Here is a 57,671-nt window from a genome sequence, read left to right as displayed (position 1 = left end):
CCAAACAGGGGTTGAATATGAAGAAGCTCATTATCGCACTTGCCGCAACGGCAGCCGCACTCGGCGGTCTGTCCAGTGGCGCCCAGGCTCAGGAAAAGACCAAGGTCTGCTTCGTCTATGTCGGCACCAAGACAGATGGCGGCTGGACCCAGGCGCATGACATCGGCCGTCAGCAATTGCAGAAGTCCTTTGGCGACAAGATCGAAACGCCATACCTGGAAAGCGTTCCGGAAGGTCCGGATGCCGAGCGCGCGATCGAACGTATGGCCCGTTCCGGCTGTGCGATGATCTTCACGACGTCTTTCGGCTTCATGGACGCGACCGTCAAGGTTGCCGAGAAGTTTCCGAAGGTAAAGTTCGAGCATGCGACCGGCTTCAAGGCTGCACCGAACCTCGCAACCTATAACTCGCGCTTCTACGAAGGCCGTTATATTCAGGGCCAGATCGCTGCCAAGATGTCCAAGAAGGGCGTCGCAGGCTACATCGCTTCCTTCCCGATCCCGGAAGTGGTGATGGGCATCAACGCTTTCGAGCTTGGCGCGAAGTCGGTCAACCCGAACTTCAAGCTGAAGGTCGTCTGGGCCAACACCTGGTTCGATCCAGGCAAGGAAGCCGATGCCGCAAAGGCTTTGATCGATCAGGGCGTTGATATTCTGACGCAGCACACGGATACGACTGCTCCCATGCAGGTTGCTGCCGAACGCGGCATCATGGCATTCGGTCAGGCGTCTGACATGATCGCTGCCGGTCCTAAGACACAGCTAACTGCAATCGTCGACACCTGGGGCGCCTACTACATCAAGCGCACCAAGGCTCTTCTGGATGGAACCTGGAAGTCGGAGCAGATCTGGGATGGCCTGAAAGACGGCATCCTGACCATGGCGCCCTACACCAACATGCCGGACGATGTGAAGGCAATGGCGGAAGAGACGGAAGCCAAGATCAAGTCTGGCGAACTGCATCCCTTCACCGGCCCGATCAACAAGCAGGACGGCTCCGCCTGGCTCAAGGCTGGCGAAAAGGCTGATGACGGCACGCTGCTGGGCATGAACTTCTACATCGAAGGCGTTGACGACAAGCTTCCGAAGTAAGCTTTGTCACCACGTTGATTTGTTGAGCCGCTTGCCTTCATGGCAGGCGGCTTTTTCGTTTCGACATATTTCGAAACAGAACTTGAAGCAGCCCAACACCGACGTTCTTGGCCTGTTAATCGAAACGCTGCTAAAAGCGGCTCGAATTTACATGGAGAGTCGTATGGCCCGCACCTGTCTCGCTGTCATTCTCGCCGCTGGCGATAGCACGCGCATGAAGTCATCAATGTCCAAGGTGCTGCATCCGATCGCCGGATTACCGATGATCTCGCATGTCATGCGAGCGGTAAGGGATGCAGAGATTCAGGATGCTGTGCTGGTGCTGGGCCGCGATGCGGATGCGGTGGCAAAAGCTGGGGCAGTCGAGGGAATGACGGTCTCCACCGTCCTGCAGACAGAGCGCAAGGGCACAGGTCATGCCGTCCTGATGGCGCGCGATGCGATCGCCAAGGGTTTCGACGAAATACTCGTGACCTATGGTGACGTTCCGCTGGTTCGATCGGAAACTTTCCAGAACGCACGGTCACTTCTGAGCTCAGGCGCCGATCTTGTCGTGATCGGCTTTGAGGCTGCCGATCCCACAGGATATGGTCGGCTTCTTGTCGAAGATGGTCAGCTTGTCGCGATTCGCGAACATAAAGACGCGACGGAGGAGGAGCGTAAAGTCACCCGTTGCAACAGCGGCCTGATGGTCATTAACGGGGCCAGGGCGCTTGGCTGGCTGGAGAAGATCGACAACAAGAATGCCAAAGGCGAGTATTATCTGACGGATCTTGTTGAGATCGCCCGCGCCGACGGAGCGAAGGTCGTGGCAGTGGATGCGCCGGAAGCAGAACTGGCCGGCTGCAACACGAGGGCGGAACTGGCGTTGCTGGAAGCCAGCTGGCAGAACCGCCGCCGTCACGAAATCATGCTGTCGGGCGTCTCGATGATTGCGCCGGAAACCGTCTTCCTCGCCTTCGATACGGTGCTCCAACAGGACGTTCTGGTAGAGCCGAATGTCGTTTTCGGTCCCGGCGTTACCGTGGAAAGCGGCGCTGTCATCCACGCCTTCTCGCATCTGGAGGGAGCTCACGTAGCGTCAGGTGCGACGGTCGGTCCTTTTGCACGCCTGCGACCCGGTGCAGATCTTGGACCGGATTCGAAGGTTGGCAATTTCTGCGAAGTGAAGAAGGCGACAATCGGCAAGGGTGCGAAGGTCAACCACCTGACCTATATCGGTGACGCATCTATCGGCGCTGGTTCGAACATCGGCGCGGGAACGATTACCTGCAATTACGATGGCATAAACAAGCACGAGACACGCATTGGCGAGAACGCGTTTATTGGCTCGAATTCGGCACTCGTCGCGCCGGTCTCGATTGGCAATGGCGCCTATGTGGCATCTGGCAGCGTCATCACTGAAAACGTGCCGGATGAAGCGCTTGCCTTCGGACGCGCAAGGCAGGAAGTGAAGCCTGACCGTGCAAAGCAGGTGCGCGAGCGCGCGCTTGCGTTCAAGGCCGCGAAGAAGGCAGGTCAGTAACACTTTGTCGGTTACTGTAAGAAATTGAATTTGACCGGCGCTCTCATTGCGCCTTGCGTGCAGTGCGATAGAGATTGCGCGCTCGCAGTTATCGGAAGAGGTTTTCATGTGCGGAATTGTTGGCATCGTTGGCAAGGAGCCCGTTGCAGAGCGTTTGGTTGATGCGCTGCGGCGGCTGGAATATCGCGGCTATGATTCCGCAGGTGTTGCCACGATCCACGATGGCGCGATGGATCGCCGCCGCGCAGAAGGCAAGCTTTTCAATCTCGAAAAGAAACTGGCCGGTGAACCGCTGCCCGGCACCATCGGTATTGCTCACACGCGCTGGGCGACGCATGGCGTTCCAAACGAAACCAATGCCCATCCGCATTTCGTTGAAGGCGTGGCGGTCGTCCACAACGGCATCATCGAGAACTTTTCAGAACTGCGCGATGAACTGACGGCAGAAGGTGCCGTTTTCACCAGCCAGACGGATACCGAGGTTGTCGCGCATCTTCTGGCAAAGTTCACACGTGAGGGGATGGGGCATCGCGATGCGATGCTGGCCATGTTGAATCGCGTTACCGGCGCCTATGCGCTGGTTGTGATGTTTCAGGATGATCCGGGTACGATCCTCTCGGCGCGCTTTGGCCCTCCGCTTGCGGTTGGCCATGGTCGCGGCGAAATGTTCCTGGGCTCGGATGCCATCGCGCTCGCACCATTCACAAACCAGATCACCTATCTGGTCGATGGCGATTGTGCGGTTCTGACCGCCAACGGCGTGACGATCACCGATTTTGCGGGCAAGCCGGTCGAGCGCCCGGTTCAGATCTCGCAAGCGGCTGCCCTGATGGTGGACAAGGGTAACCACCGCCACTTCATGGAAAAGGAAATCTACGAGCAGCCGGAAATCATTTCTCACGCGCTCAGCCACTATGTCGATTTTGCCTCTGGCTCCATCAAACAGAAGGCCGAGGCGATCGACTTCGCAAACCTTCGCAGCCTTGCCATCTCCGCCTGCGGCACCGCCTATCTGTCCGGTCTCGTCGGCAAGTACTGGTTCGAACGCTATGCGCGCTTGCCGGTGGAAATCGATGTGGCATCGGAATTCCGCTATCGCGATATTCCGCTGTCGAAAGATCAGGCCGCGCTCTTCATCTCCCAATCGGGGGAAACCGCCGACACGCTTGCCTCTCTGCGCTACTGCAAGGAAGAAGGCCTGCCGATTGGCGCCGTCGTCAATGTGAAGGAATCGACGATTGCGCGTGAAGCAGACGCAATTTTCCCAATTCTCGCCGGGCCGGAAATCGGCGTGGCTTCGACGAAAGCCTTTACCTGCCAGCTCGCCGTTCTGGCTGCGCTCTCTATTCAGGCGGGCCGCGCAAGAGGCACCTTGACCGAGGCGCAGGAAAAGGAGCTTGTTCGCCATCTCATCGAGATGCCGCGCATCATGAGCAAGGTGCTGAACCTCATCCAGCCACAAATCGAGCAGCTTTCGCGGGATCTCTCGCGCTTCAAGGATGTGCTCTATCTGGGCCGCGGCACCAGCTATCCGCTGGCGATGGAAGGCGCTCTGAAGCTCAAGGAAATCTCCTATATCCATGCGGAAGGTTATGCCGCCGGAGAGTTGAAGCACGGCCCGATCGCCCTGATCGACGAGCATATGCCGGTGATCGTTATCGCTCCGCATGACCGCTTCTTCGAAAAGACGGTCTCGAACATGCAGGAGGTCGCAGCACGCGGCGGAAAGATCATCTTTATCACCGATGAAAAGGGCGCTGCTGCATCAAAACTCGCCACCATGGCAACGATCGTGTTGCCGAACGTGGATGAAGTCATTGCACCAATGATATTCGCCCTGCCTATCCAGTTGCTCGCCTATCACACGGCCGTCTTCATGGGCACCGATGTCGACCAGCCCCGCAATCTGGCAAAATCGGTCACCGTCGAGTGACCGGGAGCAAGGTTTCAGCCTTGCCAAATATTAATCGATACGCACTTGCGAGGCGGGGAGAGGTCCGGCATTGTCCGGGTTCACCCGCCTTCAACGGCAGTGCAGCATGATTCTTGGAAGTAGTGGATGGAAAGCCCGGAACGCATAACGCTCGCCGGTCGGCTTCGGAATAACTTCCTGACCGGTCTGATCATTTGTGCGCCATTGGCCATCACGATCTGGCTGACCTTTGCTTTCATCGATTGGGCAGACAGCTGGGTAACACCCTACATTCCACAGCGTTACAATCCTCAGTACTATTTCGACATCACCATTCCGGGCCTTGGCCTGCTCATCGCGATGATTCTGATCACCGTGATCGGGTTTCTGGTCAAAAACCTCATTGGTCGGTCGATCGTCAATTTTGGCGAGTCGATCCTGAACCGCACGCCCTTGGTGCGTACGCTCTATAAGAGCCTGAAGCAGATTTTCGAAACTGTGCTCAAGGATCAGTCGACCTCGTTCAAGAAGGTCGGTCTTGTTGAGTTCCCTTCACCTGGAACCTGGGCGCTGGTCTTCATCGCGACGGAAGCGCAAGGCGAACTGGCACATCGCTTTAACGAAATGGGACAGGAAATGATTGCTGTGTTCCTGCCACCGACGCCTGTACCAACCGCGGGCTTCCTGATGTTCGTGCCGAAGGAAAAGTTGATCATTCTGGACATGTCGCCTGAAGATGCGGCCAAGCTGCTGATTTCCGGGGGGCTTATCGCGCCGGAGTGGACGCCAAGGCCAGTCGTGAACTGAGCGTAAGCTTCATCGGACTGTCATCAATCGCTCATAGATACAATCGGCGATCACACCATGTTCAACTTTGCGCCAGATCGACAGGCGCAGCGCAGGGCAGACATGGGTTCTCCACCTCAAAGGATTGTTCTCATGAAGTCTCCATCCACGTTTGCACGCCGTTGCGCCAGCCTTGCACTGGCAGCCTCTGTATTTGCGATGCCATTCGCAGTCCATGCTGAAGGCTCGGTATCAGCAGCCGGTATCACCATTTCCACCAAGGGTCTCGTCGCCGTTGGTCGTATCCCCGCGAACCAGAAAGACAAGTTCAACGAAACCTTCGGGTCGGGTTCGGGTATGGCGATTGATCCGACCGCATGGAAGAAGGACGGAGATGCTTATACCGGAGCGCTCTGGCTGCTTCCGGATCGTGGCTACAACGTCGAAGGGACCACTGATTACAATGACCGCCTGAACCGGATCGAATTCCGCCTGACCCCCGCAGCCGGCGCCGTACCTGCCGAGAAGCAGCAGAAGGGTCTGGAGGCAAAACTCGCTGATACAATCCTTCTGACGGACGATCAGGGGAAGAACATGACGGGGCTTGATCCTGAATCCGGAACGCGCCCGGCATCCGGCAAGCTACCGCTTCTCCCGCAGGCGCGCATGGGCAAGATTGCACTCGATCCTGAAGCGATTGTTCGTCTGAAGGATGGCTCATTCCTGATCAGTGATGAATATGGTCCCTACATCTACCACTTCACCGCAGATGGTAAGATGGTCTCGGCTATGCAGCCGCCGAAATCACTGTTGCCGATGCGCAAGGGCGAGGTGAACTTCTCTTCCAATAACGTCGATGCAGACGGCAAGAAGCCTGATCCCAAGGATCCGGACACCGGGCGCCAGAACAACCAGGGCCTCGAAGGCATGTCGATGACTCCGGACGGTAAGCTCGTGATTGCTGTTCTTCAGTCTGCGGTACGTCAGGATGGTGGCGATTCCGGCCAGACCCGCATGAATACGCGTGCGTTGGTGTATGATGCCGCTGACATCGACAATCTAAAACTGCTGCACGAATACGTCGTGCCGCTACCCACCTTTGATAACAAGGGTAAAGTGGCCGTTGCCGCGCAGAGTGAAATCGTCGCCCTGTCCGACAAGGCCTTCCTCATGCTGGCCCGTGACAGCAATAACGGTCAGGGACTGAAGGGCGATACGTCGGTGTACCGCAAGATCGTTGCCGTCGATCTGTCTAACGCAACGGACATTGCCAACACCAGTTTTGATGCTGACAAGCCGGTGGCTCCCAAGGGCGTTGTCGATGCTTCGGTCAAGCCTGCCACGCTCACGCCTTTCATCGATCTGAACGACAGTGCTGAGCTCGATCGCTTCGGGCTGCACAATGGCGCCCCGAACGATAAGAACAATCTTTCGGAAAAATGGGAAGCGATGAGCATCGCAAGCGCGCTCGATGCCAATGCGCCGGATGATTACTTCCTGTTCGTTGCCAACGACAACGACTTCCTGACACAGGACGGTTATCAGGTCGGTGCCGCCTACAAGGCTGCAGATGGCGCGGACGTCGATACCATGTTCCAGGTCTTCCGCGTCACACTTCCGGGCGTGAAGCAGTAATATCAACTGAGACAGGAGGGGATTGCCCGTCCTGTCTCTTGCTCTCGCAACAGTTACGGATTTCAGGAGCTGACGGAAACAACCACGGTTCCCATGGGGAAACTGATTGCTCCGAAAGTGCCAACTGCCTTATCGACGCCGGATGGGACGGAGAGAGTGTTTCCGGGTGGATTGGACGCATCGATAGTGAGGGTTTCTTGTCCTGCGACTTTGTCGCCCTTCCAGAACTGAATGTTCAGCGTTGCTACCCCTCCACTTACATTCTCTACAAGTAACCGATAGGCGCTGATAACCGAAGTTGGGGTGACAGGCACCTCGAATGAGGACGCGCCTGCCTGAAAGTCGGAAACGGAAAAATTAACCTGAAAGCTATTTGACATAATTCAATCCTCAAGTTTGACGGCTTAAAGTACTTCTTGAGGTTGAATTTATTATGAACAACACGCCATGATAATTGCCGCTATCCAGCCCGCAGATATCGGATCGCCTCATCGCGCCGATGCAGGTAGAGCAGAACGCGAAGCGCTTGCCCGCGTTCACTTGTCAGTTCCGGATCTCGTTCCAGGATGTAGGTCGCATCCTTGCGGGCGATTTCCAGCAGGTCGCCATGGGCCTCAAGGCTTGCGATACGAAAGCCGGGTGTGCCGGATTGCCGCGTTCCCAGCAATTCGCCTTCGCCACGAAGTTTTAGATCCTCCTCCGCGATCAAGAACCCATCTTCGCTGTCTCGCAAAATGGAAAGGCGCGCCCGACCAGTTTCGCTAAGCGGTCCCTTGTAGAGCAAAATGCAGGTTGAAGCCTCGTCGCCACGACCAACGCGCCCGCGCAACTGATGCAGTTGCGCAAGGCCGAACCGTTCCGCATGCTCGATGACCATGATCGTTGCATCGGGAACGTCGACGCCAACTTCGACAACGGTCGTTGCGACAAGCATTCGCAGTTCCCCGGCCTTGAAGGCCGCCATAACCGCATCCTTTTCCGGACCGGTCATCCGCCCATGAACAAGACCCACCTTGGGACCCAGTGCCTTTGCAAGAACCGCGTGTCGCTCTTCTGCCGACATCAGTTCGGAAAGATCCGATTCCTCAACGAGAGGGCAGATCCAATACGCTTTCTTGCCGTCGGCAATGGCTGCGCGCAGACGTGCTACGATCTCGTCTGTCCGCTCCGTCGGCACCGTCACGGTCTGGATTGGCTTACGGCCCGCTGGCTTCTCCGTCAGTTTGGAGACATCCATGTCGCCGAAGGCTGCGAGTACCAGCGTGCGCGGGATTGGTGTTGCTGTCATGACGAGCAGATGCGGGTTCGCACCTTTGGCCGTTAGCCGCAAACGCTGGTGAACACCAAAGCGGTGCTGCTCGTCCACCACTGCCAGCATGAGGTCGTGATAGATAATGGCGTCCTGAAACAGCGCATGGGTGCCGATGATGATCTGCGCCTCCCCGGAGGCAATTCGGCTCAGAACCTCGTCGCGCTCCTTGCCCTTTACCCGTCCAGTCAGAACCTCCACCTTCAGCCCGACCGCCGCACCGAAGCGGGAAATCGTAGCATGGTGTTGCCGGGCAAGAATTTCGGTCGGCGCCATCAGCACAGCCTGTCCGCCTGCCTCGACGACGTCAGCCATGGCCATAAGCGCCACAAGCGTCTTGCCCGCGCCGACATCGCCCTGCACCAGCCGCAACATGCGCTCCGGCTTTTCCATGTCCTGCAGAATTTCGGAAATTGCCGTCTGCTGGCTGTTTGTCAGCGAAAAGGGCAGGGTCTTGCGAATGGCTTCCCGCAAACTACCCTGTACCTTGATCGGTCGGCCCGCCGCCTTGCGCATGCGCTGACGAACAAGCGCCAGAGAAACCTGGCCCGCCAGAAATTCATCATAGGCCAGACGGCGGCGCGCAGGCGTCTGAGGGTCGAGATCGGCTGCATCCCGAGGATCGTGCAGGCGGCGGAAGGCATCCGCGGTCGAGGGCAAGCCCTGTTTCTGCTGAAGCGGAATATCCATCCATTCCGGCAGGTTGGGCAGACGTGCAAGCGACCCCTCTACGGCCCTGCGAATGACTTTCGGAACCAGACCGGCCGTCATGGGATAGACCGGCTCTACCAGGGGCATATCGGCCGCTTCGGATGCCTTCACCATCAGGTCCGGATGCACCATGGAGGCACGGCCATTGAACCAGTCCACCTTGCCGCTGACGAGGATCTCTTCGTCGATGGGGAGGGCTTTTTCGAGCCAGTTGCCTTTCACCTTAAAGAAGGTCAGCGCCAATTCGCCGGTCTCATCGCGCAGGAACACGCGATACGGCATGTTGCTCTTGCCCGGTGGAGGCGGCTGATGCCGGTCAACATGGCCCTGCACAGTCACGATCACGCCTTCCGGTGCCAACGCAATGCCCGGGCGGTTTCTGCGATCAATCAACGACGAGGGGGCGTGGAAGAGGATATCCACCACGCGGCAGTCATCCGCATCCTCGCGGTTGGTGACGCGGGCAAGCAGTTCTGCCAGTTTTGGGCCGATGCCGGGCAGGCTTGAGACGGACGCAAAGAGCGGATCGAGAAGGGCTGGACGCATGGCCGGGAAAATGCGCTGGAAAATGCATGTTTGGCAAGGCTGACAAGCAGAAGTTTTCGGCCTATATGACGCGTACAAACAGGGTACACGCTCATGACAGGACTGTCGCGCAGCAGCGCTGATCTCGATCCCCGCCGTCGTCGCATTCTTTATCGGTGCTGGCACCGTGGGATTCGCGAAATGGATCTCGTGTTCGGACAATTTGCCGAAAATGAAATCGCCTCTCTTTCGGATCAGGAACTCGATGAATTCGAGACGATCATGGCCGAAGAGGATCAGGATCTGAACCGTTGGATCACCGGTGCCGATCCCGTACCTGCGCATCTGCAAACGCCGATGTTCGAGCGACTTTGCAAATACCGGCCTGACTTCGATATCGTGACGATTGCCTCCCTCGCTGAGAAGCACGGTCCGCGTTCATGATTTCTGGCTTCGATGCGAAAAAACTGGCCGCTTCGGCGGCAGGGTTCACTGTTGCCAACGTGCAGGCGGGCATGGAGCCTTTCCTGCTGGCGGAAATGGCCCGGGCAGGGCAGCCGGTTGCCTATGTCATGTCGGACGGCCACCGGATGGCGGACCTCGAGCAGATGCTCGGCTTTGTTGCGCCAGACATCCCGGTGCTGACGCTACCCGCCTGGGACTGCCTGCCTTATGACCGTGTTTCGCCGAGCGCTGATACCTCGGCAAGACGTCTCGCCGCTCTCTCTGGCCTGATTGCCCACGCGCGCAAACCGCATCCGGCAATCGTGCTGGTGACCGTCAATGCGATGATGCAGAAAATTGCGCCAGCCGACGTGATTGAAAGCCTCGCCTTCTCGGCCAAGCCCGGCAATACGATCCGCATGGATGACATCGCGGCCCGGTTGGAGCGAAACGGCTTCGACCGTGTGCCGACCGTGCGCGAAGTCGGCGAGTTTGCCGTTCGCGGCGGCATCCTCGATGTCTTCGTTCCCGGAAGCGAGGAGCCGGTTCGACTGGACTTCTTCGGCGACACATTGGAAACCATTCGCACCTTCGACCCGGCCAGCCAGCGAACGACAGGTCAGGCCCGCGCGCTCGATCTGAACCCGATGAGCGAGGTGACGCTGACGCCGGAAACCATCAGCCGTTTCCGCAAGTCATATCTCTCCACATTCGGCGCGGCAACGCGTGACGATGCGCTTTATCAGGCGGTGTCTGAAGGCCGCCGCTATGCGGGCATGGAGCATTGGCTTCCCCTGTTTTATGAGAAGCTGGAAACAGCATTCGATTATCTTTCCGGTTTCCGTATCGTCACCGACCATACGGCGCGTGAAGCTGCGCTGGAGCGTTCAAAGCTCATTCTGGATTATTATGAGGCGCGCCAGTCGTCCGGCACCGGCGGCAAGGGCGGCGCCGCACAGTCGGCTCCTTACAAGCCTCTGTCGCCCGGCCAGCTTTATCTGGAGGGCAAAGGCTTCGGCGCGCTGCTGGATGCCGTCCACGCCATTCGCCTGACGCCGTTCAATGAGCACGAGGGCGAGAGCCGCAAGATCGTGACGGTCGATGCCCATGCCGGTCCGCGGTGGGCGAAGGCGCAGGCAGAAGCCGAGCAGCAGTCGCGTGACGAACGGACAAACGTGTTCGATCTCATCGTGAAGCACATTGCCGACAAGCGCGCCGAGGGCTCGAAAGTACTGATCACCGGTTGGTCCGCCGGTTCGCTGGATCGGCTTCTCCAGGTGCTGGACGAGCATGGCCTGAAGCGCATCAAGCAGATCGAGAAACTTGCCGATCTCCGCAGGCTGGACAAGGGCGAGGCGGCTTCCGCCGTCCTCAGTCTCGAAGCAGGCTTTGAAACCGGCGATCTCGTCATCATCGGCGAGCAGGATATTTTGGGCGACCGTATGGTTCGCCGTTCCAAGCGCCGCAAGCGTGGCGCGGACTTCATCTCGGAAGTCGCAGGCCTCGATGAAGGCTCTCTGGTCGTTCATGCCGAACACGGCATCGGGCGCTTTGTCGGCCTCATCACGATTGAGGCCGCGGGCGCGCCCCGTGCCTGCCTTGAGCTTCACTATGCCGATCAGGCCAAGCTCTTCCTCCCGGTCGAAAATATCGACCTCCTGTCGCGTTATGGATCTGACGCTGCGGAAGCCCAGCTCGATAAACTGGGCGGTGGTGCCTGGCAGGCTCGCAAGGCCAAGCTCAAGAAGCGCCTGCTGGACATGGCCGATGCGCTGATCAAGCTCGCAGCCACGCGCATCACGCGCCGAGCACCGGTCTTGGAAACGCCTGAAGGGCTGTACGACGAATTCGCCGCACGCTTCCCCTATGATGAGACGGAAGATCAGGCGAATGCCATCGATTCCGTGCGGGAGGATCTGGCCGCCGGTCGCCCGATGGATCGCCTCGTCTGTGGTGACGTCGGCTTCGGCAAGACGGAAGTGGCGCTCCGTGCTGCATTCTTCGCCGCCATGAATGGCGCGCAGGTGGCCGTCGTCGTGCCGACCACCTTGCTCGCCCGGCAGCATTTCAAGACGTTCCGCGAGCGCTTCCGCGGCCTGCCAATCCGGGTGGAACAGGCATCGCGCCTCGTGACCACAAAGGAGATGAACCAGACGAAGAAGGATCTGTCCGAGGGCAAGGTCGATATCGTCGTCGGCACCCATGCGCTGCTCGGCACCGGCATCAAGTTCGCCAATCTCGGTCTGCTCATCATCGACGAGGAGCAGCATTTCGGCGTCAAGCACAAGGAAAAGCTGAAGGAGCTGAAGAGCGACGTTCACGTTCTGACGCTGTCCGCGACGCCAATCCCGCGCACACTGCAACTGGCCATGACCGGCGTTCGCGAGCTCTCGCTGATCACCACACCGCCGGTGGATCGCATGGCGGTTCGCACCTTCATCTCGCCGTTTGATCCTTTGGTCATCCGCGAAACTCTGATGCGCGAGCATTATCGCGGTGGACAAAGTTTCTATGTCTGCCCGCGTCTGGCCGACTTGCCGGATATTCAGGCCTTCCTGCAATCGGATGTGCCTGAATTGAAGGTGGCGATTGCTCATGGGCAGATGCCAGCGGGCGAGTTGGAAGACATCATGAACGCGTTCTACGACGGCAAATATGATGTGCTTCTGTCCACCACCATCGTCGAATCCGGCCTGGACGTTCCGACGGCCAATACGCTGATCGTTCACCGCGCCGATATGTTCGGTCTGGCGCAGCTCTATCAGTTGCGTGGACGTGTTGGCCGTTCGAAGGTTCGCGCCTTTGCGCTGTTCACATTGCCGGTCAACAAGCAGTTGACGACCACCGCAGAGCGCCGCCTCAAGGTTCTGCAGTCGCTCGATACGCTGGGCGCGGGCTTCCAACTGGCCAGCCACGACCTCGATATTCGCGGTGCAGGAAATCTTCTGGGCGAAGAGCAGTCTGGTCACATCAAGGAAGTCGGCTTCGAGCTTTACCAGCAGATGCTGGAAGAAGCGGTGGCCGAGGTGAAGGGCGAAGACGAGATTCTGGACACAGGTTGGTCGCCACAGATCTCTGTCGGCATCACGGTCATGATCCCGGAAAACTATGTGCCGGATCTACACCTGCGCATGGGTCTTTATCGTCGTCTTGGTGAGTTGACCGAGTTGAAGGAAATCGATGGCTTCGGCGCCGAGATGGTGGACCGTTTCGGGCCCATGCCAGTCGAGGTGCAGAACCTGCTGAAGGTCGTCTTCATCAAGTCGCTCTGCCGTACGGCCAATGTCGAAAAGCTGGAAGCTGGTCCGAAGGGCGTCGTCCTGCAGTTCCGCGACAAGCAATTCCCCAATCCGGCTGGACTGGTGGGCTATATCGCGAAACAGGGCAGCATGGCGAAGATCCGGCCGGATCACAGCGTGTTCCTGAACCGCGATCTACCGACACCGGAAAAGCGCCTCAGCACGGCAGCACAGATCATGGTTCAACTCGCGGATCTGGCAAAGCAGGCATGAATGCGTAAAGCGGTCAGGCCGGGTTGTCCGGCTTGACCGCCAGAGCCGCCTCGCTTTGTCCTGCGACCGGCGGCGGCAGGCTGGTACCTCGCTTGCGTTCACGAATGAGCGTCAAAAGCCCGGAACCGACGATGAGGGCGATACCCACCGCCATCCAGCGGTCAACCGAATCGCCAAACACAAAGTAGCCGAGCAGGATTGCCCATAGCATCTGGCTGTACTGGATCGGGGTCACGATCGCCGCCGGCGCGTAGTAGGATGCAATCATCAGAAGCACGGTACCAACAGCCGCCAGCAGTCCGAAGGCTGTCAGCAGAACAAAGTCCCAAGCCGTTGGCATCATCAGGGTCGGCAGCATCAGCACCGCGCAGATGATGAGACTGCCGAGAATTCCGGCGCCGTACATCGAGATGTTTTTCTCGCTTGGACCCAGCTTGCGGTAGATGATGACGGAGACGGCACCGGTGAAGCCTGAAGCGAGTGCCGTCAGGTGACCGAAAGACAGTTCTCGAAATCCGGGTCGCAAGACGACGAGTACGCCGATAAAGCCGATAATCACGGCTGCCCAGCGCTTTGCTCCCACCCGCTCCTTCAAGAAAATGACCGACATGATCGTCGCGAACGACGGCAGGAGGAAGATCAGACAGAATGCTTCCGCCATGGAGAGTTCGGTGAAGGCGATGATACTGCCGACAGTACCGATCGTGGCGCAGACAAAGCGCAGCAGCCAGAGCGGGCGGTTGGTGGTGCGCACCATGTCGCTCCATCGGTCGCCCTTTTTCAGCAGGAACGGGACCGCCGCAAAGCCAACCACCGTTCCAATGAAGCCTGCCTGAAAGGCCGGAACGCGTCCTTCGACGAGTTTCACGGCAGCATCGCTGAAGGAGTAGGCTGCAAAGCAGAGAAAGGCGATGAAAATGCCTTTGAGGGTCGTATCTTGACTGGACAAGGGAGCGATTCCGGCAGGTGTTGTCGTGCCGGATTAGGCTTCTCTTACAAAGGCGTCAATTCAAGTTCGCGCGGGCTTCTGCTTTTGCTTTCGCAATGTCCACGAATGCGTTGGCCAGCACATCCGGCGTTTGAGCCCCACTCACCGCGTATTGCTGCTCGATGATGAAGAAGGGAACCCCGTTGACGCCCATCTTCTGCGCGGCCTCGATCTCGCCAAGAACAGTGTCGATGTCGGCATCCGAATCGAGCAATGCTGCAACAACATCATGCTGGAGGCCGGACTGAACAGCGATGTCCAGCAGAACATGTGTATCGCCGATATTGCGGCCTTCCTCGAAGTTCGCCTTGAACAGAGCCGTCACGACACGGTCCTGCACATCGCGACCCTCCATTGAGGCCCAATGGATCAAGCGATGCGCATTCAATGTGTTGGGGCCGACTTTGATCGCTTCGAAATTGAAGTTGATTCCAACGTCACGGCCGAGTTCTGTCAGCATATCGTGAGCGCGCTTGACGGCTTCCGCACCGCCCAGCTTTTTCTCAAGCGCGGCCTTCTGGTCAACGCCCTCGGCGGGGTAGTCAGGATTCAGGCGGTAGGGTCGCCAGTTGATGTCGATCTGCACCTGATCTTGCACTTCAGCAATCGCGAGTTCGAGACGCGCCTTGCCAAGATAGCACCATGGGCAAACCACATCGGATACAAGGTCAATGGTCAGCTGTTCCATCAGGGCCATCCGTCAGTTGGTTCGTTCGTTACTTACTTCTGCGCCCGCACATCCCACCAGGTAGGAAGCTGGTAGCCATAAAGCGGAAGTTTGTCGCTATGCTCTATGTACTTCCAGCGCGCAACCCATTGTTCCGGAATGTGATAGAGCGGCACAAGATAATTGCCGGCAAGCAGCAAGCGGTCGTAAGCCCGTACCGCAGTTTCAAAATCTTCGCGGGAGCGAGCGTTCAGCATGGCCTGGATGATGCGGTCGACATCTGGATCGGCCAAACCGGCAAAGTTGAAACTGCCTTGGCGGTCCTTGGAATCACTTCCCCACCGGCCAATCTGCTCGATGCCGGGCGAAAGCGAGGAGGGGTAGGATTTCATGATGATGTCGTAATCAAAGTTGCCGGAACGACTCTGATACTGCGCATCATCGACCGTGCGGATCGACAGATCGACCCCGATCATCTTCAGCGTTCTCTGGAAGGAAATGGCGACTTTTTCCTGGTCCTGATTCTGGGTCATGATCTCGAAGGCCATTGGCACGCCGGACTCATTCACCATCTTGCCACCCTTGATGGTGTAGCCGCCCTTCTTCAGGGTTTCTACCACATCACGCAGCACCTTCCGGTCGCCACCGGAGCCATCCGTTGCAGGAAACTCGGTCTTGCCATCAAGGATGTTCTTCGGGATCTTCTTCACTGCGTCGCCGAGCAGCGCCAGTTCTTTCTGATCCGCTGGTTTTCCCAGGGAGGACAGGCTGGAATTCTGCCAATAGCTCTGCGTACGCGTATAAGCGCCGTCAAACAGGTTGCGATTGGCCCATTCGAAATCAAATGCCGTCGCCAGAGCCTTTCGAACATGCTCGTTCTGGAAGGCAGGGCGCCGAAGATTGAAGACGAAGCCGAGCATGCCGGAGGGAACATTCGGCTTGAATACGTCCTTGATGACATCGCCGCTGCTCACTGCCGGAAAGTCGTAGGCACGTGACCAGTGAGTCGGATTGCCTTCCAGGTAGACGTCGATTGCACCCTTCTTGAATGCCTCGAACAGGGTGTTTTCCTGAAGGAAATATTCGACCGACAACTCATCGTAATTGTCGAACCCGACCTTGGAAGGGATGTCCTTGCCCCAGTAATTCGGATCTCTTTCATACACGATCTTCTGGCCGGGATTGACTGTCTTCACCTTGTAGGGACCGGAACCCGTCGGAATCGTCAACGAGGATTGATCAAACGTTGCAGCGTTTATGATGTGCTTTGGCAGGATGGGAGTGCCAGAGGCGAGGATAAGCGGAAACTCCCTGTCCGCCAGCTTGTTGAACGTGAAGCGCACGCTTCGCTCGCCAATTTTTTCCATTTTCTCGACGGGCTTGAGGCGGGCATTGAAAGGCGTGCGGCCCTTGTCCCGCAGGACCTCCATGCTGAAAATGACGTCTTCCGGCGTGACCGGCTGCCCATCGGACCATTTCGCCTTCGGATTCAGATTGAACTGGATATAGGTCCGCGCCTCATCCCATTCGACGCTTTCCGCCAGCAACCCATAGAGCGTGAAAGGCTCATCGGACGAACGAACCATCAGGCTCTCGTAAACAAGGTTGCCGAAGATGTTGTCCCACATCCCCCGCGCGGTTGTACGGATGCTCTTCAGATTGAACGGATTGAGACTATCGTACGTGCCGACGACGCCATAAGCGATCTTGCCGCCCTTTTTGACAGATGGATTGACGTATGGGAAATTCTTGAAGTCGGCTGGTAGCGCAGGATTTCCGTGCATTGCAATGCCATGGACAGGTTCCGCACGGGCGGCCCCTGCCAAGGCAAGCAAAATAAAGGAAAGCGTGGTCAAACGGCGCATGGTCTTACGTCCTGTCAAAGTCGATTCGCTGCGAGCCTAGCCTATAGCTCGCAATGACTTCAATCGGCGGACCTAAAAGATCAATATGCCGTGTAGTTTCGCAAAACTAATGCTGGATATCCGCCGCCACGCGATGTAACAGGGGTGCAAATCGGGTGGGTCATTCAAATGCCTCATTTGAACGACAGTGGAGCGACACCGCACCCGGCATGAAGCGGCACAGCTGCTTCTCACAACCGCTTTCAGGAGACGGATCTCGGTATGATGCTTAAGGCAAACAAGGTTCTGCGGACTGCCATGTCCGCCCTCGCACTTTCATTCGGCGCAGCGCCAGTAGCAGCACTGGCGCAAGATGGTGCCGCACCGGCTGGCGCTCCGCCACTTGGCTGGTTCAAGACCTGCGACAAGCAGGACGACAGCGATGTCTGCGCCGTCCAGAACGTTCTTCTCTCGCAGAACGGTCAGCTGATCACGGCAGTCGGCCTCATCACCGTCGAAGGCAAGGTCAACCGCAAGATCCTTCAGGTCTCCGTTCCGTCCGCTCGCCTCATTCAGCCTGGCGTCGTGATGCAGATCGATGGCGGCAAGGGCCAGAAGCTCGATTACGTACTCTGCATCCCGGACCGTTGCACGGCTGAAGTGGTTCTGACCGACGCCATGATCGCGAGCCTGAAGAAGGGCAGCGAAGTCGTATTTACGTCCATCAATTTCCGTCGCGCTCCGAATCCGATCAAGGTCGCACTGAGCGGCTTTACCGGTGCATTCGATGGTGCGCCGATCTCGCAGTCGCAACTGGCAGAGAGCCAGCGCAATCTGCAGGAAAGCATGCAGAAGAAGGCAGAAGAAGCGCGTAAGAAGCTTGAGGACGCCCAGAACGCTGCCAAGACCGGCCAGTAAGGCCGGTCCATACAAGTTTATCCGAAAAAGGGGATGCCATCCGGCATCCCCTTTTTGATTCTACGCTGTGCGTATCAGTGCGCCATCATGGCCTTGGGCTTGAATTGACCGGTCGGCGCGACCTCGAATACCTGCTCGACCTGCGGATTCTTCAAGGGAACGCCGCTGTCGTCGTGGACAAGATTTTGCTCCGAGACGTAGGCCACATAGGCTGTCTCGTCGTTTTCTGCCAGCAAATGGTAGAATGGCTGATCCTTGTGCGGACGAATTTCAGCCGGGATCGCATTCCACCACTCTTCGGTATTCGCGAATTCGGGATCCACGTCGAACACAACTCCCCGGAACGGAAAGACCTTGTGACGGACGACTTCCCCGATCGTAAACTTTGCGCTGCGTTGTTTCATGGTTCAGACTTCCTTTCCCAGTAGATGTGGGAATTCATAAATCTGACATCAAGACCTGAATCTTTCTTCAACGTGTCCCGGAGGCATGAGGCCGTCGCTGAGGCAGTGTCGCAAGAACGACGCCTCCGGTGACAAGAACCATTCCAATGGCGTGATAGGTGTGGAATTCTTCGCCCAGGAAAAGCACGGCCATGATGATGGATATCGGAGGCATCAGATAAAGCGTGATACCCGCTTTTGCGGCTCCGAAGACGCGCACGGCATGCTGGAAGCAATAGAATGCGGCCAACGACGCGAAAGCGATGATGCCAGCAAGCTTCAGCCACGCGATCCTGGTGTGGGGCAACAGCCCGCCCGATAGATAGTCAATGATCGCGAGTGGGAACAGGCAAGCCGCACCCGACAGAGCGAGCAGGAAGAACAAGGATAATGGGCCGACTTCGGTAGCCGCGGGTTTCCGAAGCAGCAGTGAATAGAGTGCAAAGGCAATCGCTGCGACCAGAATTCCAAAATCGCCGACATTGAACGTGAGACGGAGCAGGGCTCCGAGATCGCCGTGAAGTACGATAGCGGCGACTCCGGCGAAGGCTATGATCATGCCAAGTATCTCTCGCGCCATCAGCTTTCGGCTCTGAAACAGCCATTGGAACAGGATGATGAAGAGTGATGACGTCGTGTAGATCAATGTGGCATTCGATGCGGATGTCGCTGTGAGCGCCCAGTAAACAACGCCACCGCAGATGCCCATGCCGAGAATGCCAAGCATCAACCAATAACCGGTATGCCTGCGCACAAACGCAATGCCCGCCGATCGGTCATGCCATACAAAAGGAAGGATCAGCAGAGCCGCGCCGAACCAGCGGATGAACGCGGTAATGAACGGACCGATTTCCCCCAGAATTCCGCGCCCGAAAATGATGTTGCTGGAAAAGAAAACCGGAGCAAGGAGAAAAAGGACCCAATCGGAGGTCGCGGGAGGTCGTGTCGTAGATGTTGGAGTCATCGAATGCGCCGGGAACTGACTGTCTGGCGCTGCCCAACCGATTTAAGTGACCAAGAATGCAAGCGCTCGGAGAGGGAAAGGGTCGCTGCGGGCAGCGACCCTCCATAATCATTATGCAGAGTAGTACATGTCAAACTCGACCGGATGCGGCGTCATTTCGAAACGCATGACTTCCTGCATCTTCAGTTCGATGTAAGCGTCGATCTGGTCGTCATCGAACACGCCGCCGGCAGTCAGGAACTTGCGATCCTTGTCCAGGCTTTCGAGCGCTTCACGCAACGAACCGCAAACCGTTGGGATCTTCTTCAACTCCTTCGGCGGCAGGTCATACAGATCCTTGTCCATGGCCTTGCCAGGATGGATCTTGTTCTTGATACCGTCGAGGCCGGCCATCAACATTGCAGCGAAGCCGAGATACGGGTTCTGAGCCGGATCCGGGAAACGAACTTCTACGCGCTTGGACTTGGGGCCTGTTCCGAATGGAATACGGCAGGAAGCAGAGCGGTTGCGAGCCGAGTAGGCCAGCAAGACCGGCGCCTCATAGCCTGGAACCAGACGCTTGTAGGAGTTGGTCGTCGGGTTGGTGAAGGCGTTGATTGCCTTGGCATGCTTGATGATGCCACCGATGTAGTACAGGCAGCTCTCGGAAAGACCGGCATACTCGTCGCCAGCAAAGGTCGGCTTGCCGTCTTTCCAGATCGACTGGTGAACGTGCATGCCCGAACCGTTATCGCCATAGATTGGCTTTGGCATGAAGGTAGCGGTCTTGCCATAAGCATTGGCGACCTGATGCACGACATACTTGTAGATCTGCATCTTGTCGGCATTCCGAACCAGCGTATCGAACTTCACGCCAAGCTCATGCTGCGCAGCGGCCACTTCGTGATGATGCTTTTCAACGACGACGCCCATTTCGGCGAGAACCGTCAGCATTTCGGAGCGCATGTCCTGAAGGCTGTCGACCGGCGGAACCGGGAAGTAGCCGCCCTTGACGCGCGGGCGATGGCCAAGGTTGCCGGTCTCGTAATCTGTGTCGTCGTTAGATGGCAGTTCCGAGGAATCGAGCTTGAAGCCCGTATTGTATGGATCAGCCTTGTACTTCACATCATCGAAGATGAAGAATTCCGGTTCAGGTCCGACGAAAACCGTGTCGCCGATGCCAGACGCCTTGAGGTATGCCTCGGCCTTCTTGGCTGTGCCGCGTGGGTCGCGGTTATAGGCTTCGCCGGAAACCGGATCCAGAATGTCGCAGATCACGACCATGGTGGACTGGGCGAAGAAGGGGTCCATGTGTACTGTTGCCGGATCGGGCATCAGTACCATGTCGGATTCGTTGATTGCTTTCCAGCCGCCAATGGAGGAACCATCGAACATGACGCCATCGGCGAACATGTCCTCGTCGACGGCTACGACGTCCATCGTGACGTGATGCAGCTTACCCTTGGGGTCGGTAAAGCGCAGGTCCACGAACTTGACGTCATTCTCCTTGATCTGCTTCATGATGTCGCTTGCGGTCGTCATGGAATCTCCCATTAATCAATATGTTAGTCGTTTGCCCGGCTCTAGTCGGCCGGGTTTGTCAGATTGCGTCTACACCGGTTTCGCCGGTGCGGATGCGAACAACTTCTTCAACGTTGGAGACGAAGATCTTGCCATCGCCAATGCGTCCAGTTTGAGCCGCGTTGCGGATCGCATCGATCACCGCATCCACGTTTTCATCAGCCAGCACCACTTCCACCTTAACCTTCGGAAGGAAGTCAACAACATACTCAGCGCCGCGATAAAGCTCGGTATGCCCCTTCTGGCGACCGAAACCCTTCGCTTCCGTTACTGTAATGCCCTGCAGCCCGACCTCTTGAAGCGCTTCTTTGACTTCGTCCAGTTTGAAAGGCTTGATGATCGCTTCAATCTTTTTCATGAGAAAATAACTCTCCGCTTCTCCCTCGAAAACGGGTGATGCCCGTTTGCCCAACTAGATGCACGTAGCGTGCCAACCGCATGGAGCGGCAAAGAATTTTTGGTTCCGGATCTAGAACCCTCCTCCTGCTTGATTGCAGGCTATGGTTTCACGATGCACAATGCAAGGGGAAGCTGGTGAGAGAGGGTTAGTCCGAAAGTGCACACGAAAGTCGCATTTAAGCGAGTTTAAAAAATATGCAAAAGCACAAAAAATCATCTTAAATTGGGACCTCGTTTGACGTTCAAGAATGAAAACTTGGGGAAATGCTCAAAGATGCTGCGTGATGAGACAATCCTGTTCACGACCGAGGAGGCTGCAGCCGCTGATGCGGATTCGGTAGGGCGTGGAATTGAGATCGCTGCTCTTATGGAACGGGCGGGTTATGCCGTGGCTGCATCCGCACTTCGGCACTTTCCAGAGGCTCGGAAGATCGCAGTTCTTTGTGGCCCGGGTAACAATGGCGGCGATGGTTATGTCGCTGCCAAGGTTCTCGCTAGCCATGGATGCAATGTCGCCGTTTTTTCCTGGGGAAGGTCGAGCGTTGAGGGGGCCGCGAGAGATGCACGAGAGCGGTGCCCGCTGCCGATAGAACCCATTTCCGCCTACGCTCCTGAACGAGATGATCTGGTCATCGATGCCTTGTTTGGTGCTGGATTGACACGACCTTTGCCCGAGCCTGTCCAGACCCTGATCGAGGCTGTGAAGCTTGCCGATGCGTCGGTCCTGGCGGTTGATCTTCCAACCGGCATCTGCGGGAATCAAGGGCGCATGCGGGGTGCGGCGTTCGATGCCGATGTCACCGTCACATTCGAGGCTCGCAAGCCGGGACATCTGTTGATGCCGGGCCGCGCATTCTGCGGCACAGTGGAGGTCGCGTCGATCGGCATGCCAAGACGGATCGTCGAGCAACATGCCCGATCAGTCTCGGTCAACAATCCGAAAGCCTGGCAAATCGAATACCCCTTGATTGAAGCCAATACGCATAAGTACCGTCGCGGGCATCTGGCCGTATTTTCCGGGGGACGCAGCCATACCGGAGCCGCACGTCTCGCCGCTGCCGCAGGCCTTCATGCCGGGGCAGGGCTCGTCACGGTGGGCGTTCCGCCGGATGCACTCGATGTCGCTGCCGCATCGCTGACCGCGGTCATGGTCCGGTCTGTCAGTTCGCGACTGGACGTGGAGCAGTGGCTCTCCGAGGCCAAGATCCACGCCTGCGTTATCGGCCCTGGATTTGGTGTCGGAGAGACGATTCGGGACTACATCGAAGTCCTGGCTGCCAAGCCCTGCGTTATCGATGCCGACGCAATCACGTCCTTCTCGTCTAATCCCGGGCAACTGTTCGCGACATTCAAGAACATCGGAAGTCCATATATTCTGACGCCTCATGAAGGCGAGTTCGCACGGCTGTTTCCGGATCTGGCTCGAAATGACAGCCTGGGCAAGCTCGAACGGGCCAGACTTGCTGCCGCCCGCTCAGGCGCAGTCGTCATCGACAAGGGACCGGACACGGTAATCGCCGCACCCGATGGACGTTGTCTGATCAATGAGAACGCGCCGCCCTGGCTGGCAACTGCGGGATCCGGAGATGTGTTGGCCGGAATTGCAGGCGCACATTTGGCGCAGGGAATGCCCGCCTATGAGGCCGCCGCCGCTGCAGTCTGGCTTCATGCGCAAGCGGCGCAACACGCGAAAAGAGGCATGACGGCAGAGGACCTTGTCACGGCAATTCCGTCCGCGCTCGAAAGCCTCAATCCCCTTTGAGCTTGTCGAAAAGCCGACGGGCACCGTTGGGTGCGTTGACTTTACCCCCTGTGATGAAGAAAGCGAAGACGTCCCGAGGGGTCTTCGCGGCCTTCCGGTTTGGAGCGTTCAGCGACAGATCGTCCGGCGTGCCGCCCTCGGCGTAGACTGAGATGCGGTCTGCCCATCGTTCGAGCTCAGGTTCCGGATAGCAGGTTTTCACATCATCGGAACCGCGCTGCAGGCGCAGATAGACGAAGTCCGACGTCACATCCGCAAACATAGGGTATTCCTCATGGTCAGCACACACTGCTGCTACGTCGTACTTTGCCAGAAGATCCACGAACGCCTCGCAACAGAAACTCGCATGCCGCGGTTCCACAACGTGGCGAAGAGGCAGGCCGTTGAGCGACTTTGGAAGGAGTTGCAGGAAGCCTTCGAAATCAGCGGGATCGAAAGCTTTCGTTGCCATGAATTGCCAGAGAATAGGCCCGAGATGAGGCCCAAGTTCGGCAATTCCCTGGTTCAGAAACTTGTCGATGGATGGGCCGGCCTCTGCCAACACCTTCCGGTTCGTGCAGTAGCGGCTGGCCTTCAACGAAAAGACAAAATGATCTGGAACCTCTGAGGCCCATTTTGCAAAGGTCTCCGGCTTCTGGCTTGAATAGTAGGTGCCATTCACCTCGATCGCCGTCAGTTCGCGGCTGGCGAACTCCAACTGCCGTTTCTTGGCCAGCTTTTCCGGATAAAACGTTCCTTCCCAAGGCTCAAACGTCCAGCCACCGATCCCGGTGCGGATTTTGCCGGTAGCTGCGCGTTGAGCTGTCATCTCGCCGTCCCCCTCAGTTCCGTCTGCTACTCTGCCGCTTCGGCCTTGACCTTACGCTGCGGTCTGCGCGTCAAAAGCTCCTTCAGGAATTGCCCGGTGTAGCTGCGCTTTTCCTTGACGATGTCTTCCGGAGGGCCGCAAGCCACAATTTCACCGCCCCCGGTTCCGCCTTCGGGGCCGATGTCGATGATCCAGTCGGCAGTCTTTATGACTTCAAGGTTGTGCTCGATCACCACGACGGAATTGCCCTGGTTGACGAGTTCATGCAGCATTTCCAGTAGTTTGGCGACATCATGGAAGTGAAGCCCGGTCGTCGGTTCATCCAGTATGTAAAGTGTGCGGCCCGTGGAGCGCTTTGAAAGCTCTTTGGCCAGTTTTACGCGCTGCGCCTCGCCGCCCGAGAGCGTATTTGCCTGCTGACCGACCTTGATATAGCCGAGACCTACATCGAAAAGCGCCTGCAGCTTGTCCCGGACCGCGGGCACGGCGGAGAAGAACTCGACGCCTTCCTCGACCGTCATGTCCAGAACGTCGGCAATCGACTTGCCCTTGAACAGCACGTCGAGTGTCTCTCGGTTGTAGCGCTTGCCATGGCAAACATCACAGGTCACGTACACATCTGGAAGGAAGTGCATTTCGATCTTGATGACGCCATCGCCCTGGCAGGCTTCGCATCGCCCGCCCTTGACGTTGAAGGAGAAGCGTCCCGGCTGATAGCCGCGCGCCTTTGCTTCCGGCAGGCCTGCGAACCAATCTCGGATCGGTGTGAAAGCACCGGTATAGGTGGCCGGGTTCGAACGCGGCGTGCGCCCGATCGGCGATTGGTCGATGTCGATGACCTTGTCGATGAACTCGAAACCATCGATGCGGTCGTGTTCCGCTGGAATCTCGCGAGCGCCCATAACTCTACGTGCAGCGGATTTGTAAAGCGTTTCGATGAGGAAGGTCGATTTGCCACCGCCGGAAACACCGGTCACGGCTGTAAACACGCCAAGCGGCACAGAAGCGGTGACGTTTTTCAGGTTGTTGCCCCGTGCGCCGACGACCTTGATCTCCTTGCCCTTCTTGGGCTTGCGTCGTTCTGCCGGAACCGCGACTCCAAGCTCGCCCGATAGATATTTGCCGGTGAGCGAGTTCGGGTTATCCATGATTTGCTGTGGCGTGCCTTCAGCAACCACCTTGCCGCCATGAATGCCGGCTGCCGGACCGATGTCGACAACGTAGTCGGCTGTCAGAATGGCGTCCTCGTCATGCTCGACAACCAGCACCGTATTGCCGATATCCCGAAGATGCTTCAGCGTTTCCAGCAATCGGGCGTTGTCGCGCTGATGCAATCCGATCGAGGGCTCGTCAAGCACGTAGAGAACACCCGTCAGGCCGGAACCGATCTGCGATGCGAGGCGGATACGCTGGCTTTCACCGCCGGAAAGCGTGCCGGAATTTCGCGAAAGGCTGAGATAGTCCAGCCCCACATCGTTGAGAAAGCGCAGCCGGTCGCGAATTTCCTTCAAGATACGAACAGCAATCTCGTTCTGTTTGGCATTGAGACGCGCGGGAAGATCCTCGAACCAGTCACGCGCTTTACGGATCGACATATCGGTCACCTGTCCGATATGCAGCTTGTCGATCTTGACCGCCAGGGCCTCCGGCTTCAGACGGAAACCGCCACAGGCCGGGCAGGGAGCCGCAGACATGTAGCGCTCGATTTCCTCGCGCGCCCAGGCGCTGTCTGTTTCTTTCCAGCGGCGTTCGAGGTTGGGAACGATGCCTTCGAAGGTCTTGGTCGTCTTGTAGGATCGCGCTCCATCCGCATATTGGAACTCGATCTTCTCCTCGGTCCCATGGAGGATTGCCTTCTGCGCCTTGTCCGACAGCTTCGACCACCGATCGGAGAGCTTGAACCCGAAAACCTTGCCCAGTCCCTCAAGGGTCTGATTGTAATAGGGCGACGACGATTTCGCCCAGGGCGCAATCGCGCCATCCTTCAGCGTCCGATCAGGCTCTGGAATGATCAGGTGCTCATCCACCTTCTGCTGGGCACCGAGGCCATCACAGGTCGGGCATGCGCCGAACGGATTGTTGAAGGAGAAAAGGCGAGGTTCGATTTCCGGAATTGTAAAACCGGAGACCGGGCAGGCGAACTTCTCCGAAAACAGAACACGCTCATGCGTTTCATTGAGCGATTTGTTCGCAGATCCCCCGGCTGAGGTCTCTTCCGGTGGCAAGGGCTTGTCTGCGAATTCAGCAATGGCAAGACCGTCCGCCAGCTTCAGGCAGGTCTCCAGACTGTCGGCCAGACGAGCGCCAATATCATTGCGCACCACGACACGATCCACCACAACATCGATGTCGTGCTTGTACTTCTTGTCGAGCGCCGGCACCTCGGCAATCTCATAGAACTGGCCGTCCACCTTGACGCGCTGGAAGCCCTTTTTCATCAGGTCCGCCAGCTCCTTTTTATACTCGCCCTTGCGTCCGCGCACCATGGGAGCAAGAATATAGAGGCGCGTCCCATCCCCAAGGGCGAGCACACGGTCTACCATCTGGCTTACCGTCTGACTTTCGATCGGCAGTCCGGTTGCCGGAGAGTAGGGCACGCCCACGCGCGCAAAAAGCAGGCGCATGTAGTCGTAGATCTCGGTCACCGTGCCGACGGTCGAGCGCGGGTTTTTTGACGTCGTCTTCTGTTCAATCGAAATTGCGGGAGACAGCCCGTCGATCTGGTCGACGTCCGGCTTCTGCATCATTTCCAGGAACTGGCGCGCATAGGCCGAGAGGCTCTCGACATAGCGGCGCTGACCTTCTGCATAGATGGTATCGAAAGCGAGCGAGGATTTGCCCGAACCCGAAAGGCCGGTCATCACGATCAGGCTGTTGCGCGGCAGATCGAGATCTACACCCTTGAGGTTATGCTCGCGGGCACCGCGAATGGAAATCGTCTTGAGTTCGCTCATCGTCTCTTGGCTCTGTGGGAGGTCTGGCCTCTTATCTAGTGATCTCATCGCCACTGTCGAGGCACTTTGGCATAAGTTCATATCTCGTACGCTGGCTACGTGTGATCCCGTTGACAGGATCATAACCAAATACTAGAACAAATAAAGAACAAATTTGGTTGTGGATTAAATGTATCAACATCGCGCCGATTGGGCGGATGCTTTAAGGTATTGCGCAAGCGAAATAGGAGATGCCGTTCGACCGGCAGACAAGGTGTTAAGATGGCAGGTAGCGTCAACAAGGTCATTCTGATTGGGAATGTTGGTGCCGATCCAGAAATTCGTCGCACGCAGGACGGTCGCCCGATCGCCAATCTGCGAATCGCAACCTCGGAAAGCTGGCGTGACCGCAATAGCGGCGAGCGTCGGGAAAAGACCGAGTGGCACACCGTCGTCGTCTTCAATGAGGGCCTCTGCAAGGTCGTCGAACAGTATGTGAAGAAGGGCGCCAAGCTCTACATCGAAGGCGCGCTTCAGACCCGCAAATGGCAGGACCAGAACGGCAACGACCGCTATTCGACGGAAGTCGTTCTGCAGGGCTTCAACTCCACGCTGACCATGCTTGATGGTCGCGGTGAGGGCGGTGGTGCCGGCGGCGGCTATGGTGGCGGCCGAGGATCCTCCGGTGGTGGTGATTTTGGCGGCGGCTATGGTGACGATTACGATCGTGCGCCATCCACTTCAAGCTCAGGCTCCGGACGCGGCGGTCAGTCCTCCGGTGGCGGCGGTGGCTTCGCCCGTGATCTGGATGATGACATCCCGTTCTGAGAACAATAATCGAAAGGCGGCCGAGGTTCTCGGTCGCCTTGATTGTTTGGCCCGTCTGACCAGCTTCACCTGATCTGGTCGTGCCTCAGGTATTGAAGGCCGATTTGATGCCATCGACCACGAACTGTACGGACAGCGCAGCGAGCAATACGCCCAGCAATCGGGTCAGGAGTGCTCGACCTGTGACGCCGAGATAGCGGTCAAGTTTTTCAGCAACGATCAGCGCCAGCAGCACAAGCAGCATGACAAAGGCAAGCATGCCAATCAGCAGCGCACGGTCCAGAGGCGCTGCAAAGGAACCTGCCAGAAGCACGGTTGCAGAAATTGCGCCGGGCCCGGCAATGAGCGGTAGGGCCAGCGGGAAAACGGCGATGTGCTGAACATGATCGATGGAAATGGCGGCCTTGGACGTCTCTTCCTTCCGCTCATTGCGCTTCTGGAAAATCATTTCGAAGGAAATCCAGAACAGCAGCAGGCCGCCGGCAATACGGAAGGCGCCCATGGAAATGCCGAGTATCGAAAGGATGCCTGCACCGAAAATGGCGAACGTCGCCAGGATCCCGAAGGCAATGATGGTGCCGCGAATAGCAACCTGACGCCGCTGTATCGCATCAAGTCCCGCAGTCAGTCCGAGGAAGATCGGCGCAAGACCGGGCGGGTCGAGTGTAACCAGCAGGGTTGTGAAGGCACTCATGATATTATCGGCAGATGCCATCGTTCCCCCGTCCGCTACTCTTTATGCTCTACGCCCCGTTTAGGCGAAATGTACGCGTCGCGGAAGCGGTCTACCAGCAGATAATTGGCGCATGCTCACCGATTAACGCGTTCATCTTGTGCATTTCATGTTTGGCTTGCGCATCCATGAGGGCAAACACTATGGTCAGCTTGCCAGATAGGCCAAAAGCCTGTTCAAAACCTGCCGCAAAATTGGCGTTTGAACTGTGCATGGTCTATACACACAAGACTGATTCCGAACAGAGATCGTACCCGATTTGACTGACCAGAGCACACCCGGCGGCGGAAAGCTGCCTCCAGGCATCGAACCCATTTCCATCATGGAAGAGATGCAGCGTTCCTATCTCGACTACGCGATGAGCGTAATCGTGAGCCGGGCGCTGCCCGATGTGCGTGATGGCTTGAAGCCTGTTCATCGTCGCATCCTTTACGGCATGTCCGAACTCGGCATCGACTGGAACAAGAAATACGTCAAATGCGCCCGCGTGACCGGGGACGTGATGGGTAAATACCATCCGCACGGCAATGCCGCGATCTATGACGCATTGGCGCGCATGGCGCAGGACTGGTCGTTGCGGCTGCCGTTGATTGATGGCCAGGGGAATTTCGGCTCCATCGATGGCGATCCACCGGCGGCCGAACGCTACACGGAATGCCGTCTTCAGAAGGCCGCCCATTCGCTGTTGGATGATCTCGACAAGGAAACTGTCGATTTCCGCGATAACTATGACGGTACGCTGTCGGAACCTGTCGTCGTTCCTGCGAAGTTTCCGAACCTGCTCGTCAACGGTGCAGGTGGTATCGCGGTCGGTATGGCGACCAACATTCCGCCGCATAATCTGAGCGAAGTCATTGATGGCTGTATTGCGCTCATCGATAATCCGGCGATCGAACTCCTTGATCTGATGCAGATCATTCCGGGTCCGGACTTTCCGACCGGTGCGTTGATCCTTGGCCGGTCCGGTATCCGTTCGGCCTATGAGACGGGTCGTGGTTCGGTCATCATGCGCGGCCGGGCAACGATTGAGCCGATGCGCGGCGATCGCGAGCAGATCATCATTACCGAAGTTCCCTATCAGGTGAACAAGTCGGCAATGATCGAAAAGATGGCCGAACTCGTGCGCGAAAAGCGCATTGAGGGCATCTCGGACCTTCGTGATGAGTCGGACCGTCAGGGCTACCGTGTCGTCGTCGAGCTGAAGCGTGATGCGAATGCCGAAGTCATTCTGAACCAGCTGTATCGCTACACGCCGCTTCAGACATCGTTCGGCTGCAACATGGTTGCGTTGAATGGCGGCAAGCCGGAGCAGTTGACTTTGCTCGACATGCTGCGGGCATTCGTCAGCTTCCGCGAGGAAGTCGTCAGCCGCCGCACCAAGTATCTGCTTCGCAAGGCGCGCGATCGTGCCCATGTGTTGGTGGGCCTTGCCATTTCCGTTGCCAACATTGATGAGATCATCAATCTCATCCGTCGTGCTCCCGATCCGCAGACCGCGCGCGAGCAATTGATGGAGCGCCGCTGGCCCGCCAAGGATGTGGATGCGTTGATCCGCCTGATCGACGATCCGCGCCATCGCATCAACGAAGACGGTACCTACAATCTGTCGGAAGAGCAGGCCCGCGCGATTCTTGAACTGCGCCTTGCCCGCCTGACGGCACTCGGACGCGATGAAATCGCGGACGAATTGAACAAGATTGGTGCCGAGATCAGTGATTATCTCGATATTCTCTCCTCGCGTCTGCGCATCCAGCAGATCGTCAAGGATGAACTGACCGCAGTCCGTGACGAGTTCGGCACCCCGCGCCGAACGGAGATCATGGAAGGCGGCCCGGACATGGACGATGAAGATCTCATCGCCCGGGAAGACATGGTCGTCACCGTTTCGCATCTCGGCTATATCAAGCGCGTGCCGCTGACGACCTACCGCGCCCAGCGTCGCGGTGGCAAAGGCCGTTCGGGCATGGCGACTCGCGATGAGGATTTCGTCACGCGCCTGTTCGTTGCCAATACGCACACGCCGGTACTCTTCTTCTCGTCCCGCGGTATCGTCTACAAGGAAAAGGTCTGGCGGCTCCCCATTGGCACGCCGCAGTCCCGTGGCAAGGCGCTCATCAATATGCTGCCGCTGGAGCCAGGCGAACGCATCACGACCATCATGCCATTGCCGGAGGACGAGGACAGCTGGGCAAACCTCGACGTCATGTTCTCGACAACGCGCGGGACCGTGCGTCGAAACAAGCTGTCCGATTTCATCCAGGTCAATCGCAACGGGAAGATCGCGATGAAGCTCGAGGAAGAGGGCGATGAAATCCTCTCCGTCGAGACCTGCTCTCCGCCGAATGCGGATCTCGGTCTGCCGGGCGATGACGTCCTGCTGACGACGGCCCTTGGCCAGTGCATCCGTTTCCCTGTGGAAGACGTGCGTGTCTTCGCCGGACGCAATTCCATCGGTGTCCGTGGCATTACGCTGGCAGAAGGCGACCGTCTGATTTCGATGACAATCGTCGGGCACGTCGCGGCAGAACCATGGGAGCGTGCGGCCTATCTCAAGCGTTCGGCTGCGGAACGTCGTGCCGCAGGTGTCGACGAAGATGATATCGCGCTCGTCGGCGAGGAAGTGACCGAGGAAGGGCAGCTTTCGGATGAGCGTTACGAATATCTGAAAGCGCATGAACAGTTCGTTCTGACGATCTCGGAGCGTGGTTTCGGCAAGCGTTCGTCGTCCTACGATTTCCGGACATCCGGTCGTGGCGGCAAGGGGATCCGCGCAACGGATACCTCGAAGACGAACGAAATTGGCGAACTCGTTGCGGCCTTCCCGGTCGAGGACAAGGATCAGCTGATGCTCGTGTCGAACGGTGGCCAGCTCATCCGCGTTCCGGTCGATGGCATCCGCATTGCCAGCCGCGCTACCAAGGGCGTGACAATCTTCTCGACGGCGAAGGACGAGAAGGTGGTGTCGGTCGAGCGTATCAGCGAACCGGAAGGCGACGAGGCGGGCAATTTGCCTGAGGAAATCGCTGCTGAAACCGGTGACCTTGGCGCCGCACCGTCAGACAGTTCAGGCGAAGGTTCAACTACCGAGTAAGAGCCGACACCATAAAACAAAAAGAAGCCGCATCGATCTCATCGGTGCGGCTTTTTCGTTTGATAAAGACCACAGCCTCCCGAGATGCGCCTGTTGCGTTGGGAAACAAGAGAGTGCGGCAAATTGGCAAAGTCTCTGAAAACGCGACAGGAATTTTTCGAATCTTATAGACGACTAATTGACTCCACTTTCATGACACAATACTGGACAAATCGAGACAAGTTTTAGGCGCGACGTTTGCCTGGTGGTCCTTCCGATCCCGCGAACGCGCCTTTGCTTCCTCTCAGGGGTTCAGGAGAGTGTGATGGAAATTGAGAGAAATTTGGCCTCGTTGCGGCCGTTGATGTCTGGTGCTGCGGCAACAGCTGGTCTGGCAATGTCGATTGCCGGTTTGCCTGTCGTCGCCAACGCCCAGCAGGCGGCAACAAATGCGCGCACAGGTTCCGCTGCGGCAACTGATGACGAAACGGTGTTGAACCGCGTAACAGTCAGCGGCCAGGGTGGCAAGGGTCCCAATACCAACGAACGTACGACGGGCATTTCTCGGCTGTCGGCCTCTATCAAGGAAACGCCAAAGACGATCAATGTCGTGCCGGCGCAGATCATCGAAGAGCAGCGCGCCACGACGCTGGAGCAGGCACTGCGCAACGTTCCTGGCATCACGCTTTCCACGGGCGAAGGCAATGGCGGACAAAACGGCAGCCAGTTCCGTATCCGCGGTTTCCAGGCACGCAGCGATATCTATGTCGACGGCCTGCGCGATTTCGGCGTCTATTCCCGCGATACGTTCAACACGGAAGATGTTCAGGTCTTCAAAGGTCCATCTGGTGATAATTTCGGCGCTGGAAACACGGGCGGCCTGATCAACCAGAGCAGCAAAAAGGCTCGTCTCGAAAACTTCACGAAGGTCGACCAGTCCGTCGGGACAGGACCGACCTACCGCACGACCGTCGACACAAATTACCAGATCAATGATACGACGGCGATCCGCTTCAACGGCGTCTACCACAAGCAGGATGTCGCAGACCGCGATAACGTGACCTCGGATCGTCGTGGCTTCGGCGTCGATTTCGGCATGGGTATCGGCACCGAGACGGAATGGCATCTGAGCTATAGCTATTTGCATGGCGATGGTGTTCCGGACTACGGGCAGCCGATGGTGCAGGGCTCGAATGGCATCTATCTTCCAGCCGCGGAGTATGGCTTCGATCCGTCGATCTCCTATGTGCGCTCGACCAACAAGGATGTCACCAACAACCATATGCTGGGGTCATCCTTCCGTTCGGAGCTGACGGACTGGTTGACAATCACGAACGACACGCGGTTGACGATCTATGATCGCGATTTCGGCGGAACGGTTCCAGGCTCGTGCTCTGCGGCTTGCGCAACAAACTTCTTCCGTGGAAATCGTGCTGCGACCTATACGCTGGGTGCAGGCGGTGGTCTGACCTACGATCAGGAAGGTTGGGCGATCCAGAACGTCACAGCAGCACAGATGGAGTTTGAAACGGGGTCCGTTCGCCATAAGGCCGTTGTGGGTCTCGATGTCAGCTTCCAGAACGACGAACGCGTCAACGGTTCCTGGCCGACCTGGACAAACCGCAATATCGAGTCCCTGTTCAATCCGCGCTACTACTACAATTTCTCGCCGGTCTTTGATTATGCCGGAAAGCGTACGCTTGATGCGACGAATGTCGGCTTCTTCGTCAGTGATCGCGCCTATCTGACTGATGAGTTCTCGGTTCTTGGTGGTTTGCGCATCGATTACTTCAAGACAGAGTTGGAGCAGAGCGGCGCCTCCGCTTCGCAGAGCGATACCGCATATAATCCATCTGCTGGTGTCGTCTGGGAGCCGAACAAGAATCTGTCGCTCTACGCATCCTTCGCTCGTACCCATAAGCCAGTCTCCACCGATATTGCGGCTTTGACAGGCAATGCCGCAGAACTGCCATCGAGCAGCTCTCCGCTGTCGCCGGAGCGTTCGGACACGTGGGAAATTGGCGGAAAGGTTGACCTTCTGGATGGCAAGCTCGGTTTGACGGGCGCGATCTTCCAGGTCGACAAGGACAATTCCTATAACGAAGTGACTGGTCTTCCAGCCGGTGCAGGCGATGCGGCAACCGGTCGCCGGGTTCGCGGTTTCGAAGCTGGCCTCAGCGGTGAGGTGACAGACAAGTGGTCCGTCTTCGCCAATTACGCCTTCCTGGACGGTGAGATCACCGAGTCTGCTACGGTTGCGCAGATCGGTAATGAAGCGCCAAACGTGTCCAAGCATAACTTCAACCTGTGGACCACCTATACGATTGCAGAAGAGATTTCGGCTGCTCTTCCAGGCAAGCTCAAGGTCGGCGGCGGCTTCCTCTATGCAAGCTCCTACTGGCTGGACACGGCAAACACCCAGAAGATCCCGAACGCCTTCTCGCTGGATGCTCTGGTGTCCTACGAAACCGATAAATTCCGCGTCTCCCTCAATGGCTATAACCTGACGGATCACCAGAATTATCAGTCGGGGCAGGGCGGTCGCGCCGTTCCGTCGTCGGGCCGGACGTTCATGCTGACCGTCGGCACCACCTTCTGATCATCGACTAGAGACAAGAATACGCGATGCGCTGCCCCAAGGTGGCGCATCGTCTTTGCATGACAGGATGAAATACCATGTTGCTTCAGGTTCCGGATGTCCTGACGAAGGAAGAGTTGAACCATTGCCGCTCCCTTCTCGAGGGTTCGCAATGGGTCGATGGAAAGGTCACCGCCGGTGATCAGGCGGCGAAAGCCAAGAACAATCTGCAGATCCCCGTCGAAAGCGATGAGGCGCGTGCGCTGGGCGAACTGGTTCTCAATGCGCTGGGCAGAAACCCGACCTTCAACTCTGCCGCCTTGCCGCTTCGCGTTCTCCCCCCGATGTTCAACCGCTATGACGTCGGTATGACTTTCGGAGCGCATGTGGATAATTCCATTCGCACCATCCCCGGTTCCGGCGGAATGCGGATGCGCGCTGACGTATCCACGACAATTTTTCTGACCGACCCGAATGAATATGATGGCGGTGAACTCGTCATCGAAGACACGTTCGGCACTCACGCGGTCAAACTGCCGGCCGGCCATATGGTCGTCTATCCCTCGTCCAGCCTCCACCGGGTCGTGCCGATCACGCGCGGCAGTCGCTGGGGATGCTTCTTCTGGACCCAGTCAATGGTGAAGGATGATGGTCTGCGCGCGATGCTCTATGACCTGGACGTCGCGATTATCCAGACGCGCCAGCAACTTGGTGATGACAATCCGGCCGTGCTTGGTCTGGTCAATCATTACCATAATCTTCTACGGCGCTGGGCGGAACTGTGACGGCAGAGAGTCATGAGACGCTGGTAGAGGTGCAACTCGCGCTCGCACAGGTGCATCTAGATCGCCAGGAATATGAAAGTGCGCTGGATCTGCTGCGTGCGGCGGCGCGGGCCAAAGACGCGCGTGCCATCAATATGCTGGGTCGGGCCTATGAGCGAGGCTGGGGTGTGCCTCCAGACTGCTCAACTGCCGCAGCCTATTACCGTGAAGCGGCGGATCTGGGCGACGTCTGGGCGAAGTTCAATCTGGCCGATCTTTTCCTGCGTGGGGATGGCGTGGAGCGGGATGAAGCCGCAGCCCACGCCCTTTATGCGGATGCAGCCCGGCAAGGGCATGCAAAGTCCCTCAACATGCTTGGGCTACTGCACGAAGATGGTCGCACAGTCGCGCCGGATGAAAACGTTGCGCTTGAATTCTATCGCGCGGGTGCCGCGCAAGGCGATTGCTGGGCGCACCTGAATGCAGCCAGAATTCTGGTGGCAAAGGGAAATTACGGGGATGCCTTCGTTCTTCTCGAAAGGTCGGTATCATTCGGCTTTCCGGATTTCTGGCAACAACTGCAAGCAGCACTTTCGTGTTTCAAAGGCGCGCGTGCGGATGAATTGAAGGCACGTCTGGATATGCTGCTGGCAGAGAAGGTGCTGCGGTAATGGCTATTCCCGACGATACCGTTTCACTGCTTGATTATGAACGCCACTTTCGCGCACGGATCGATCCGGCAATCGGGTCCTACATCAATGGCCCTGCTGGAGACGGACAGACGAAACGCGCGAACCGCGAGGCTTTTGAGCGTCATCGTCTGATGCCCAGCGTCTTGGCAGACATGCGCGGCGCTTCCGCGAAATCAGTCCTCCTCGGTGCGGAGATGGCCTATCCCATCCTTCTGGCTCCGACTGCCTATCATCAGCTTGTGCACCCGCAAGGAGAGCTGGCGACTGTTGAGGCGGCAGGCCTGACCAGAACAGTGATGACGGTCAGCCTGCTTTCAAGTGTCAGGCTGGAAGCGATCGCAAAACGGTCGATAACGCCGCTTTGGTTTCAGCTCTATCTTCAGCGGAGACGAGAGGAAACGCTATCACTGGTCCGGCGGGCGGAAGAAGCCGGTTACCGCGCTCTCGTCGTCACGGTAGATGCGCCGGTCAATGGAATGCGGAATGCGCAGGCGAGGGCTGGCTTCAAACTTCCGATGCAGATCCGACCGGTCAATCTGGATGGGCTGGAAGGCTCCGCTCCGGTTCGGGCTGTCAATGGCAGCCCCGTGTTTCAAGGCATGCTCGAAGAGGCGGCTCGATGGGAGGATATCGCGTGGCTGAGGGATAATTGTCGCCTACCGCTCATCTTGAAAGGCATCCTCAATCCGCACGATGCGCTACGTGCCGTCGAAGTCGGCGTCGATGCTCTCGTAGTGTCCAACCACGGCGGTCGTATACTGGATGGCCTGCCCGCCAGCCTTGATATCTTGCCGCTGATTGCTGACCGGCTCGATGGACGAGTTCCACTCATCCTTGATGGTGGCATTCGTCGCGGCACGGATATCGTCAAGGCTCTGGCTCTCGGGGCATCGGCTGTCATGGTGGGTGAGCCGGTCCTGCACGCCCTCCACATTGGCGGTATGCCGGGGGTTGCTCACATGCTGACTGTTCTGCAGACAGAGTTCGAAGTGGCGATGGCTCTGCTTGGAAAAGCTTCGCTTGCCGAGATAGATCGTTCGGTGCTTTTCTAACCTCACATGGATGAGTCGAGGAAAAACCAGTGGTCGATATTCGCGTGAAGACGAGAGAAACCGGAGCGACGTCTGTCTTGGGCGTGCGGGGGCGCGCAACCTTGCGAACGGTGACCGGCGGCGAACTCGAGGTGGTCACTGGCGTTTCGGAGGCTGGCTTCAATCCGCTTGATCTTCTGTATTCTTCGCTCGCGGCCTGTCTGGTGCTCAGCGTCAAGGGGGCAGTGATCAAGCTGCAAATTCTGGATCGATTTGTGAGCGTCGAAGCAATCGTCACCGGAGAGAAGGCGCATGATGAGCCTTCCCGCGTCGAAAGTATCACAGCCACACTGAATATCTCAGGTGACTATGATGAAAGCCAGCGCCACGAAATCGCGACGCTGGCGAAACATCTTTGCACGATCAGCAATACGCTTGCCGCCGCTCCACCCATTCAGTTGCAGGTCAATTCGGCAGCATAAACATTTTAGCGACTGCCAATCGATTTTGCTTAATCCTCATCGGGAATGAGGCTGTCGATACCCAGCAGCGTGAGCTCGTTGACGACTTTTCCAACACCTGGTACGCGCTTGACATGCGCCACGAGCTTGCGTGCGGTCTGCGCGTCATCGACCTCGCCCTCAATGGTCACAGTGGTCCCGTCGGCGCGAATGTCGATGGTTTCCATGGCAACAAGGTCGAGCTCTTCGATTGCATCACTGACCCGCTCTTCCAGATCGTCGCTCAGCTCCATTCCTTTTGTGGCCGGAGTGGTGCGATCGGTGACACCTTCTTCCAGACCGGTTTCATCGGCACTATCCACCTGGAAGCCTTTGTTGCGCTCGCGGTCGAAATTCGCAGCCGTATCGCCATAGGCGGCGTTGCCAACAGGCGGTGCGGTCGCACCGGCCTGATCCGCATAGGGCCAACCGTCGTCGATGTTGCGGGTGTCGTAATCGCGGTAATCTTCCTCGCGGGAAATGTCGTTGACCGATTTCTTGGCGGGCATGATGAGACCTCCTGAGTTTGCTCAGCCGCACAACGTACAGAAGGCGTTATGGTTCTCATTCTTCAGCGTACAGAATGCTTTTCCCATTTCTTCAGCAGCCGGTCCCGTTTGAGACGGGAAAGTTTCCGGATCCAGAATATGCCGTCCAGCTGGTCAATTTCGTGCTGGATACAGGTGGCGAGAAACCCCTCCGCATGATCCGTTAAAATCTGTCCTTCGAGATCCTGATAGCGGAATTCGATGCGGGAGGGCCTTTCCACATCGTCCGTCATGCCGGGCATGGACACGCTTCCCTCCGTGAAACGCTGGAGATCGCCGGAAGCTGAAACAATTTCGGGATTGATATGGATGTACAGCGGCTGGTCAGGCGCAAGCTGAATGACCGAAACGCGCTGATCCACCCCGATATGCGCAGCCGTGATTCCGACGCCCGGTGCTGCTCTCATCGTATCCAGCAGGTCGTCGCACAGGTTCTTCAACTGGGCGTCAAAAGAGCTAACGCGGGCACAGGGCCGCGAAAGCAGCGGGTCGGGGTAACGAAGAATCGTGCGTACAGCCATCGTATCTACAAATTGGTCTTTGTTAATCTGCGGTCGATATCTGTTAGCACGTCCAATGCATGACGGGCAGGCTTTCCGGCAAAGATCATCATTATGCCAGCTTCGCCTATCCATTTGTTGACAATCAACTTTTCGCAGCCATTCTGCCGACTCGGGCGGATCCACTTCGGCACAGGCGTTTGGTACAAGGAGCGGCAATGACGGAACTTGACGAGAGCCGCGCGAAACCGCAAACCGATGACGTAGACGAGGATATCTACGCGGAGAACGGCTCGATCCGCTCCGACTTCCTGGCCATGGTTGGTGCGGCGATTGCGGACCGCGATTTGCTGTTCCTCCGGCAGAATGTCGCTTCCCTGCATGAATCCGAGCTGGGTGACCTGCTGGAGTCCATCCTGCCGGATCAGCGTCTGGCGCTTGTCAAACTGCTCGGCAACGATTTCGACCTGACGGCTCTGACGGAAGTCGATGAGGCGATCCGCCTCGAAATCGTCGATCAGATGCCGAACGAGCAGATCGCTGCTGCCATCGGCGAACTGGATTCTGACGACGCCGTCTACATCCTGGAGGATCTCGATCAGGAGGATCGGGAAGAGATCCTAGCCCAACTGCCATTCACCGAACGCGTACGTCTGCGCCGCGCGCTGGACTATCCGGAAAGTTCCGCCGGTCGTCGAATGCAGACGGAATTTGTGGCAGTGCCTCCGTTCTGGACCGTTGGCCAGACCATCGACTACATGCGGGATGAAGAAGATCTGCCGGAAAGTTTCACGCAGATCTTCGTGATCGATCCCACATTCAAGCTTCTCGGCATCGTGGATCTTGACCGCATCTTGCGCACCAAGCGTCAGGTGAAGATCGAAACCATCATGCGGGAAACCAACTATCCAATTCCCGCCGATATGGACCAGGAAGAGGCGGCCCAACTGTTCGAACAGTACGACCTTCTATCCGCCGCCGTTGTGGATGAAAACGGTCGCCTCGTCGGTATTCTAACGATCGACGATGTCGTCGACGTCATTCAGGAGGAAGCCGAGGAAGACATCATGCGCCTTGGCGGCGTGGGTGACGAAGAACTGTCGGACACCATTCCGGAAACGTCGCGCTCCCGCGTTCCGTGGCTGCTGGTGAACTTGCTGACAGCCCTGCTGGCCGCCTCGGTTATCTCTCTGTTTGAGGCGACGATCGAGCAGATTGTCGCGCTCGCTGTACTGATGCCAATCGTTGCAGGCATGGGTGGCAATGCCGGTTCTCAAACGATGACGGTGACGGTACGCGCGCTCGCAACACGCAATCTTGATATCTACAATGCATGGCGCGTGGTTCGACGCGAGGCGGGTGTGGGCCTGCTGAACGGTATTATCTTCGGTATCCTGATCGGCATCGCCGCTGGCTTATGGTTCCAGGATGTGAACATCGGCGGCATCATCGCGGCTGCCATGCTGATCAACATGATGGCCGCTGCGCTCGCCGGCATCATGATTCCGCTTCTGCTTGACAAGGTTGGCGCCGATCCCGCCGTTGCATCCGCTGTCTTCGTAACCACAGTGACCGATGTGACCGGATTCTTTTCCTTCCTCGGTCTTGCGACCTGGTGGTTTGCGATCAGTTGAATCCAGCCAGTCAGACCGTCGCACCCGAAATTGACTTGCACGTAAAAGTCAATTATTTTGAGGGCTTCATACGGGATACTGGCGTGAATAAGTATTATACCATCACTGAGCTGACGCGGGAATTCGGCGTTTCCACCCGAACCTTGCGCTTCTACGAAGACGAAGGTCTTATCCACCCCGAGCGCCGTGGGCGGACCCGGCTGTTTCGGGCCGCAGACAGGCGCCTGATCCAGGAGATCCTGCGCGGTCGCCGTATTGGCTTCACGATTGCGGAAATACGGGAAATCATCCAGGTCTACAAGGAGCCGCCAGGCGAGATAGGCCAGTTGAAGCTTCTGATGAAGCGCGTGGATGTCAAACGCGACGAGCTTCGCCAGAAACGCAAGGATATCGACGATACGCTGAGCGAGCTGGATAACGTTGAAGAGGCATGCCTCACGCGTCTCGCAGAAATTGGCGTTGGAACCTGATCGAGGCCGGGGCTAGAGCGGAATTTGACCTGATTGGATCAATTCTGTTGGCCCAAACCGGTTGTTCCACGAGGAGAAGGGCGAGTGGCGTAGCCGTAGCATACGCCCAAGCCCTTCGACAAAGTGGACGGCCGGTTTCGGCCAACCCTCTGGGCAGCATGTATTTTCGCCATTACCTTCAGCTTTCACCTCGGACGTATATCCCGATATGCCCATCGGCAAAATCCTTGGTCCTGACGAAAATCCATTGCTGCAGAATGATTCAATCAGGTCGAACTCCGCTCTAAAGCGCTTTAGCCTCCGCCCGCTAGCCGTTACCGCGATTGGATCGAACATTCCTGAACGATCTTGTTCACCCGCTCATCACCTTCAAGATTGATCTCGCCGCGGTAGAGCGGCTGAAGCAGGGATTGACCACCCAAGGCCCGCGCTGTGCAGCCGCAGAAGCGTTCGCACAGACCTGCATCATTGCCCTGAGCCTCGCAGGAGGGACGGCAATCCCGCTCATAGCCGGACACCAGATCGGGTGCAGGCGGCGGGATGACCAGCGACGCAAGGTAGACGCAGGCAATCAGGATCGGCTGATGCAACAGGTAGAAGAGAAGGCTGTGACGCCCGGCCTTTGTCAGAAGGTTAGGCTTCTGCTGCAAGTGTTCGACATATGCAAAGACCCCATGGCGCAGACAAAGACCGGCAGCGGCTACTCCGAATAGAACGGCTGAAAACCACGGGAAAAGGGGCACGTAGTCATTCGAGCGCGGAATGGCCTCTGCGAAGCCGATCCATGCGAGCCAACGGGAATCAAAAAGCGGGAAGCTCAGAACACCGGGCTGAACCCAATTGTCGGCTATCATTCCACCGAGCAGCAGGACCGCTACAAGGCCGGTGATGAGAGGCGGAAGCCGCAGGAAGGCCAGGGCGATCAGGCTGGATACGGCGATGTTGTGGAGAATGCCGAAAAAGATCCATTGATCCGGCAACGCAATATAGGTCCCGACGCTGATCAAAAGCGCAGCACCCGCCACCATGCCAAGACGCTTGATGAAGGATTGCCAGCGGATGCCATTGCTGTGCGCCAGAACAAGGCTGAAGCCCACCAGGAACAGAAAGGTGGAGGCGATGCCTCGGGCATAAATCTTCAGCCAGCCGTGCGTCGCGGTGCCCGCTTCAAGGTAGTGGAAGAACTCCAGATCCCACGTGAAGTGATAGGTTGCCATGGCAATGAGGGCGACGCCGCGCAGGGTATCGATAAACGGCAGCCGGGGCACGCGCTGAATGGTCACGTTGGTCGATGAATGGCTCAACTCTTTGCATATCCTTGAATATTACGGGGCCGGGTGGTCCATGAGCGCACGGCGCGCCTCCGAGAAGAACTGACGCCGCATGAGTACCACGATCACGAACAGCGTGGATGCCATGAACATATAGGGCCCGATAAACCAACCGAGATACCCGATTGACAGGAAAATTGTGCGCAGCCCGGCATTGAAGTGCCGCGCAGCGATAATGTTCATCCTGATTACATTTTCCGCAATGCGCTCGACCTCGTTGCGCGGCATTGAAGTGTCGCTCGCCATTGGCAAGGTGCCGAACAAGATGGTGCAGTAGTTGAAGAGGCGATAGGACCAACCGAACTTGAAGAAGGAATAACCGAAGAGCGCGGTTAGACCCACGACCTTGGATTCGAAGGCGGCACGCCCGGAATATTCGACAAAGGCAAGATCGCGAAACACCGCATCGACACGATCGGTCGCACCCAGCAATGCGAAGCAACCACCGATCGCAAAGATGGATGTTGATGCGAAGAAAGCGGTTCCGTTCTGCAGCCCTGCCATGATCTGTGTATCGATCATCTTCAAGTCGCGTTTCAGCGAATTGTAGATCCAGTCCCGGCGTCGCTCCGCCATGACCTGGTTCAGGCTCTTGCGCGGCAGAACCGGGTCGCCGCTGGTCAGCCACGAGTATCCAACCCAAAGTGCCACGAACAGAAGAAGTGCGATGATGTCGACCGATGTCATGAGGCGCCCTGCCGATAGGAATTGCGATTTCTATGCGCCACTTCTGGATTCGGCTCAAGCCGCCTCCGCGGCTGGCTGCCCAGAGGAGACCTGATGTCGGGATTAACCAATAGTGAATGGATTAAATTTCGCACTTGCGAAAAGCTTCGGAGATTAATAAATCCTAAAAATCGATCCCGGCGCCGCAATTCTTGTGCGCCAACTGAGGAAATCATGGAAGACAGCGTCGTTAAGTCCTGCTGGGGTGTCACCTTCAAGGCCCTCTGCGGTTTCGCAGGTATTCTCGCAATCGCTTATCTTGTCGGTTCATTCTGAGCCAAAATCCGGTGGGAGGTCTCTCGCCGGAAATGCCCCTAATTATATATAGACATGTCGCTGCAAGGACTGGACTCGGCTTCCAGTCCGGCTAGTTTGTCGCATCCTGACGAGATCGATGTGGGAACGATAGCAGCATGTTTTTATCCGTATTTGATGTCTTTAAAATTGGTGTTGGTCCGTCGAGTTCACATACGATGGGCCCTATGTCGGCAGCCAATCGGTTTCTGGACCTGATCGTATCCAATGAATGGCCGCGTCCGGCCGGTGCACAAGTTTCCGCCATCAAGGCAAGCCTGCATGGCTCGCTGGCCTTCACCGGCATCGGTCACGGAACGGGCAGGGCGGTGATCCTGGGCCTGATGGGTGAAGCGCCCAACACTGTCGATCCAGACCGGATGGACGATGTCATCGAGCAGGTCGAGCGCAGTGGCAGGATTACGCCGCCGGGCCATCCCGGCTATGATTTCCAGCCCGCGACGGATCTGATCTTCGACAAGAAGCAGCCTTTGCCCGGTCATGCGAACGGGATGAGCTTTTCGGCCTTCGACAAGGACGGTCGTCTTCTCCTGAAGCGAATCTATTATTCGATTGGTGGCGGGTTCGTCGTGACCGATACGGAACTCGAGGCGATGCGCGGGCAAAATAATGCACCAGCAGCCAAGGTTCCCTATCCCTTCTCCACGGCGAAACAGATGCTGGAAATGGCGCGGGCGTCCGGCCTCAGCATTGCTGATATGAAGCGTGCCAATGAATTGACGCGCATAAGCGAAGAGGAACTGGATCGCGGACTGGATGAAATCTGGTCTGCCATGAGCGGCTGTATCGATAGGGGCCTCAAGGTAGAAGGCATCATGCCAGGCGGCCTTAAGGTCCGCCGTCGCGCCAAGTCCATTTTTGAAAAGCTGACGAATGACGCTCGCAGCAACCGGTTGAATCCGGTTCTCGCGAACGATTGGCTGAGCGTCTATGCCATGGCGGTCAACGAGGAAAATGCCGGTGGCGGGCGTGTGGTCACCGCTCCGACCAATGGCGCCGCCGGTGTCATCCCTGCCAGCATTCGCTACTTTTTGCATTTTCACGATGATGCAACCATCAAGGATGTGCGAACCTTCCTGCTGACCGCCGCAGCTGTGGGCGGCATCATCAAGCACAATGCTTCAATCTCGGGAGCTGAAGTCGGCTGTCAGGGCGAAGTTGGCTCAGCCGCGGCCATGGCAGCAGCGGGTCTGGCAGCCGTGATGGACGGAACGCCAGAGCAGATCGAGAATGCCGCAGAAATTGCACTAGAGCATCATCTGGGGATGACGTGTGACCCAGTGGCAGGGTTGGTGCAGGTTCCCTGCATCGAGCGCAATGCCCTCGGGGCCGTGAAAGCTGTCACGGCAGCGTCGCTCGCCATCAAAGGCGACGGCTCGCACTTTGTCCCGCTCGATGCCGCCATCGAGACAATGCGTCAGACCGGAAACGATATGAGCGAGAAGTACAAGGAAACCTCGACAGGTGGCCTCGCCGTCAATGTCGTCGAATGTTGATCACAGGAATTTAGGATTGGACTGTGAAGGACCCTCTTGACCCGAACGGCAAGAGGGTCTTTTAGCATTCTATGGCTCTTCATTTGATCAAGCTTTGCGTTGGCGCCGACTCCCTTCAGGATCTGAGGGAATGGGTAGCCGAACGTTCTTTGACGGCTATTGCTGCCGGACTTCAACCCCACTCGACGCATACGACACGCATGGTGCCAAAACGCGTCGAGGAACTACTCGATGGCGGCTCGCTCTATTGGGTCATCAAGGGGCAGGTCACAGCACGTCAACCTCTGCTGGATATCGTGACCTTCACCGGGGGAGATGGCATCGGCCGATGCAACCTCGTGCTGGCGCCGGAGATCATCGAAACGGTCCCACAGCCGAAGCGTCCGTTCCAGGGCTGGCGTTATCTGACGCAGGAGGATGCTCCGCGAGATCTGGGTGCGATTGGCGATGATGTCGCATCCATGCCCGAAGATCTGCGTCGGGAACTGGCAGAACTCGGATTGCTCTGAAAGCGAAAAGGGCGCATTCGCTGCGCCCTCATTGAATTATCTGAGCCGCAGACGCAGCGGTGATCGACCGCTCCTTGCCGCCAGATGCAGATGGATATTGGCTCTTGGCTGTGTATGGCGCCAGGCCCGGGCTCCATGGGAGAGAAGAAGCGACACGAGATCGCGTGTTTTCTCCTTCGGTCGACCGATGCCCATTCCCATACCGGCCAGCCGCATGGCGGCCTCGTGCAGAGGATGAAGCGCGCCCCCACGGTGTTTCGACTTCGAGCCTGTCGGCAAATCAAAGTCGAGATTGTTCTCATTCGTTGCCATAGTGACCTCGTAACGCAATACAAGCGAGGATCTGTTTCCATCCGAAACGCAGATGGTATCGGGAGGCAAACTGCCTCCCTTGGTCATTTCACTGTTGTGCAGCCCAGCAGGCAACGCCCTTCTTTTTCAAGCTGTTGCATGCATTCACGGCCGCCTTCTGGTCGTCGAAACCGCCGAAACGCGCACGGTACACCTGACCGCCATTTGCATCGACCGGAATAGCGAATGGCTTTGCGGAGCGAAGCGCACCACCAACCTTTGCCTGTGCAGTTTCAAGCATTTCCAGTGCGGAGTCCTTGTTAGGGGACACGCCAATCTGGATAACCCAACCCGAAGGTTGCGATGCTGCAGCTCGGGCCATTTCAGCGACCGGCCGTGTCGAAGCAGTCGTCAACGAGTCCGTTGGATCCTTCACGCGGGCTGTCGGCATGTATTCCGGAGCAGGCGTGGGTATAACAGAGGGTGGCGTATCCAGTGCAGCGGTTACGGCCGCAGCGGCACCATTGGCCTTCGGTTCAGACGAATAGGCAGAGGCGCCCGGAAGTTTTTCTTCGGCATAGCGGGCGGTCGGACGCGGCGCGCCAGCAGGAAGATTGACTGCAACCTGTTGTGTCGCAGCGGCAACCGGCGAAGGCTGTGGAGCAATCGGTGTCGGAACGGAGGCCGCCACAGGTGGGGCCGGAGTGCGAACCTGTGCTATCAGGTTGCTGGCATTGCCCTGAGAGGCTTGCGGCAGATAGGTCGCAACGAGCTTGCGCATCTGGCCATCACGGGCTGCCGTGCTGGTGCCGCCAAGAACGACTGCAACGATGGAACGACCGTTCAGCTGAGCGGACGTGACGAGGTTGAAACCTGCAGCACGGGTGTAGCCCGTCTTGATCCCATCCACGCCCGCAACGCTGCCGACCAGTCGGTTATGATTGCCGATAACCTGCTTCCCGAACTTGAATGTGCGGGTCGAGAAGTAGCTGTAGTACTGCGGAAAATGTTGACGCAAGGCGATACCGAGACGAGCCTGATCACGTGCAGTCGTCATTTGCGCCGTGTTCGGCAGGCCATTCGCATTTCGGTAGGTCGTGCGGGTCATGCCGAGCGCACGCGCCTTGTTGGTCATCATGAGTGCAAAGCGGGCTTCGTTGCCACCGATGAATTCGCCCAGCGCAGTGGCAATGTCGTTTGCCGAGCGGGTCACAAGGGCTTGGATCGCTTGCTCTACAGTCACTGAGCCACCGGCACGAACTCCGAGTTTGGATGGCGGTTCAGATGCCGCCTTTGCTGATACCGGCACCGGTGAATCGAGCGTGAAGCGACCAGCCTCCAAGGCCTCGAACGTCAGGTACAGCGTCATCATCTTGGTAAGCGACGCCGGATAGCGCAGCGAATCCGGATCGTCCGAATAGAGCACCTTGCCGGTTTTGGCATCCACCACGATACCTGCATATTTCGGATTGGCGTGTGCCGTGTGCCCGCCAAGCAAGACGAACAAGGCTACGACGAAAACGAGGCCGACGATCTTCTGGAAAATCGAGGCGCCACCCTTGGGGAAGGATGTCGTGTTGATGTAATTCAGCACGTTTGCACTCACTCACTGCAATTCATGTTATCGGGTCCGGCTGCCCCCGCAGCACCGTTCTCATCACTTTAGGGGCTTAGCCTTACCAAGTGGTTTATGATGAACAGACGTTTACAAACTCTGTTCGACTTTTCACGGATTGTCGGATTTTTGGCCGGTTAGCCTGTTTGCGACAAAGGCTCCAATAGCGGCATCAATATGGTCCCACTCGGCTAAACGTGTGGATGAGAAGCGATAAAGGATACTCAACCCGTTTCCGGCGTGAATGTCCCGCTGACAATCAGCGCTGCTGGCCTCCTGTCCGCGTTGGGGCAGAAGGCACCGCACCACATAGTCCGGCTTTCCTGGACGGTGGGCGGACAGAAGAACTTCGTCGCCATAGCCGCTATCGGCTTTCAGATGATGCAGCGTGAGGCCATGGCCGAAGTCTGAGGAATCGCCGGACAAGAGCCGCTGATAGATCGGCTCAAATCGTCCGGACATGTCGCGGGACATGGTGGCTTCAGAAACTTCGATGAAAATCAGGTCGGTGGACTTGTCGGCGGCATCGAAGCGATCCTTCTCTGCGACCGAATATCCCTGCATTTCAGGCCAGGTGAGATAGAGGTTCAAACCCGCAGCCGTACCGGACGTCCGTTGCTCGGCCAGCCTGATCATGTTGGCCGGCACCGAAATGATGTCCGAGCCAATGGCAATGTTGAATTCCTGCGTGCTGTCCGTATGCCCGCCGGAGGCCATTCGCTGACCAAGCCAGTGACCTGCCGCCGTAATGAGCCCGGCGATGAGGACCAGCGCTGCGAGAGCTGATAGCAATTTGATGGCAAGCCGATTGGAGATGATTGGCTCAAAGCCTTCATCGGTATCATTCGTATGAGAAGCCATTATCGCACACCACGTTCCGGAAGCGCCAAACTAGCTGCGCATCATTGTCCGAAGCATTCGCGTTTATGGTTAACCAATCATGAAACAAAAAAAGGCGCCGCCCACGGGGAGTGGAGCGACGCCTTTGGCTTCACGGGGATGAAGCTTATTTTCTGACGCTGGCCACCGCGTTGGCGCGGCCATCCTGCAATTTCACCCATGCGCCTGGATCATCGACGGCCTGACGCTTGAGATAGGTGTATTCGGTTTCGGACCACAGCATGACCTTGTTGCGCATATTGTCGAGAACGAAGTCGCCGCGATCGGTCCGGACCGTCAGCACGGCGTGGCCTTCGCCATTCGGCTGCAGAACAACGGTGATCAAGAGATCCGAAGGGCTGATGCCCTGATTGATCAGAAGCTTTCGCTTCAGCAGAACGAAGTCTTCACAATCACCGACTGTCCGCGGATAGGCCCAACGTTCCTCGACGCCGTAAATCTCCTGGTCGGTCATGGGGGTGATCGTGGAGTTGACGGTGAAATTCACATCGAGAATTTTTCTCCAGCGATCTTCCGTCAGAACCAGAGGACCACGGTCTCCGTCTGTCGGAACGCATTCGCTGCGATAGGTCTGGCAGAATTCATAATGGCCGATGGGTGGATTGGCTTTGCCGGTCACCTGCATCTGTGCAGTGCTTGCGGCGTTGGCACTGCCTGCGCTGAGGGCTGCTGCGACGATGGCCAGGCCTGCGGCGATCTTCTTGATGTGAAACATTTTGTTCTCCCCGTTTCGATGAAGGGAATGTCTCACACGCATCTTCAAACTGTGCCAAAATCGACAGTAAAATCAGATGCTTAATTGAATTGAATGCGTCTAAAATTGAGCGCTGATTTGATCAAAATGCAATTCGAATCTGAGTCGGTTTTGACCCAAATTTCATTCAAATTATGCGCAAGTTTGAGGATAATTCGATAGATGATCAGCTAAATGGTTGAGAAAGCTTCGGTCTGTCCGGATCGTATGAAGCCGTATTGACCTCCTGGGGCCGGGAATGGCGAGCGCTTGGAGATGATCAACGCGGTGTTCGCGTCCGAAATCTGACGGCTCGAGCGGGAAATTGGATGCGGAAACGACTTGTAGATGGACGTTGAGGCTGAGATTGCCGTCAAAAAACCGCGTCTTTTTCGTACATTTTTTCTCCGCAAACCCTGTTCGCCACAAAATATGGTGGAGCATTGGTTAAATCCGGTACGCATCGAACTGCATTTCGGGCAACGGATCTCTCGGGTGCCAGGAATCAAAAACCCGGCGCGTTGGCCGGGTTCAATCTGGGGCGACTGTGAGCTGTTCCTAGAGGAAGTCGCGCAAGCTTTCGCGCGTTTGCACCATCGCAAATTCGATCGCGACACCTTCGGCGAAATGGCGAACGATGCGTCCACGCATATTGTTGAGGAAAACGGGGGTGCCCACGGGTGGGCGAACATCGCAATCCACCGCGGCACCGGACAGCGAGAGGTCGACGAGACGGCAAGGATAGCTCGTACCATCCTCAAGCCGCAGTTCGGCGCGCGTGATACGTGGTGAGAGGCGGTCATGACGTCGGTCTTCCGGCAGGCCGAGCTCGTGCCGGTTTGCCAGCCATGTCAGCTGCGCGGCCAGCTTTTCCCGCTTGCGATCCGTGGCCGTGATCGACATCACAAAGCCGGTATCTGTCAGTTGCAATGCCTGGCCTTCCAACCGACCAAGATGATCGATGTAGGCAATGATCCGTTCGCCGACGCGCGGAGCACCGATGCATTCGAGCATGACATCGCCGGGCGACATTTCAGAGGCAAGGCAGGGATATTCCTCGCGCGACGCAAGCATAAGACGACCGCTCATGTTCACCGTCACTCTTTGGAAGGTACGGGGAGGAGCGGGCTTCTGTGTTTGTGCTGCTGGCTGGAATGAGAACATTGCACTCTTTCGTCCGTCATCTACCAGACATGCTTACTCTCAGCCGGTTAACATTGGGTCAATTGGACGTCAGAGGTTGTAATGACTGCTCAGCTTAGATGGAAAAGCCGCCTGATGAAGCTCTGGCTGCTGCCGTGTCTGGCGAATTCCGTGGATGTGGCCGGTTCGGTTCCTGGCGGGAAGGCCGGCTGCCATGTTTTGAGCACGAGACTGCCTGGATCAATGGGATAGGAGGGATGCGCGTCTTCTCCCAATACGATGGAGCCCAGCAAGCGGTCACATGCTCCCTCCGCTGAACGCAAGGGAAGCAGAAGCATCTCCAGCCGCACGTGACGTCCGTCTTGGGTGGCGTTCACGCTGCAGTGGATCGCGGTCTCTGATCTGAAGGCGGACAAGGTGGCTTCAACGACCTGATCACGGGACCGCGGGTTCCACAACGTCTCAAAATCGTGGTCTCGCAGCTCCTCGCCGAAAAGTTCGCAGACCCGCGTGCCTGCCAAACGAAACACAAGATCGAGATCCTGCCAGCCCAACATGATGAGATCGGGCAGGCGGGAGCGGATTGCCGTGGGATCAAGTTGGGTCCGGAGTGGCGCTTTGTTCGCACGGCGCAGGCTGTACCAATAGCTCAACACTTCGTTACTGCGGTTGCTCAACATCTGCACGTTGTGTTCCATTCTGTGTCGTATCAGGCGTCATGCCTGTCATTTCTCTGCTACGGAGCGAAAAGCATGCCACTCCAACGGGTTGGCGCCGTGCAAGGGCGGCAAATCCCGCAATCGTTGCTCGCTCATGGAGTTGCGATCTGCTAATAGATTTCGGCAGAGGAACCCGACCCGCATGGAAAAACCGCCCGAAACGCCCTGGGGAGCCCCCCCGCCAGAGGAAGAGACCCCCGCGCAGCGAGGCATTCACCGCGATCGTGGTATGAATGAAGATCATCGCCGCGACTCGCAGCGCCGCGAACCGGCGATCAACCTGCCGGGACCATTGCTCGCAATTCTCGGACTTCTAATTATTCTTTTCGTCCTGGATGCTTACGTGCTGTCCGACGAGATGCGAGCATACTTCCTGTTCGAGCTTGCCTTTACTCCGCTACGGTATGTGTTTCCGCTATCGGGGCAGGGGCTGGAGTGGCTTTGGACTCCGGTCACCTACTCTTTCCTGCACGGAAGCGTCGAGCATCTGGCCTTTAACGGTCTTTGGCTCGCAGCCTTTGGTGCGCCGGTCTTTCGTCGCATCGGCTTCAAGCGGTTCATGGTTTTCTGGGCCTTGTCGGCTGCCTGTTCCGCTTTTTTCCACGCGGCGCTGAACTGGGGGCAGGAGACGATCCTGATCGGCGCATCGGGTGTGATTTCCGCATTGATGGGCGCCGCATGTCGGTTCGCGTTTCCCGCCAGTGGCACCGGCATGTTTGGACGCGATGTTCATCTCCTGCCGCGCCAGGGAATTGTCGGCGCAATGCGCAACAGAACGGTTTTCATTTTTACCATCCTCTGGTTCCTCGGAAACGTGCTGATCGCCTTGGGCATTCCGCTCGTGGGCGGGGATGATTCCGCCATCGCCTGGGACGCGCATATCGGCGGTTTCCTCTTTGGCTACCTGCTGTTTTCGGCCTTCGATCCGGGCGTCGCCGCAAGGCCTGACAGAGGCTGATACCAAATGTCGATGATAGGGACCGATTGCGCCGGAGCGATTTTGGTTTGCGGCGAGAAGAAAACCACAGTCGGACCTGAAGGTCCGGCGCGGATTTTCGACGACGTCCGAAGAGCAAAAGCGCCCGGTCCTCTGGATGGGCCGGATTTCCTCCACCGACTTTGTCGCAATCCTCGACCGATGCAGGAGCATCGCTCTCCGGTATGCTCCTCGTGCGCTGCTTGCAATCCGTTCTATTGAGGAGCACCATCGTAAGACTTTCGAAACGCTTGGAGGAGCGAGTCGAGGGTTTCGAAGAGCTGATCAATAGGAGGAATTGATGTCTATCTCCGTGAAGCACATGCTCGATAGAAAAGGCCGGGATGTCGTGACCGTGTCACGCGATGCGACCATTGAGGAGGTCGCAAAGATCCTGGAGCAGAAGCGCATTGGCGCGATCGTCGTCACCAGTCTCGAAGATCGGATTGCCGGGATTTTCACGGAGCGTGACCTTGTCCGCTGCGTTGCGAAAGAGGGTCCGGCGGCTCTTTCCAATCCGGTTTCATCGGCAATGACTACGTCTGTGACGCGCTGCCGGGAAGAAACCACCTTGAACGAACTCATGGAAATCATGAGCAGTGGCCGCTTCCGTCACGTACCTGTGGAAAGCGGCGGCAAGCTTGCCGGCATCATTTCCATTGGCGACGTCGTCAAGGCTCGCATTCAGGAAGTTGAGGCCGAGGCCGAGCATATCCGGGCCTATATCGCCAGCTGAGAACACACCAGCCGCCCGGTGGGGCGGCTGCCTTTTGTCAGGGAAGAGTGAATATCTCCTGCATCCGCTTCAGTTCGGTAATGCGGCTTTGGGCCTCCTGATAGCCGCGGTCGATCGCTTCACCGGCCCGGTGAAATTCGGAAAGACCTATATCGCTGAGGCGTGGATGAAGCGCGAGATCGGGCGGGTCTCCCGCCAGGCGCGCGCGTGAGATTCGCTCCTGAATGATGTTGAATGCCTGCACCATCGTGCCAGTCATGCCAATTCGTGCTTCCTGAACCTTTGTGTGCTGTCCCTGATGAACGGGCTGAACGCTTGCATTGTGTTTGACGACGGCGGATCGGCCGAAAATGTCATAGTTCAGATTGATGGCGACCACGAGCGGTTGCTCATAGGCCCGGCAGACAGATGTCGGCACGGGATTGACCAGTGCTCCGTCCACAAGCGTGCGGTTGTTGCATTTCACCGGTTCGAAGATGCCGGGAAGGGCGTAGGATGCGCGAAGGCCGGTGATCAGCGAGCCACTTGTAATCCACACTTCGTGACCACTGTGAAGTTCGGTCGCGACGGCCACGAACGGACGATCAAGGTCTTCGATAGCGACGTCTTCGAGATGCTCCTGCATGCGTTTCGTCAGCCGCATGCCACCCAGCAGGCCGCCGCCGCCAATGGTCAGATCCAGCAGGCCGGCGATGCGCCGCATGGTAAGCGAGCGCGCGAAGTTTTCGAGTTCATCAAGCTTGCCGGCGAGATAGCAACCGCCCACCAGCGCACCGATGGAAGTGCCGGCAACCATGCCGACCTCGATGCCTGCCTCTTCCAGCGCGCGTAGGACACCGATATGCGCCCAGCCTCTGGCGGCACCGCCGCCCAGTGCCAGAGCAAGCTTCGGCTTTTTGGGTTTGTGTTCGGGAGTATGAGGCGGCTTGTTGCCGCCGCCATTTGCATCTGCTCCGGATGTCGGAGCCTCACCGCGATTCCAGTTCCAGTTCAGCATCTGATCCCGCCCTTCAGGCTATGTAAGCCAGACTACCATTGAACGCAGACACTGGTTTAGAATCAGTTCATGTCCGTCAGACTTGCCGAAAAACGAAGCAGTTGCCTAATCGGTTCCCTTGTCCGAATAGATCGCGTCCGGATCGAAATGACGATGCTCATCAACGATCCTTACCTTTGCTTCGCCGTCCACAAGTTCGACAGCGCGATAGAAGCATGAGCGACGTCCGGTGTGGCAGCTGGCATCATGTCCGGCCACTTGCACCTTCAGCCACACGGCATCCTGATCGCAATCGGTCAGAAGCTCGACCACGCTCTGAAGATTGCCGGATGTTTCGCCCTTCTTCCAGATTTTTGCGCGCGAACGGCTGTAATAGTGCGCGATTCCGGTCTCGATAGTGAGAGCCAGCGCCTCGCTGTTCATGTGGGCAACCATCAGAAGTTCACCATCGCGATGGTCTGTCACGATGGCAGTTACCAGACCATGGTCGTCAAAGCGCGGCGTGAAAACACCGTTGCCCTCAAGTTGCGTTTTGTCGGAGGGTGCCGGTTCAAACTGGATGGTCATGAAACTCTCTGTAAGCCTGTATCAGCGACGGATCATGCTGAGGAAACGGGCCTGTTCCTGAGCCTTTTCCTTGAATTCGCCGGTAAATGTCGTCGTAAGCGTGGTCGAGCCCTGCTTCTGAATGCCGCGCATGGCCATGCACATGTGCTCCGCCTCGATCATCACCGCAACGCCGCGCGGTGCCAGACCGGACTGAATCGCCTGAGCAACCTGTGCGGTCATGTTCTCCTGGGTCTGCAATCGGCGGCCGAACACCTCCACAAGGCGGGCTATCTTCGAGAGCCCCAGAACACGCCCCTTCGGCAGGTAAGCCACGTGAGCCTTGCCGATAATTGGCACCATGTGGTGCTCGCAATGGGAATAGAACGGAATGTCCTTTACGAGGACCATGTCGTCATAGCCGCCGACCTCCTCGAAGGTACGGCCAAGAATTTCCTCCGGTGACTGGTCGTAACCACCGAACAGTTCACGATAGGATTTGGCGACGCGCTTCGGCGTGTCGATCAGGCCCTCGCGGGACGGATCGTCGCCGGCCCAGCGCAGTAGAACCCGCACCGCATCCTCGGCCTCTTGCTGTGTCGGGCGAGGTTGCTTCTGCCCCGCAGGGAAATTCTTCACGACTGAATCCATGTTCATATCTCCCGTGCGGTTCAAGGCCGCACCTGCCGAAGTTCTTTGAACTGCAATGACGTTCAAAGCAGGCTACGCGTTATCTGACCTGTCGGATCCCTTTTTACAAGATACGAGTTACTCTCGATTGAAGACTTGGCGAAACATGTTTCTTGAACCGATCGTATCCATCATCATATAGAGCATGAGACTATGGACGACCAGTCGGCGGGCTGAAGCACACACTGTCCACTGGCAAGCGACGCAGGTAGCGTCAGGATTCTTCGGCATGGACGATATTTACAACAGTCGAATTCTTGAACTGGCAGGCAACATCCAGCGTGCCGGTACGCTCGATGATGCAGATGCGACCAGCGAGAAGCACTCGAAGCTCTGCGGCTCGAAGGTGCGCGTCTTCCTGAAGGTGCGCAATGGGATCGTGACCGACTTTGCACATCAGGTGCGCGCCTGCGCTTTGGGACAGGCGTCTTCATCGGCCATGGCGCGGGTGGTCGTTGGTGCCTCTGTTGACGAAATTCGTCAGGCACGTCGGGACATGCTGGCCATGCTGAAGGAAGATGGTGAAGGACCCGTCGGTCGTTTTGAGGAAATGCGCGTTCTGAAACCCGTAAAGGACTACAAGGCCCGACATGCCTCGACCATGTTGACCTTCGATGCCGTGGTAGACTGTCTCGATCAGATTGAAGCCAAAGCGCAGCCGCAGGCGGTCTGACGCATGTGCCAGCACTGTTCTGGTCTGCATGATGACGAGGATGAAAAGCCGCGGAGAAGAGGTCGGAACTGGTCCGGTCCTTTTCGCAAAACGCCGGATCGTCTTGTCGGAATGGGCCTGATCCGCCTCTATCAATTGACGCTCTCCGGCTTCATCGGAAATTCCTGTCGTCACATCCCCACATGTTCTGAGTTCGGCTACGAGGCCGTCGCGCGCCATGGTCTCTGGTTCGGGGGCTGGATGACGGCCTATCGTTTCGCCCGTTGCGGGCCATTCGGCTCGTCCGGGCTGGATCCCGTACCGGAGAACCGGCCTCAACACCAGCGATGGTGGACACCCTGGCGCTACAGCCGCGCAGATCCAACCACAGCACATACAGAACAGGAGTAACCGTCATGCCGATGCCGATGGAATATTTTCAGGCATCGACTGATTTCGACGCCTTCATGTCTGATCTGCTGGACATATCTCTTTTGAAAACTCGCCATCAGGCCTACACGATGTTGCAGGCCGTTTTGCAGGTTTTTCGACGCCGGTTGACACTGCCGCAGGCTATTGAGTTCGCTGGCATTCTGCCGCCCGTCGTTCGCGCCATTTTCGTGAGTGACTGGAATACGGATGAGCCGCTGAAGCCTTTCGAGACCCATGAGCAGATGATGGCTGAAGTGCGCCAGTTGCGCCACAACCACAATCTCTCCACCCCCTCGGCGATTGAGGATGTGACGATTGCGATCCGTCGCCATGTGGATGAGACAAAGCTGAGGGCGATGCTGGGCCAATTGCCGGAGGGCGCACTGGCGTTTTGGGGCTACAGGAGCTAACCAGCCTAGCCTTTACTCGCCGCGCTTTCGCGGGTATCTACCCGCGCGTTGGATGTCGCAATAAGCGGCGCGATTTACCCACCCGCATTCGTTGGCGGGACTGGATAACAGGAGAATATAATGTCCGTTTCCCTCACATTCCCTGATGGCTCTGTCCGTTCGTATGAAGCCGGTGCGACCGGGCTTGCGGTCGCTGAGTCGATTTCGAAGTCGCTGGCCAAGAAGGCCATCGCCATTGCGATCGACGGCGAAGTCCGCGACCTGTCGGACCCTGTTTCCGATGGCAAGATCGAGATCATTACCCGCACAGATCCGCGCGCTCTGGAACTCATTCGCCATGATGCTGCGCACGTGATGGCGGAAGCCGTCCAGGAGCTTTGGCCCGGCACGCAGGTCACGATCGGTCCGGTGATCGAGAACGGCTTCTACTACGACTTCAAGCGCGTTCACCCAGACACCAAGGAAGACTGGCCCTTCACGCCCGACGATCTGCCGAAGATCGAAAAGAAAATGAAGGAGATCATTGGTCGCAACAAACCCTTCACCAAGGAAGTCTGGTCACGCCAGAAGACCAAGGATGTGTTTGCTGCCAAGGGTGAGAGCTTCAAGGTCGAGCTCGTTGATGCGATCCCGGAAGATCAGGACGTCAAGATCTATGCTCAGGGCGACTGGTTCGACCTTTGCCGTGGTCCGCACATGGCCTCGACCGGACAGATTGGGACGGCCTTCAAGCTCATGAAGGTGGCCGGTGCCTATTGGCGCGGTGATTCCACCCGTCCGATGCTGACCCGTATCTACGGCACAGCCTGGGCAGAGCAGGAGCAACTGGATCAGTACCTGCACGTACTTGCGGAAGCCGAGAAGCGCGATCACCGCAAGCTTGGCCGCGAGATGGATCTGTTCCATTTTCAGGAAGAAGGTCCGGGCGTCGTGTTCTGGCATGGCAAGGGCTGGCGCATGTTCCAGACCCTGACCGCCTACATGCGCCGCCGTCTGGCCAACACCTATGAAGAGGTCAACGCGCCGCAGGTTCTCGATGCCTCGCTATGGGAAACCTCCGGTCACTGGGGCTGGTATCAGGAAAACATGTTCGCCGTGAAATCGGCTTACGCGTTTACCCATCCGGATGACAAGGAAGCCGATAATCGCGTCTTCGCCTTGAAGCCGATGAACTGCCCGGGTCACGTCCAGATCTTCAAGCATGGCTTGAAGTCTTACCGTGAAATGCCTGTTCGCCTTGCGGAATTTGGTCTCGTTCATCGCTACGAAGCATCCGGCGCATTGCATGGGTTGATGCGCGTTCGCGGCTTCACGCAGGACGATGCCCATGTATTCTGCACGGAAGAGCAGATGGCAGCCGAATGCCTGCGCATCAATGATCTCATCCTGTCGGTCTATGAGGACTTCGGCTTCAAGGAAGTCGTGGTGAAGCTCTCCACCCGTCCAGAAAAGCGCGTGGGATCCGATGAGCTTTGGGACCGCGCGGAATCGGTCATGATGGATGTTCTAAAGACGATCGAAGAGCAGTCTGGAGGACGCATCAAAACCGGAATATTGCCAGGTGAGGGCGCATTTTACGGGCCGAAGTTCGAGTACACTCTCAAGGACGCAATTGGCCGTGACTGGCAGTGCGGAACGACGCAGGTGGACTTCAACCTGCCAGAGCGCTTCGGTGCGTTCTACATCGATGCGAACTCGGAAAAGACCCAGCCTGTCATGATCCACCGCGCCATCTGCGGCTCGATGGAGCGCTTCCTCGGGATCCTGATCGAGAACTTCGCCGGGCATATGCCGCTGTGGTTCGCACCGCTTCAAGTGGTCGTCGCAACGATCACCTCCGATGCGGATGATTATGGCCGCGAGGTTGCCCAGCAACTGCGCGATGCGGGCCTGATTGTGGAAGAGGACTTCCGCAACGAGAAGATCAACTACAAGATCCGCGAGCATTCGGTCACGAAGGTTCCGGTCATCATTGTCTGTGGTCGTCAGGAAGCCGAAAACCGCTCAGTCAACATCCGCCGTCTGGGTTCGCAGGCACAGACACCGATGTCGCTGGAAGATGCCGTTGCATCGCTTTCGGAAGAAGCAACGCCGCCGGATGTCAAGCGGCGTCAGGCAGCACGCAAGATGGCTGCCGAGTAAAACAAATAACCCCGGTGGAGCGATCCACCGGGGTTTTTTTCAAGCGATCACGGTGATCAATCCTGACCGACGACGGACGCCTGTTGTTCCTTCATGGAAACTTCGATATCCGCGTTCTTGCCGGACTGAACGGTGAACTCTCGTTGATAGATCTTGTCCTTGTTGCGAGCGACGGCGGTATATTCGCCCTCCGCCAGCACCATGGTTGTGAAAGCGCTGACGCTTTCA

General features: G+C 57.3%; 52 protein-coding genes (1 of these 52 only partly in view). 26 read left to right on the top strand and 26 right to left on the bottom strand.

Annotated features, from left to right (window positions below; genetic code table 11):
- The first annotated feature begins 17 nt into the window (after window positions 1-17).
- The 5 genes from ASD54_RS10690 (at window position 18) to ASD54_RS10670 (ending at window position 6,949) form a co-directional block, all read left to right on the top strand.
- A complete protein-coding gene (locus ASD54_RS10690; RefSeq protein WP_062554540.1) occupies window positions 18-1,091 on the top strand; it encodes a BMP family ABC transporter substrate-binding protein in 1,074 nt (357 codons plus the stop codon).
- A gap of 163 nt (window positions 1,092-1,254) precedes the next feature.
- Window positions 1,255-2,616 carry a bifunctional UDP-N-acetylglucosamine diphosphorylase/glucosamine-1-phosphate N-acetyltransferase GlmU gene (gene glmU / locus ASD54_RS10685; RefSeq protein ID WP_062554539.1) on the top strand — a complete coding sequence of 454 codons (1,362 nt, stop codon included), beginning with the start codon at window positions 1,255-1,257 and terminating at the stop codon, window positions 2,614-2,616.
- Between the two features lie 106 nt (window positions 2,617-2,722).
- Window positions 2,723-4,549: a glutamine--fructose-6-phosphate transaminase (isomerizing) gene (glmS, locus tag ASD54_RS10680; protein ID WP_062554538.1), complete on the top strand. Its 1,827-nt coding sequence runs from the start codon at window positions 2,723-2,725 to the stop codon at window positions 4,547-4,549.
- A 126-nt stretch (window positions 4,550-4,675) separates the two neighbouring features.
- Window positions 4,676-5,335, top strand: coding sequence for a DUF502 domain-containing protein (locus tag ASD54_RS10675; RefSeq protein WP_062554537.1), 660 nt, complete (start codon window positions 4,676-4,678; stop codon window positions 5,333-5,335).
- Between the two features lie 132 nt (window positions 5,336-5,467).
- Window positions 5,468-6,949 carry an esterase-like activity of phytase family protein gene (locus tag ASD54_RS10670; RefSeq protein ID WP_062554536.1) on the top strand — a complete coding sequence of 494 codons (1,482 nt, stop codon included), beginning with the start codon at window positions 5,468-5,470 and terminating at the stop codon, window positions 6,947-6,949.
- A 62-nt stretch (window positions 6,950-7,011) separates the two neighbouring features.
- On the opposite strand, the gene ASD54_RS10665 is transcribed toward ASD54_RS10670, so the two are convergent.
- A complete protein-coding gene (locus ASD54_RS10665; RefSeq protein WP_062554535.1) occupies window positions 7,012-7,329 on the bottom strand; it encodes a hypothetical protein in 318 nt (105 codons plus the stop codon).
- A gap of 80 nt (window positions 7,330-7,409) precedes the next feature.
- The gene (gene recG, locus ASD54_RS10660) at window positions 7,410-9,515 is read right to left on the bottom strand and encodes an ATP-dependent DNA helicase RecG (RefSeq protein ID WP_062554534.1); all 2,106 of its coding nucleotides are present in this window, start codon (window positions 9,513-9,515) and stop codon (window positions 7,410-7,412) included.
- 93 nt (window positions 9,516-9,608) lie between these two features.
- Between recG and ASD54_RS10655 the strand changes: the two genes are divergently transcribed.
- Window positions 9,609-9,938: a succinate dehydrogenase assembly factor 2 gene (locus tag ASD54_RS10655; RefSeq protein WP_062554533.1), complete on the top strand. Its 330-nt coding sequence runs from the start codon at window positions 9,609-9,611 to the stop codon at window positions 9,936-9,938.
- Window positions 9,935-13,450 carry a transcription-repair coupling factor gene (gene mfd, locus ASD54_RS10650; RefSeq protein ID WP_062554532.1) on the top strand — a complete coding sequence of 1,172 codons (3,516 nt, stop codon included), beginning with the start codon at window positions 9,935-9,937 and terminating at the stop codon, window positions 13,448-13,450. The genes ASD54_RS10655 and mfd overlap by 4 nt, the downstream gene beginning before the upstream one ends.
- Window positions 13,451-13,463: 13 nt before the next feature.
- On the opposite strand, the gene ASD54_RS10645 is transcribed toward mfd, so the two are convergent.
- The 3 genes from ASD54_RS10645 to ASD54_RS10635 are packed head-to-tail and all read right to left on the bottom strand — an operon-like array spanning window position 13,464 to window position 16,970.
- A complete protein-coding gene (locus ASD54_RS10645) occupies window positions 13,464-14,399 on the bottom strand; it encodes a DMT family transporter (protein ID WP_062554531.1) in 936 nt (311 codons plus the stop codon).
- A gap of 55 nt (window positions 14,400-14,454) precedes the next feature.
- Entirely contained in the window at window positions 14,455-15,126 is a 672-nt protein-coding gene (locus ASD54_RS10640) for a DsbA family oxidoreductase (protein ID WP_062554807.1), read from the bottom strand.
- Between the two features lie 32 nt (window positions 15,127-15,158).
- Window positions 15,159-16,970: an extracellular solute-binding protein gene (locus ASD54_RS10635; protein ID WP_062554530.1), complete on the bottom strand. Its 1,812-nt coding sequence runs from the start codon at window positions 16,968-16,970 to the stop codon at window positions 15,159-15,161.
- A 261-nt stretch (window positions 16,971-17,231) separates the two neighbouring features.
- Between ASD54_RS10635 and ASD54_RS10630 the strand changes: the two genes are divergently transcribed.
- Window positions 17,232-17,867: an invasion associated locus B family protein gene (locus ASD54_RS10630; RefSeq protein WP_062554529.1), complete on the top strand. Its 636-nt coding sequence runs from the start codon at window positions 17,232-17,234 to the stop codon at window positions 17,865-17,867.
- 74 nt (window positions 17,868-17,941) lie between these two features.
- On the opposite strand, the gene hspQ is transcribed toward ASD54_RS10630, so the two are convergent.
- From hspQ to ASD54_RS10610, 4 genes are all read right to left on the bottom strand, one after another.
- A complete protein-coding gene (gene hspQ, locus ASD54_RS10625; protein ID WP_062554528.1) occupies window positions 17,942-18,271 on the bottom strand; it encodes a heat shock protein HspQ in 330 nt (109 codons plus the stop codon).
- Between the two features lie 67 nt (window positions 18,272-18,338).
- On the bottom strand, window positions 18,339-19,274 hold the full coding sequence (locus ASD54_RS10620) for a DMT family transporter (RefSeq protein WP_062554527.1): 936 nt from the start codon (window positions 19,272-19,274) through the stop codon (window positions 18,339-18,341).
- Window positions 19,275-19,385: 111 nt separating this feature from the next.
- Window positions 19,386-20,795, bottom strand: coding sequence for a type I glutamate--ammonia ligase (glnA, locus tag ASD54_RS10615; protein WP_062554526.1), 1,410 nt, complete (start codon window positions 20,793-20,795; stop codon window positions 19,386-19,388).
- 58 nt (window positions 20,796-20,853) lie between these two features.
- Window positions 20,854-21,192, bottom strand: a complete 339-nt coding sequence (locus ASD54_RS10610; protein ID WP_062554525.1) for a P-II family nitrogen regulator — start codon at window positions 21,190-21,192, stop codon at window positions 20,854-20,856.
- 315 nt (window positions 21,193-21,507) lie between these two features.
- Between ASD54_RS10610 and ASD54_RS10605 the strand changes: the two genes are divergently transcribed.
- Window positions 21,508-22,995 carry a bifunctional ADP-dependent NAD(P)H-hydrate dehydratase/NAD(P)H-hydrate epimerase gene (locus ASD54_RS10605; protein WP_062554524.1) on the top strand — a complete coding sequence of 496 codons (1,488 nt, stop codon included), beginning with the start codon at window positions 21,508-21,510 and terminating at the stop codon, window positions 22,993-22,995.
- Here the strand turns inward: ASD54_RS10605 and ASD54_RS10600 are convergent.
- A complete protein-coding gene (locus tag ASD54_RS10600; RefSeq protein ID WP_062554523.1) occupies window positions 22,982-23,803 on the bottom strand; it encodes a DUF72 domain-containing protein in 822 nt (273 codons plus the stop codon). The genes ASD54_RS10605 and ASD54_RS10600 overlap by 14 nt on opposite strands.
- A gap of 26 nt (window positions 23,804-23,829) precedes the next feature.
- Complete coding sequence (uvrA, locus tag ASD54_RS10595) at window positions 23,830-26,757, bottom strand: excinuclease ABC subunit UvrA (RefSeq protein WP_062554522.1); 2,928 nt, start codon at window positions 26,755-26,757, stop codon at window positions 23,830-23,832.
- Window positions 26,758-27,018: 261 nt separating this feature from the next.
- Here uvrA and ASD54_RS10590 point away from each other — a divergent pair, with 261 nt between their 5' ends.
- Window positions 27,019-27,564, top strand: a complete 546-nt coding sequence (locus ASD54_RS10590) for a single-stranded DNA-binding protein (protein WP_062554521.1) — start codon at window positions 27,019-27,021, stop codon at window positions 27,562-27,564.
- Window positions 27,565-27,649: 85 nt separating this feature from the next.
- On the opposite strand, the gene ASD54_RS10585 is transcribed toward ASD54_RS10590, so the two are convergent.
- On the bottom strand, window positions 27,650-28,279 hold the full coding sequence (locus ASD54_RS10585; protein WP_062554520.1) for a MarC family protein: 630 nt from the start codon (window positions 28,277-28,279) through the stop codon (window positions 27,650-27,652).
- A 277-nt stretch (window positions 28,280-28,556) separates the two neighbouring features.
- Here ASD54_RS10585 and gyrA point away from each other — a divergent pair, with 277 nt between their 5' ends.
- From gyrA to ASD54_RS10555, 6 genes are all read left to right on the top strand, one after another.
- The gene (gene gyrA / locus ASD54_RS10580; protein ID WP_062554519.1) at window positions 28,557-31,388 is read left to right on the top strand and encodes a DNA gyrase subunit A; all 2,832 of its coding nucleotides are present in this window, start codon (window positions 28,557-28,559) and stop codon (window positions 31,386-31,388) included.
- A 304-nt stretch (window positions 31,389-31,692) separates the two neighbouring features.
- Window positions 31,693-33,966: a TonB-dependent siderophore receptor gene (locus ASD54_RS10575; protein ID WP_062554518.1), complete on the top strand. Its 2,274-nt coding sequence runs from the start codon at window positions 31,693-31,695 to the stop codon at window positions 33,964-33,966.
- Window positions 33,967-34,043: 77 nt separating this feature from the next.
- A complete protein-coding gene (locus tag ASD54_RS10570) occupies window positions 34,044-34,730 on the top strand; it encodes a Fe2+-dependent dioxygenase (RefSeq protein WP_062554517.1) in 687 nt (228 codons plus the stop codon).
- Window positions 34,727-35,380 (top strand): tetratricopeptide repeat protein, encoded by a 654-nt coding sequence (locus tag ASD54_RS10565; protein WP_062554516.1) that lies wholly within the window; start codon window positions 34,727-34,729, stop codon window positions 35,378-35,380. Before ASD54_RS10570 ends, ASD54_RS10565 begins: the two co-directional genes overlap by 4 nt.
- Window positions 35,380-36,453 carry an alpha-hydroxy acid oxidase gene (locus ASD54_RS10560; RefSeq protein ID WP_062554515.1) on the top strand — a complete coding sequence of 358 codons (1,074 nt, stop codon included), beginning with the start codon at window positions 35,380-35,382 and terminating at the stop codon, window positions 36,451-36,453. Before ASD54_RS10565 ends, ASD54_RS10560 begins: the two co-directional genes overlap by 1 nt.
- A 29-nt stretch (window positions 36,454-36,482) precedes the next feature.
- A complete protein-coding gene (locus ASD54_RS10555; RefSeq protein ID WP_062554514.1) occupies window positions 36,483-36,914 on the top strand; it encodes an OsmC family protein in 432 nt (143 codons plus the stop codon).
- A gap of 29 nt (window positions 36,915-36,943) precedes the next feature.
- Here the strand turns inward: ASD54_RS10555 and ASD54_RS10550 are convergent, their stop codons facing one another.
- Entirely contained in the window at window positions 36,944-37,441 is a 498-nt protein-coding gene (locus ASD54_RS10550; protein WP_062554513.1) for a BON domain-containing protein, read from the bottom strand.
- Window positions 37,442-37,503: 62 nt separating this feature from the next.
- Window positions 37,504-38,001, bottom strand: coding sequence for a peptide deformylase (locus ASD54_RS10545; RefSeq protein WP_062554512.1), 498 nt, complete (start codon window positions 37,999-38,001; stop codon window positions 37,504-37,506).
- Window positions 38,002-38,198: 197 nt separating this feature from the next.
- Between ASD54_RS10545 and mgtE the strand changes: the two genes are divergently transcribed.
- Both mgtE and ASD54_RS10535 read left to right on the top strand, forming a co-directional pair.
- Window positions 38,199-39,614, top strand: coding sequence for a magnesium transporter (gene mgtE, locus ASD54_RS10540; RefSeq protein ID WP_062554806.1), 1,416 nt, complete (start codon window positions 38,199-38,201; stop codon window positions 39,612-39,614).
- An 83-nt stretch (window positions 39,615-39,697) separates the two neighbouring features.
- Window positions 39,698-40,084, top strand: coding sequence for a MerR family DNA-binding transcriptional regulator (locus ASD54_RS10535; RefSeq protein WP_062554511.1), 387 nt, complete (start codon window positions 39,698-39,700; stop codon window positions 40,082-40,084).
- 314 nt (window positions 40,085-40,398) lie between these two features.
- Here the strand turns inward: ASD54_RS10535 and ASD54_RS10530 are convergent, their stop codons facing one another.
- Window positions 40,399-41,388: a DUF1624 domain-containing protein gene (locus ASD54_RS10530; protein WP_062554510.1), complete on the bottom strand. Its 990-nt coding sequence runs from the start codon at window positions 41,386-41,388 to the stop codon at window positions 40,399-40,401.
- A gap of 21 nt (window positions 41,389-41,409) precedes the next feature.
- Window positions 41,410-42,102: a DUF599 domain-containing protein gene (locus ASD54_RS10525; protein WP_062554509.1), complete on the bottom strand. Its 693-nt coding sequence runs from the start codon at window positions 42,100-42,102 to the stop codon at window positions 41,410-41,412.
- A gap of 452 nt (window positions 42,103-42,554) precedes the next feature.
- On the opposite strand from ASD54_RS10525, the gene ASD54_RS10520 reads away from it, so the two are divergent.
- Both ASD54_RS10520 and ASD54_RS10515 read left to right on the top strand, forming a co-directional pair.
- Window positions 42,555-43,952, top strand: coding sequence for an L-serine ammonia-lyase (locus tag ASD54_RS10520; protein ID WP_062554508.1), 1,398 nt, complete (start codon window positions 42,555-42,557; stop codon window positions 43,950-43,952).
- Window positions 43,953-44,023: 71 nt separating this feature from the next.
- Window positions 44,024-44,461 carry a DUF1489 family protein gene (locus tag ASD54_RS10515; RefSeq protein WP_062554507.1) on the top strand — a complete coding sequence of 146 codons (438 nt, stop codon included), beginning with the start codon at window positions 44,024-44,026 and terminating at the stop codon, window positions 44,459-44,461.
- Between the two features lie 36 nt (window positions 44,462-44,497).
- On the opposite strand, the gene ASD54_RS10510 is transcribed toward ASD54_RS10515, so the two are convergent.
- The 6 genes from ASD54_RS10510 to ASD54_RS10485 form a co-directional block, all read right to left on the bottom strand.
- Entirely contained in the window at window positions 44,498-44,773 is a 276-nt protein-coding gene (locus ASD54_RS10510; RefSeq protein WP_062554506.1) for a hypothetical protein, read from the bottom strand.
- Between the two features lie 88 nt (window positions 44,774-44,861).
- A complete protein-coding gene (locus tag ASD54_RS10505) occupies window positions 44,862-46,286 on the bottom strand; it encodes an SPOR domain-containing protein (RefSeq protein WP_062554805.1) in 1,425 nt (474 codons plus the stop codon).
- Between the two features lie 192 nt (window positions 46,287-46,478).
- Window positions 46,479-47,228, bottom strand: coding sequence for a hypothetical protein (locus tag ASD54_RS10500; protein WP_062554505.1), 750 nt, complete (start codon window positions 47,226-47,228; stop codon window positions 46,479-46,481).
- Between the two features lie 145 nt (window positions 47,229-47,373).
- On the bottom strand, window positions 47,374-47,982 hold the full coding sequence (locus tag ASD54_RS10495; protein ID WP_062554504.1) for a transglutaminase-like cysteine peptidase: 609 nt from the start codon (window positions 47,980-47,982) through the stop codon (window positions 47,374-47,376).
- Between the two features lie 576 nt (window positions 47,983-48,558).
- Entirely contained in the window at window positions 48,559-49,164 is a 606-nt protein-coding gene (locus ASD54_RS10490) for a PilZ domain-containing protein (RefSeq protein ID WP_062554503.1), read from the bottom strand.
- 89 nt (window positions 49,165-49,253) lie between these two features.
- Window positions 49,254-49,823, bottom strand: coding sequence for a PAS domain-containing protein (locus ASD54_RS10485; RefSeq protein ID WP_244484739.1), 570 nt, complete (start codon window positions 49,821-49,823; stop codon window positions 49,254-49,256).
- A 268-nt stretch (window positions 49,824-50,091) separates the two neighbouring features.
- Here ASD54_RS10485 and ASD54_RS10480 point away from each other — a divergent pair, with 268 nt between their 5' ends.
- Together ASD54_RS10480 and ASD54_RS10475 are read left to right on the top strand one after the other, a co-directional pair.
- Entirely contained in the window at window positions 50,092-50,820 is a 729-nt protein-coding gene (locus ASD54_RS10480) for a rhomboid family intramembrane serine protease (protein ID WP_062554804.1), read from the top strand.
- Window positions 50,821-51,139: 319 nt separating this feature from the next.
- Window positions 51,140-51,574 carry a CBS domain-containing protein gene (locus tag ASD54_RS10475; protein WP_062554501.1) on the top strand — a complete coding sequence of 145 codons (435 nt, stop codon included), beginning with the start codon at window positions 51,140-51,142 and terminating at the stop codon, window positions 51,572-51,574.
- A 37-nt stretch (window positions 51,575-51,611) separates the two neighbouring features.
- Here the strand turns inward: ASD54_RS10475 and ASD54_RS10470 are convergent, their stop codons facing one another.
- From ASD54_RS10470 to folE, 3 genes are all read right to left on the bottom strand, one after another.
- A complete protein-coding gene (locus ASD54_RS10470; protein ID WP_062554500.1) occupies window positions 51,612-52,571 on the bottom strand; it encodes a patatin-like phospholipase family protein in 960 nt (319 codons plus the stop codon).
- Between the two features lie 105 nt (window positions 52,572-52,676).
- Window positions 52,677-53,138: a phosphoribosyl-AMP cyclohydrolase gene (gene hisI, locus ASD54_RS10465; RefSeq protein ID WP_062554499.1), complete on the bottom strand. Its 462-nt coding sequence runs from the start codon at window positions 53,136-53,138 to the stop codon at window positions 52,677-52,679.
- A 21-nt stretch (window positions 53,139-53,159) separates the two neighbouring features.
- Window positions 53,160-53,768 carry a GTP cyclohydrolase I FolE gene (gene folE / locus ASD54_RS10460; RefSeq protein WP_062554498.1) on the bottom strand — a complete coding sequence of 203 codons (609 nt, stop codon included), beginning with the start codon at window positions 53,766-53,768 and terminating at the stop codon, window positions 53,160-53,162.
- A 268-nt stretch (window positions 53,769-54,036) separates the two neighbouring features.
- On the opposite strand from folE, the gene ASD54_RS10455 reads away from it, so the two are divergent.
- From ASD54_RS10455 to thrS, 4 genes are all read left to right on the top strand, one after another.
- A complete protein-coding gene (locus ASD54_RS10455) occupies window positions 54,037-54,480 on the top strand; it encodes an iron-sulfur cluster assembly scaffold protein (RefSeq protein WP_062554497.1) in 444 nt (147 codons plus the stop codon).
- Between the two features lie 3 nt (window positions 54,481-54,483).
- A complete protein-coding gene (gene yidD / locus ASD54_RS10450; RefSeq protein ID WP_062554496.1) occupies window positions 54,484-54,870 on the top strand; it encodes a membrane protein insertion efficiency factor YidD in 387 nt (128 codons plus the stop codon).
- Window positions 54,871-54,875: 5 nt separating this feature from the next.
- The gene (locus ASD54_RS10445) at window positions 54,876-55,301 is read left to right on the top strand and encodes a DUF2267 domain-containing protein (RefSeq protein WP_062554495.1); all 426 of its coding nucleotides are present in this window, start codon (window positions 54,876-54,878) and stop codon (window positions 55,299-55,301) included.
- Between the two features lie 120 nt (window positions 55,302-55,421).
- The gene (gene thrS, locus ASD54_RS10440; RefSeq protein ID WP_062554494.1) at window positions 55,422-57,443 is read left to right on the top strand and encodes a threonine--tRNA ligase; all 2,022 of its coding nucleotides are present in this window, start codon (window positions 55,422-55,424) and stop codon (window positions 57,441-57,443) included.
- 56 nt (window positions 57,444-57,499) lie between these two features.
- On the opposite strand, the gene ASD54_RS10435 is transcribed toward thrS, so the two are convergent.
- On the bottom strand, window positions 57,500-57,671 hold the 3' end of the coding sequence (locus ASD54_RS10435) for a hypothetical protein (protein ID WP_062554493.1). It continues 797 nt past the right edge of the window; only the last 172 of its 969 coding nucleotides appear in the window; the start codon falls outside the window, past its right edge — the gene reads right to left on this strand; its stop codon occupies window positions 57,500-57,502.

It is taken from the genome of Rhizobium sp. Root149 (assembly GCF_001427345.1).
Lineage (GTDB): Bacteria > Pseudomonadota > Alphaproteobacteria > Rhizobiales > Rhizobiaceae > Neorhizobium > Neorhizobium rhizoryzae.
The sequence above is the reverse complement of the archived record's forward strand: the minus strand, read 5'-3'. Positions and strand labels throughout refer to the sequence as shown.

Excerpts from the sequence above, each read along its gene's own strand:
- ASD54_RS10690 (WP_062554540.1), top strand. The coding sequence starts at position 18 with ATGAAGAAGCTCATTATCGCACTTGCCGCAACGGCAGCCGCACTCGGC.
- glmU (WP_062554539.1), top strand. The coding sequence starts at position 1,255 with ATGGCCCGCACCTGTCTCGCTGTCATTCTCGCCGCTGGCGATAGCACG.
- glmS (WP_062554538.1), top strand. The coding sequence starts at position 2,723 with ATGTGCGGAATTGTTGGCATCGTTGGCAAGGAGCCCGTTGCAGAGCGT.
- ASD54_RS10675 (WP_062554537.1), top strand. The coding sequence starts at position 4,676 with ATGGAAAGCCCGGAACGCATAACGCTCGCCGGTCGGCTTCGGAATAAC.
- ASD54_RS10670 (WP_062554536.1), top strand. The coding sequence starts at position 5,468 with ATGAAGTCTCCATCCACGTTTGCACGCCGTTGCGCCAGCCTTGCACTG.
- ASD54_RS10665 (WP_062554535.1), bottom strand. The coding sequence starts at position 7,329 with ATGTCAAATAGCTTTCAGGTTAATTTTTCCGTTTCCGACTTTCAGGCA.
- recG (WP_062554534.1), bottom strand. The coding sequence starts at position 9,515 with ATGCGTCCAGCCCTTCTCGATCCGCTCTTTGCGTCCGTCTCAAGCCTG.
- ASD54_RS10655 (WP_062554533.1), top strand. The coding sequence starts at position 9,609 with ATGACAGGACTGTCGCGCAGCAGCGCTGATCTCGATCCCCGCCGTCGT.
- mfd (WP_062554532.1), top strand. The coding sequence starts at position 9,935 with ATGATTTCTGGCTTCGATGCGAAAAAACTGGCCGCTTCGGCGGCAGGG.
- ASD54_RS10640 (WP_062554807.1), bottom strand. The coding sequence starts at position 15,126 with ATGGAACAGCTGACCATTGACCTTGTATCCGATGTGGTTTGCCCATGG.
- ASD54_RS10635 (WP_062554530.1), bottom strand. The coding sequence starts at position 16,970 with ATGCGCCGTTTGACCACGCTTTCCTTTATTTTGCTTGCCTTGGCAGGG.
- ASD54_RS10630 (WP_062554529.1), top strand. The coding sequence starts at position 17,232 with ATGATGCTTAAGGCAAACAAGGTTCTGCGGACTGCCATGTCCGCCCTC.
- hspQ (WP_062554528.1), bottom strand. The coding sequence starts at position 18,271 with ATGAAACAACGCAGCGCAAAGTTTACGATCGGGGAAGTCGTCCGTCAC.
- ASD54_RS10620 (WP_062554527.1), bottom strand. The coding sequence starts at position 19,274 with ATGACTCCAACATCTACGACACGACCTCCCGCGACCTCCGATTGGGTC.
- glnA (WP_062554526.1), bottom strand. The coding sequence starts at position 20,795 with ATGACGACCGCAAGCGACATCATGAAGCAGATCAAGGAGAATGACGTC.
- ASD54_RS10610 (WP_062554525.1), bottom strand. The coding sequence starts at position 21,192 with ATGAAAAAGATTGAAGCGATCATCAAGCCTTTCAAACTGGACGAAGTC.
- ASD54_RS10605 (WP_062554524.1), top strand. The coding sequence starts at position 21,508 with ATGCTGCGTGATGAGACAATCCTGTTCACGACCGAGGAGGCTGCAGCC.
- ASD54_RS10600 (WP_062554523.1), bottom strand. The coding sequence starts at position 23,803 with ATGACAGCTCAACGCGCAGCTACCGGCAAAATCCGCACCGGGATCGGT.
- uvrA (WP_062554522.1), bottom strand. The coding sequence starts at position 26,757 with ATGAGCGAACTCAAGACGATTTCCATTCGCGGTGCCCGCGAGCATAAC.
- ASD54_RS10590 (WP_062554521.1), top strand. The coding sequence starts at position 27,019 with ATGGCAGGTAGCGTCAACAAGGTCATTCTGATTGGGAATGTTGGTGCC.
- ASD54_RS10585 (WP_062554520.1), bottom strand. The coding sequence starts at position 28,279 with ATGGCATCTGCCGATAATATCATGAGTGCCTTCACAACCCTGCTGGTT.
- ASD54_RS10575 (WP_062554518.1), top strand. The coding sequence starts at position 31,693 with ATGGAAATTGAGAGAAATTTGGCCTCGTTGCGGCCGTTGATGTCTGGT.
- ASD54_RS10570 (WP_062554517.1), top strand. The coding sequence starts at position 34,044 with ATGTTGCTTCAGGTTCCGGATGTCCTGACGAAGGAAGAGTTGAACCAT.
- ASD54_RS10560 (WP_062554515.1), top strand. The coding sequence starts at position 35,380 with ATGGCTATTCCCGACGATACCGTTTCACTGCTTGATTATGAACGCCAC.
- ASD54_RS10550 (WP_062554513.1), bottom strand. The coding sequence starts at position 37,441 with ATGCCCGCCAAGAAATCGGTCAACGACATTTCCCGCGAGGAAGATTAC.
- ASD54_RS10545 (WP_062554512.1), bottom strand. The coding sequence starts at position 38,001 with ATGGCTGTACGCACGATTCTTCGTTACCCCGACCCGCTGCTTTCGCGG.
- mgtE (WP_062554806.1), top strand. The coding sequence starts at position 38,199 with ATGACGGAACTTGACGAGAGCCGCGCGAAACCGCAAACCGATGACGTA.
- ASD54_RS10525 (WP_062554509.1), bottom strand. The coding sequence starts at position 42,102 with ATGACATCGGTCGACATCATCGCACTTCTTCTGTTCGTGGCACTTTGG.
- ASD54_RS10520 (WP_062554508.1), top strand. The coding sequence starts at position 42,555 with ATGTTTTTATCCGTATTTGATGTCTTTAAAATTGGTGTTGGTCCGTCG.
- ASD54_RS10515 (WP_062554507.1), top strand. The coding sequence starts at position 44,024 with ATGGCTCTTCATTTGATCAAGCTTTGCGTTGGCGCCGACTCCCTTCAG.
- ASD54_RS10510 (WP_062554506.1), bottom strand. The coding sequence starts at position 44,773 with ATGGCAACGAATGAGAACAATCTCGACTTTGATTTGCCGACAGGCTCG.
- ASD54_RS10500 (WP_062554505.1), bottom strand. The coding sequence starts at position 47,228 with ATGGCTTCTCATACGAATGATACCGATGAAGGCTTTGAGCCAATCATC.
- ASD54_RS10495 (WP_062554504.1), bottom strand. The coding sequence starts at position 47,982 with ATGTTTCACATCAAGAAGATCGCCGCAGGCCTGGCCATCGTCGCAGCA.
- ASD54_RS10490 (WP_062554503.1), bottom strand. The coding sequence starts at position 49,164 with ATGTTCTCATTCCAGCCAGCAGCACAAACACAGAAGCCCGCTCCTCCC.
- ASD54_RS10485 (WP_244484739.1), bottom strand. The coding sequence starts at position 49,823 with ATGTTGAGCAACCGCAGTAACGAAGTGTTGAGCTATTGGTACAGCCTG.
- ASD54_RS10480 (WP_062554804.1), top strand. The coding sequence starts at position 50,092 with ATGAATGAAGATCATCGCCGCGACTCGCAGCGCCGCGAACCGGCGATC.
- ASD54_RS10475 (WP_062554501.1), top strand. The coding sequence starts at position 51,140 with ATGTCTATCTCCGTGAAGCACATGCTCGATAGAAAAGGCCGGGATGTC.
- ASD54_RS10470 (WP_062554500.1), bottom strand. The coding sequence starts at position 52,571 with ATGCTGAACTGGAACTGGAATCGCGGTGAGGCTCCGACATCCGGAGCA.
- hisI (WP_062554499.1), bottom strand. The coding sequence starts at position 53,138 with ATGACCATCCAGTTTGAACCGGCACCCTCCGACAAAACGCAACTTGAG.
- folE (WP_062554498.1), bottom strand. The coding sequence starts at position 53,768 with ATGGATTCAGTCGTGAAGAATTTCCCTGCGGGGCAGAAGCAACCTCGC.
- ASD54_RS10455 (WP_062554497.1), top strand. The coding sequence starts at position 54,037 with ATGGACGATATTTACAACAGTCGAATTCTTGAACTGGCAGGCAACATC.
- yidD (WP_062554496.1), top strand. The coding sequence starts at position 54,484 with ATGTGCCAGCACTGTTCTGGTCTGCATGATGACGAGGATGAAAAGCCG.
- ASD54_RS10445 (WP_062554495.1), top strand. The coding sequence starts at position 54,876 with ATGCCGATGCCGATGGAATATTTTCAGGCATCGACTGATTTCGACGCC.
- thrS (WP_062554494.1), top strand. The coding sequence starts at position 55,422 with ATGTCCGTTTCCCTCACATTCCCTGATGGCTCTGTCCGTTCGTATGAA.